Below are 56,806 nucleotides of genomic sequence, written 5' to 3'. Positions count from 1 at the left end.
TACGCCGCGCAGGACGGCGTCACGACCGACCGGCTCGACGGCCTCACCGTCAGCCACGTCGACTGGAGCTTCAACGTCCGACCGTCCAACACCGAGCCGCTGCTCCGCCTCAACGCCGAGGGCCGCGACGAGGAGACCATGGTGCGCACCCGCGACGCCGTGCTCGCCCAGATCAGGAGTGACCGATGACCGACCTGGACCCCGCCCTGCTCGAGATCATCGTCTGCCCGGCCTGCCGGGCCGACGTCGTCGTCGTGGGGGAGGAGCTGGTCTGCCAGGGCTGCGGGCTGATCTACCCCGTCCGCGACGGCATCCCGGTGCTGCTGGTCGACGAGGCCCGCAAGCCCTCCTAGGGCGTCCGTGATGGCCACCTGGTTCGACGAGTCCCGTCTCGACGACGAAGCCGTGCTCGGCACCCGAGACCTCGGGTTGCGCGCCCTGGCCGAGTCGGGCGCGCGGGTACGCCGTACGTCCGGCGAGGCCGCGGAGGCCACCGCCGAGGCGGTCCGCCGCGCCGAGGACCTCTCGCGGCCCCGGGCCGTGATCGCGGCCGGCCCCGACTCGCGGCTGCTGCGTGCGGTCCTCGAGCCGTGGTGCCCCGTGCCGTTCGTGGCGTGGCCGGCACCCGCCCTGCCGGGCTGGGCCGGAAGCCTGGACCTGGTCGTCGTGCTCGCGCCCGACGGCAGCGACACGGGCGCCGCGTCCGCCGTCGCCGAGGCCGTGCGCCGCGGCTGCCAGCTGGTTGTGGCGTGCCCGCCCGGGTCGATGGTGGCCGAGCACGCCGCCGGCCGGTGGAGCACGCTCCTGCCGACGACCACGCAGGACCAGCTGGCCACCGCCGTCGTGGTGCTCGACTACCTCGACCGGGTCTCGCTCGGACCGCGCACCGACGCCGACCAGGTGGCCGAGGCGCTCGATGCCGTCGCCATCTCCTGCTCGCCGCACCGCGACCTCGCCGTCAACCCCGCCAAGATGCTCGCGATCGCGCTGGCCGACGCCAACCCGGTGGTCTGGGGTGGTTCGGTGCTCGCCGCACGGGCCGCGCGTCGGGTGGCGGAGTCGATCCGTCGCGCGACCGGGCGCTCCGCGCTCGCCGGCGACGCCGAGCACCTGCTGCCGGTCATCGAGGCGGCCCGCCAGCGCGACGTCTTCGACGACCCGTTCGCCGACGACGACGGCGAGCGACGCCCGATGCTGCTGGTCCTCGACGACGGGTCCGAGGACGCCGTCGTACGCGAGCAGCGGGGCCGGCTGCTCGCCGCCGCAGCCGAGAGGCGGGTGCGGGTCGAGACCGTCACCACCGACGCCCGGACCGAGGTCGCGCGCTACGCGTCGCTGTTGCTCAGCGGTACGTACGCTGCGGAGTACCTGAGAATCGGCTTCGTCGAGGAGTGATTCGCGGCGACTCCGGGTAAACCGGAGAGGTGCCGATCCAGACCGCGACCCGCGACCCCTGGTTCGACAACGCCAAGATGATGCTGGTGACGCTGGTCGTCGTCGGTCACTCCTGGACCCTGCTGCCGAGCAGCGACGTCGGCGGGCACCTCTACGACTTCCTCTACGCCTGGCACGTGCCGGCGTTCGTCTTCGTCACCGGCTACCTCTCGCGCAGCTTCGTCTACTCCAAGGTCCGGCTGTGGCAGCTGTTCCGCACCGTGGTGGTGCCGTACGTCGTCTTCGAGTGCGCGCTGGCGCTCTTCCGCGTGTACGTCGGCGGGGAGGACCTGCAGAACCTCTTCCAGGACCCCCACTGGCCGATGTGGTACCTCGCGGCGATGTTCTTCTGGCGGCTGCTCACGCCCGTCTTCAAGCCGATGTGGGGCGGCCTGGTCGTCGCGGTCGCCGTCAGCCTGGTGGCCGGCATGTACGCCGGCAACACCCTCGACATGGCGCGCGTCCTCGGGCTGCTGCCCTTCTTCGTGATGGGGCTCAAGGCGACCCCGGAGCGTCTGGAGCTGCTGCGCCGGACGCCGGCGCAGGTCGCGGCGGTCGGCGTGCTGGTGGGCATCTGGGTGCTGACCACCTGGACCGACGCCTGGGCGAGCACCGAGTGGCTCTACTACCGCTCCCGCTACGACGAGATGGGGTACGGCGACGACCTCCACGCCCTGCTGACGCGCAGCCTGGTGCTCGCCGTGGGCACGCTCGGGGCGTGGGCCTTCTTCGCGCTGGTGCCGCGGATCGACGGCTGGTTCGCACGGATGGGCTCGGCCACGCTGGTCGTCTACCTCTTCCACGGCTTCGTGGTGAAGGGCGCGGGCTACGCCGGCTGGAGTGACTGGGCGACCGACCACGTGGTGATCGCGTTCGGCGTGACCACGACGTGCGCCGTACTGCTCTCGCTCCTGCTCGCCTGGCGCCCGGTCTCCTCGCGCCTCACCCACCTGGTCGACCCGCTCGGGTACGCCGAGCGGCACCTGCACCACGCCGTCGACCTGACGGCCGCCAAGGACCAGGTGCAGCCCGACGTGCAGGCCGAGATCGAGGCCGGCGTCGACGCCGGGTTGCACCACCAGGGAGCCTCCGAGGTCGGGGAGCACAGGGTCGTCCGCTAGCGTTCCCGCATGGCTGGAGGGCTCTTCGCACTGCTCGACGACGTCGCCGCGCTCGCCCGCTTGGCCGCCGCGTCGGTGGACGACGTCGGTGCCGCGGCCGGTCGGGCCACGACGAAGGCCGCGGGCGTGGTCGTCGACGACACGGCGGTGACCCCGCAGTACGTCCACGGCGTGACCGCCGACCGCGAGCTGCCGATGATCAAGCGGATCACGATCGGCTCGCTGCGCAACAAGCTGGTCATCATCCTGCCGATCGCGCTCCTGCTGAGCCAGTTCCTGCCCTGGCTGCTCACCCCGATCCTGATGGTCGGCGGCGCGTACCTCTGCTACGAGGGCTTCGAGAAGGTCTGGGCCCGGATCCGCGGGCACGAGCACCACGCCGTGCCCGTCGGCCTGGTCGGCGCGGACGCCGAGAAGGCGATGGTCGCGGGCGCGATCCGCACCGACCTGATCCTGTCCGCCGAGATCATGGTGATCGCGCTCAACGAGGTCGCCGACGAGCCGTTCCTCAGCCGCCTCGTGATCCTGGTCGTCGTCGCGATCGCGATCACGATCGCCGTGTACGGCGTCGTCGCGATCATCGTGAAGCTCGACGACATCGGCCTTCACCTCTCCCAGCGCTCCTCCGGCATCGCCACGAAGATCGGTCACGGCCTGCTGGTCGGCACCCCCAAGCTGCTCGCCACGATCTCGGTCGTCGGCATCGCCGCGATGCTCTGGGTCGGTGGCCACATCGAGCTGGTCGGCCTCGACGAGCTCGGCTGGCACGCGCCGTACGACTTCGTCCACCACCTCGAGCACGAGGTGCACCACGCCATCGGCGGCACGCTCGGAAGCATCGCCGGCTGGCTCACCAACACCTTCGCCTCGGCCGTCTTCGGCTTCGTCATCGGCGCCCTGGTGCTCGGCGTGCTCCAGCTCGTCCCGAAGCGGGCCAAGGCCTCCGCTCACTGACCCGACTCGTGGGGTTGGCGGTGGGCAATCCACCGAGTGTCTGGTCCGAAACGGTGGACAGCCCACCGCTGGCGTGCGGTGGCGCGGGCTGGCGGTGGGTGGTCCACCGAATCTGGCCGCGGAAGGGTGGACAACTCACCGCAGGCCCGGGGCTGGAGGGGTGGCGGTGGGTGGTCCACCGAATCACCCAACCCGAACGGTGGACAACCCACCGCTCGCTGGGGCGCGGAGGGGTGGCGGTGGGTGATCCACCGAATCACCCACCCGGAACGGTGGACATCCCACCGCCCGCCCTCAGCCGCCGACCAGGACCGGGCGGGCCTCGACGACCCGCAAGGACTGCGGGCTGCCCGCAATGGTGACGGTCCCGGCCACGTCGCGCCACGGACCACCCCCGACGCGGAACTGCGCCGCATACGTCGTGTCCACACTCGGACTCACCCGACCCTCCTTCAGGTAGCGGTGGGTGATCTCCAGGTCCGGGTACGCCGCACCCGGCGACGTCGAGCGCTGGGACTGGCCGTCACCGAAGCGCCACCCGAACGACGCAGGCCAGATCCGCAGCTCCACCCGCCGCCCCAGCAACCGCATCGTGCGGGTGAACTCACCCTGCTCGGTGTAGAAGTTCGTCTCGAAGTTCACCAGCGTCCGACCCTTCGGCGGCTGCACCACCAGCTCCGCTGCCGGGAGCGGGAGTCGCTGGAAGGCTCGAGCAACGCGCCCGGGCGTCACTTGTGGTGTGATCGCGGACGGGGGGAGATCGCAAAACGCGGCCGGGTCGAGATCCACGGCGAGCGCAGTTCGGACGCACGTTGCATCCCAATCTGAGTCTCGAGGAGGGGCGGTGCCGGTCTGCTTTCCTCCATGGGATGACCCGTCGCAACTCTTCTCAGCATGCACCTGCACGATGCCGTTCAGGCTCTGCCCGCTGCTGGACCAGGAGCACGCTGCCTGGGCTGGCCACACTGGTAGGAGCCCCGCTATAGAGGAAGCGGCAACAACAACGGCCACACGTCTCACGACAGAAATCCGATGAAAGAGATTGCCCAGTCATCGCCGTCCGCAACAAGCCGGAACTCCATGATGTGCTTGTCGGCTTCATACTTGACCGGCTGAGCCTGTGATGACTTCTTTGTGGAGCCGCCGTCCACCTCAACGCCCACATCGACCACGGTTCGCGATTCGGTCTGAGACCGGGCCTTGGCTGCGGCGACTGTCCATGCCCCGCCCTGGAAGCTGCCTCCGTCGGAGTACACCTGAGCGATCGGGTCGATGAACTGGTCGCAGGTCTTGCACGGGTCGTGGCTCAGTGCTTCGAGTCGAGAAGTGTCTCCAGTCCTGAGCGCGATGTTCTGCGCATCCACCCACGCACGCACGGTCTCCTCGGGACCCAGCGCGGCAGCGCTCGACGAGGCGGTCGAGGCAGAGGTCGGAGCCGTGGCCGACGGCGTCGGCCCGAACTTCGGCTGGGGCTCGTCGTCGGAGCACCCGGCGAGCAGGAGCACCGGGAGCAACGAGGAGAGGGCGAGGACCGCCCGAGCACGGCTCACGCCGCCGATCATTCCCCGTCGGCCGCGAGCGTGAAACAACCGCCCGGAGGCCTGTGGATAACCGCTCGCGAGAGCCCCGGGACGGAATGCGTCGAGGATTCTTCGGTTGGGTGTGACGCGTTCTAATCTCGAACTCGCAGGGAGTGTCCCGCCTTCAGATCCCAGGAGCAGCAATGGACTTCAAGGTCGCTGACCTCAGCTTGGCCGACTTCGGCCGCACCGAGATCGAGCTCGCCGAGCACGAGATGCCCGGCCTCATGGCAATGCGCGAGCGCTACGGCGCCGAGAAGCCGCTCGCCGGCGCTCGGATCGCGGGTTCGCTGCACATGACCATCCAGACCGCCGTGCTCATCGAGACGCTGGTCGCGCTCGGTGCCGAGGTGCGCTGGGCGTCGTGCAACATCTTCTCGACGCAGGACCACGCCGCGGCCGCGATCGCGGTCGGCCCCCACGGCACTCCGGAGGACCCGCAGGGCGTCCCCGTCTTCGCCTGGAAGGGCGAGACGCTGGAGGACTACTGGTGGTGCACCCAGCAGATCCTGAACTGGCCCGGTGACAGCTTCGCCAACATGATCCTCGACGACGGTGGCGACGCCACGATGCTGGTCCACCTCGGCGTCGACGCCGAGAAGTCGGGCCAGGCGCCCGACCCGGCCTCGGCCAAGAGCCATGAGCAGAAGATCGTCTTCGACGTGCTGAACGCGTCGCTCGCCGAGAGCAGCGACCGCTACACCAAGATCGCCGGCGAGCTCAAGGGCGTCACCGAGGAGACCACCACCGGTGTGCTCCGCCTCTACGACATGATGCGTGAGGGCTCGCTGCTCTTCCCGGCCATCAACGTCAACGACTCGGTCACCAAGTCCAAGTTCGACAACAAGTACGGCTGCCGCCACTCGCTGATCGACGGCATCAACCGCGCCACCGACGTCCTCATCGGCGGCAAGGTCGCGGTCGTGTGCGGGTACGGCGACGTCGGCAAGGGCTGCGCGGAGTCGCTGCGTGGCCAGGGTGCCCGCGTGATCGTCACCGAGATCGACCCGATCTGCGCGCTGCAGGCGGCGATGGACGGCTACCAGGTCTCCACCCTCGACGACGTGCTCGACGTCGCCGACATCATCATCACCGCGACCGGCAACAAGGACGTCGTCACGGTCGAGCAGATGTCCCAGATGAAGCACAACGCGATCCTGGGCAACATCGGCCACTTCGACAACGAGATCGACATGGCCGGCCTCGAGACCTTCGAGGGCGTCGTCCGCAAGAACGTCAAGCCGCAGGTCGACGTGTGGACGTTCCCGACGGGCAACGCGATCATCGTGCTCTCCGAGGGTCGCCTGATGAACCTCGGCAACGCGACCGGCCACCCGTCGTTCGTGATGTCGAACTCCTTCACCAACCAGGTGCTCGCGCAGATCGAGATCTTCACCAAGCCCGAGGCCTACCCGGTCGGCGTCTACGTCCTGCCGAAGCACCTCGACGAGGAGGTCGCCCGGCTGCACCTCGACTCCCTCGGTGTGAAGCTGACGACCCTGACCGACGTCCAGGCCCAGTACCTCGGCGTCGACGTCGCAGGCCCGTACAAGTCTGACCAGTACCGATACTGAGGGCTCGGGCGGCGGGCTGGCACTATGGAGAGCATGAGCGAGCCCGCCGGAGCACCCTCCGGTCTCCCGAGCGAGGCGTCCACCAAGGGACGGATCCTCGTGGTCGACGACGACGCGTCCCTCGCGGAGATGCTGACGATCGTGCTGCGTCAGGAGGGCTTCGAGAGCCGCATGGTGACGCGCGGCGACGACGCGATCGACGTCTTCCGCAGCTACCGCCCCGACCTGGTCCTGCTCGACCTGATGCTGCCCGGCAAGGACGGCATCGACGTGTGCAAGGAGATCCGCGCCGAGTCCGGCGTCCCGATCGTCATGCTCACGGCCAAGGGTGACACCGTCGACGTCGTCGTCGGGCTGGAGTCGGGCGCCGACGACTACGTGGTCAAGCCGTTCAAGCCCAAGGAGCTGGTCGCCCGGATCCGGGCGCGGATCCGCCGCTTCGACGAGCCCACCCAGGAGAACCTCACCATCGGCGACCTGGCGATCGACGTCGCCGGCCACGCCGTCGCGCGCGACGGCGTCCCGATCAGCCTGACACCGCTGGAGTTCGACCTGCTGGTCTGCCTGGCGCGCAAGCCCTGGCAGGTGTTCAGCCGCGAGGTCCTCCTCGAGCAGGTCTGGGGCTACCGGCACGCCGCGGACACCCGCCTGGTCAACGTGCACGTCCAGCGGCTGCGCTCCAAGGTCGAGCACGACCCCGAGAGCCCCGAGATCGTCGTCACCGTCCGCGGCGTCGGCTACAAGGCCGGGACGGCGTAAGGCTCACCCATGCTGCACTTGCGCCCCCGAGGGACGCACTGGCTGCCGAGGCCGGTACGCCGGGGACTGACCTTCTGGCGTCGGTCCATCCAGGCGCGCGTCGTCGCCAGCACGCTGCTGCTGTCCACGGTCGTGATCAGCGTGGTCGGGTGGTACCTGCTGCAGCAGATCCGCGACGGTCTCCTCGACCACCGGGTCCAGGCGGTCGTGGGGGAGGCCAACGACGAGACCGCCGAGGCACGCGTCCGGCTGGAGGCGGCCTCGCCCACCGACGCCGACGTGGCCAGCCAGCAGCGCGACCTGGCGGACCCGATCATCCAGCGCGGTGACACCCGTGGGTTCTCCGTGGTCCTGGCCGGTCCCACCGGTCCCGGAGGGCGGATCGCCGACGGTGGCACCAACTTCACCCGGGGGCTCGACACCAGCAGCGTCCCAGTCTCGCTCGAGGAGCACTTCGACAAGGAGGCCCCCAGCGCTTGGACCTACACGACCATCCGGACCACGGACGCCCAGGGCGTCACGAGCTCCTCGCCCGGCATCGTGGTGGGCTCCCAGGTGCTGCTGCCCGCCGACGCCCGGACGTACACGCTCTACTACCTCTTCCCGCTCGACGAGCAGGAGGAGACGATGGCGCTGGTCACCCGGGCGCTCGTCACGGCCGCCATCCTCCTCGTCCTGCTCGTGGCCGCCACGGTCTGGCTGGTGACGCGGCAGGTGGTCACGCCGATCCGGATGGCCCGCCAGGTCGCGGAGCGGCTCGCGGCCGGCCAGCTCCAGGAGCGCCTGCGCGTGTCCGGCGAGGACGACCTCGCGCGGCTCGCGACGTCGTTCAACCAGATGGCCAGCAACCTGCAGCGCCAGATCCGTCAGCTCGAGGAGCTCAGCCGGGTCCAGCGACGCTTCGTCTCCGACGTCTCCCACGAGCTGCGTACGCCGTTGACCACCGTGCGGATGGCCGGTGACGTGCTCCACGACGCGCGTGCCGACTTCGACCCGGCGACGGCCCGGGCCGCCGAGCTCCTGCAGATCGAGCTCGACCGCTTCGAGACGCTGCTGGCCGACCTGCTCGAGATCAGCCGGTTCGACGCCGGGGCGGCCGTGCTCGAGCTCGACGACATCAACCTGGTCGACGTCGCCCACCGCATCGTCGACGCCACCCGGCCCCTGGCCCGGCAGCGCAACGTCGAGGTCGTCGTCCAGTCGCCGGGCCACCCGTGCCTGGCCGAGGCCGACGTACGACGGGTGGAGCGGGTCGTCCGCAACCTGGTCGCCAACGCGATCGACCACACCGGCACCGACCGCACCGGCGGCGACATCGTCGTCCTCGTGGAGGGCGACGACCACGCGGCCGCGATCGCGGTCCGCGACTACGGCGTCGGCCTCGCCCCGGGCGAGGCGGCGATGGTGTTCAACCGGTTCTGGCGTGCCGACCCGGCGCGGGCCCGGACCAGCGGTGGCACCGGCCTGGGCTTGTCGATCTCGCTCGAGGACACCCACCTGCACGGGGGGTGGCTGCAGGCGTGGGGCCGGCCCGGCGAGGGCGCCCAGTTCCGGCTGACGCTGCCGCGTCGCGCCGGCGGCGTCCTGCGGCAGAGCCCGCTGCCGCTGGTCCCCACCGACGTGACGGAGCCGGTGCCGTGAGGCGCCCACGGCGGGTCCTCGCCACCGTGGCCGGAGCCCTGCTCGCCGGCCTGCTCTCCGGGTGCGTGTCCATGCCCGGCGCAGGCCCCGTCGTCGAGACCCACTCGGGCGGCGGAGCCTCGGGCGACCAGGGCACCTACATCGACCCCAAGCCGCCGCAGACCGGCGACACCCGGGCCGACATCGTGCGGGGCTTCCTGAACGCGATGACGGCGACGCCGATCCAGACCAACACGGCGCGCGAGTTCCTCACCGACGACGCCGCAGCGACCTGGACCCCCGAGGACGAGACCATCACGTACGGCGGCTCCCCGCGCGTCGACGAGAGCGCCGCCGGGGTGTCGGCGACGCTCATCGACCCGGACCGCCTGGACGCCCAGGGCGCCTGGCAAGGTGCCGTGCCCGCGTCGCAGCGCACGATCAGCTTCCCGATGGCCTTCGAGAAGGGCGAGTGGCGCATCGACCAGGCGCCGGACGCGCTGATCGTGCCGGAGGCCTGGTTCTCGCGACGCTTCCAGCAGGTCTCGCTCTACTTCTTCGACCCGACGGCCGGCACGCTCGCACCCGAGCCGGTCTACGTGCCCGGCGGCAAGCAGCTGGCCAGCACCCTCACCCAGGCGCTGCTGCTCGGGCCCGGCCCGGGCCTGGACCGGGTGGTGAAGAGCTACCTGCCGCCGGGTCTGACCGTGAACCTGTCGGTGCCGATCTCCCGGGACGGCGTCGCCGACATCGGGCTCAAGGGCGATGCCGGCCAGCTCAGCCCCGAGGTGACCGAGCTGATGATGGCCCAGCTGGCCTGGACGCTGCGGCAGGACGTCCGGATCACGGCCCTGCGCGTCTCCGTCAACGGCGACCCGGTCCCGCTGCCGGGTGGCGCGACGGCGTACCGCGTGGACGGCGGTGCCGAGTTCGACCCGGCCGGCTTCCAGGCCAGCCCGCTGCTCTACGGGCTGCGGGACGGGCTGCTGGCGTCCGGCACCGGTAGCACGCTCGAGGCCGTGAGCGGCCCCCTCGGCCGGACCGCGCTCGGGCTGCGCAGCGTCGGCATCAGCCTGACCGCCACCGAGGCCGCCGGCGTCACCACCGACGGCACCGGGGTGGTCGCGGGACCGGTGAGCGGACGCGACGACTCGAAGGCTCGGTCCGTGGTGTCCGGCGCCCAGGACCTGCTGCCCCCGGCGTGGGACTTCGCCGACCGGATGTGGCTGGTCGACCGGACCTCGACCGGCGCCCGGGTGTCCTGGGTCAGCGGCGACCGCCAGCACGCGCTCGACGTCCCCGGCATCTCCGGGCTGCGGGTGCGCAGCTTCCTGATCTCGCGCGACGGCACCCGGCTGGTCGCGGTCGTACGCCGACCGACCGGTGACGAGATCGTGGTCAGTCGGGTCGCGCACAGCCGCAACGGGCGGGTCCTCTTCGCCACGCCGGCCCGCTCGATCTCCGACGCTCCCGACAGCGACCTGCCGGTGCGCGCCATCGCGTGGCGCAACCCGACGAGCCTCGCCATCCTCAGCCCGTTCACCGGCACGGAGTCCCTTGTCCAGCTCCGGGCCGCGTCGATCGACGGCTCGCCGGCGGTCGAGGGCATCTCGACCACGGTGGAGGGCGGACTGAGCGCGCTCGCCGGCTCCCCGGTGACGGACGAGGCGCTCTACGGGCTGAGCCGTCGCACCCTGGTCAACCTGTCGGCCGCCAACCGTCGAGTGATCCCGCTCGCGGAGGGCACCACCGGCGTCACGTACGTCGGCTGAGCCCCTCGTCCACAGGCGGCCGGCGCCCTGCTTGAGCCGGGGCGGCGCCGGTGGTGGCATCGTCGGGTGCTGCGAGACACCTGGGGCGAGCTCGTCGACGCCGCTGCGGACCTCCTCCTCGGGGGGTGCTGCGCCGGCTGCCTGCGCCCGGGCCGGGTGCTCTGCCCGACCTGCGCCCGCGAGCTGCCGACCGGGGGCCGCCCGGCGTGGCCGGACCCGGTGCCCGCCGGGCTGGTGCCGCCCTGGGCGGCGGCCGAGTACGACGGGGTGGTGCGCGCCCTGGTGATCGGGCACAAGGAGCGCCGGCTCCTCGGGCTGCGCGGACCGCTCGCCGGGCTGCTCCACCAGGCGGTCCGGGCCGCGCTCGCCTCCTCGGAGGCCGGCCCCGTCGTCCTGGTCCCGGTGCCGTCGCGGCCGGGGGTCGTCCGCGCACGGGGGCACGACCCGATGGGCCGGGTGACGGCACGCACCGCGCGCCTGCTGCGGCACGACGGGTACGACGTCACGGCGATGCAGCTGCTCCGCTGCCGGCCGGGCGCGGTGGACCAGGCCGGACTGGGTGCGAGCGCGCGTGCGGCGAACCTCGCCGGCTCGATGCACTGCCCGACCGAGCTGCTGCGCAGGCTGGCGGCTCGGCGTACGCACGCCCGGATCGTCGTCTGCGACGACGTCGTGACCACCGGGGCCACCCTGCGCGAGACCCAGCGGGCCCTGGAGGCGGTCGGGCTGGAGGTGGCCGCGGTCGCGGCGGTCGCCGCGACACGCCGCCGGAGGCCGACCGGAGGGGCCCGGGGCCTTTCGTCCTCCGACCCGACGGACTAACGTCTCATCATGGAGTCCGTCCGGGTCCGTGGTTGCGTCGTCCAGGCGCCTCGGTCTGACCGGGCGCCCGTTCGGCTAGCCGATGCCAGTCGCAGGCGAAACGGTCCACGTAAGACGCTCTGCTCCGCACTGCGGAGTGGACGTCGATCACGGTGCGGCTTAGTGGTAAGTCCTGCCTCGGCCCCGTCGTCAGATGCGACGGCGGTCGGGAGAAGGTCAGTAGTGGCAGAGAAGCTGCGAGAGCCTCAGCAGGCGATTGTGGGGTCGAAGACCAGGTCGGCCGGACGGGCTCCACTCTCCGGCGTGCCCCTGAGCGGGCACGTCCGGGGTTGACCGCCAAACACCGAGAAGCAAGCTGTGCAATCGGGAGGTTCACATGGAAGTTGTGGTCACGGGTCGACACATCGAGCTGTCAGATCGATTCCGAAGTCACGTCGAGGAGAAGCTGACGCGGCTGGAGAAGCACGACCATCGGATAATCCGGGTGAACGTCGAGGTGGAGAAGGAACGCAACCCGCGCCAGGCCGACCGCGCCGTACGGGTGCAGCTGACGGCGCTCTCCAAGGGGCCCGTCATCCGGGCCGAGGCCTGTGCGGTCGACAAGATGGCCGCACTCGACCTGGCCCTCGACAAGATGGCCTCCCAGATGCGCCGCGCCTCCGACCGCCGTCGCGTCCACCACGGCCGGCACGCCCCCGTGTCGGTGGGGCAGGCGCTGGCCAACGGCACCCCCGCGACCACGACCGAGACGGTGGACGACGACGTCGTCACCATCGACCGTCAGGTGGGACCCATCTCGGTCACGGGTGACGGCCCGCTCGTCGTGCGCGAGAAGACGCACGCGGCGGATCCGATGACGCTCGACCAGGCGCTCTACGAGATGGAGCTGGTCGGCCACGACTTCTACCTGTTCGTGGACAAGGAGAGCGAGCGGCCGGCGGTGGTCTACCGACGCCGTGGCTACGACTACGGGGTGATCTCGCTCGACCTCGAGAGCAGCCTCTGAGGCCTCGCGAGGCCCGTGCGTACGACGGGGTGGTCCGGACGGGCCACCCCGTCGTCGTGTCGGATCACCCGGATGTGGGCGAAAGGGGGCCCAGTCGTGCCATGATGCCCCGGTGTCCGAGCTGACGACCGAACCGGGTCGCGAACCGATCCGAGTGCTCGTGGTCGACGACCAGGAGCTCTTCCGCCGCGGGCTGACGATGCTGCTGGGCGTCGAGCCCGGTGTCGAGGTCGTCGGCGAGGCCGGTGACGGCATCGAGGGCACCGCCCTCGCCGAGCGCACCGCGCCCGACGTCGTGCTCCTCGACATCCGGATGCCCAAGCGCTCCGGCATCGAGGCCTGCCTGGCGATCAAGGAGGCCGTGCCGACCGCCAAGATCGTGATGCTCACCGTCTCCGACGAGGAGGCCGACCTCTACGAGGCGGTCAAGAGCGGCGCGGCCGGCTACCTGCTGAAGGACTCCTCCATCGAGGAGGTCGCCCAGGCGGTCCGGGTCGTCGCCGACGGCCAGTCGTTGATCAGCCCGTCGATGGCGGTCAAGCTGATCGACGAGTTCAAGCAGATGTCGCGCCCTGAGCGTGACCACGCCTCCGGCCTGCGCCTGACCGACCGCGAGCTGGAGGTGCTCCGGCTGGTCGCCAAGGGCATGAACAACCGCGAGATCGCCAAGGAGCTCTTCATCAGCGACAACACGGTGAAGAACCACGTGCGCAACATCCTCGAGAAGCTGCAGCTGCACTCCCGGATGGAAGCCGTGATGTACGCCGTGAAGGAGAAGCTCCTCGACCTTCCCTGAGGGGAGGCGCTGTCCGGACGTTCCTCTAGCCTCGCTCCATGGAGTCGATGAGCGTCCGCCAGGCCCGGCGTACGGCGCTCGCCGCGCAGGGCTTCCTGGACAAGCCGCACACCGAGCCCACGATGCGCACCTTCCAGCGCACGCTGGAGCGCACCGGTGTCCTGCAGGTCGACTCGGTCAACGTCCTGCAGCGCGCGCACTTCATGCCGCTCTACTCGCGGATGGGGCCGTACGACGTCGGGCTGCTGCAGCGGGCCGCCGAGCGGCGACCGCGTCGCGTGGTGGAGTACTGGGCCCACGTGCAGGCCTTCATGCCGGTGGAGCTGTGGCCGGTGATGCAGCACCGGATGGACGACTACCGCGCCAAGCGCGGCAAGTGGGGCTTCGTCGCCGAGACCCCCGACAGCGTCGCGCTGGAGGCCAACCTGCTCGCCGAGATCGCCGACCGCGGCGCCTCGACGGCCCGTGACCTCGACGAGGGGCTGCCCCGGTCCAAGGACCAGTGGGGCTGGAACTGGTCGGAGACCCGCCGCATGCTCGACTACCTCTACACGTCCGGGCAGGTCGCCATCGCGGGCCGCAACAGCCAGTTCGAGATCCGCTACGACCTGCCGGAGCGGGTCATCCCCGCTGACGTGCTCGCGCGGCCGACCCCGACGCGCGCCGAGGCGGGCCTCGAGCTGGTGCGCCGGGCCGCGCGCTCCCACGGCGTCGCCACGGTGCAGGACCTGCGTGACTACTACCGGATGCCGGTCGACGACACCGCGGCCGCCGTCGCGACCCTGGTCGAGGACGGCGAGCTGGTGCCCGTCTCGGTGGCCGGGTGGCGCCGGCCCGCCTACCTGCACCGCGACGCGCGGCTGCCCCGACGCGTCGCGGCCCGGGCCCTGCTCAGCCCCTTCGACCCGGTCGTGTGGGAGCGGGCGCGCACCGAGGCCCTCTTCGACTTCCACTACCGGATCGAGATCTACGTGCCCGCCGAGCAGCGCGTGCACGGCTACTACGTGCTGCCGTTCCTGCTCGGCGACCGGATCGTCGCCCGGGTCGACCTCAAGGCCGACCGGAGGGCGGGCGTGCTCCTGGTCCAGGGCTCGTACGCCGAGCCGGACGCCCCGGAGGAGACCGCCGAGGAGCTGTCGGCCGAGCTGGGGCGCCTCGCCGGCTGGCTCGGACTCGACGCGATCCGGATCGAGCCTCGCGGCGACCTGGCTCCTGCGCTACGGACCCTGGGCTCCGCTGGGTAGAGTGGCGCCGCTCAGCGATTTTCGCGACCTCAGGGAAGTTGGACCACACGTGCCTGCCATTCTCGACAGAATCCTCCGTATCGGCGAAGGCAAGATCCTGCGCCAGCTCGAGGCTGTCACCGCGGCTGTCAACGCCATCGAGGATGACTTCGTCGCCATGAGCGACGACGAGCTGCGCGGCATGACCGCCGAGTTCAAGGAGCGGCTGGCCAACGGGGAGTCGCTCGACGACATCATGCCCGAGGCCTTCGCGACCGCCCGGGAGGCCTCGCGCCGGATCCTGGGCATGCGCCCGTTCGACGTCCAGGTCACCGGCGGTGCGGCGTTGCACATGGGCAACATCGCCGAGATGAAGACCGGTGAGGGCAAGACGCTGGTGGCCGTGCTGCCGTCGTACCTCAACGCGCTCTCCGGCAACGGCGTCCACGTGGTCACCGTCAACGACTACCTGGCCAAGTACCAGTCGGACATGATGGGCCGCGTCCACAACTTCCTCGGTCTGACCGTCGGCGTGATCCTCCCGGAGATGCGTCCCGACGAGCGCCGCGAGGCCTACAACTGCGACATCACGTACGCCACCAACAACGAGCTGGGCTTCGACTACCTGCGCGACAACATGGCCGGCTCCATCGAGGAGTGCGTGCAGCGCAGCCACTCCTTCGCGATCGTCGACGAGGTCGACTCGATCCTCATCGACGAGGCGCGCACCCCGCTGATCATCAGCGGCCCGACGCAGGACGACGTGCAGTGGTACGCCGAGTTCGCCAACGTCGCGCGCAAGCTGGAGAAGGACGTCGACTACGAGGTCGACGAGAAGAAGCGCACGATCTCGGTGCTCGAGCCCGGCATCACCAAGGTGGAGGACCACCTGGGCATCGAGAACCTCTACGACTCCGTCAACACGCCGCTGATCTCCTTCATGCACAACTCGATCAAGGCCAAGGAGCTCTTCCGCAACGACAAGGAGTACGTCGTCATGGAGGGCGAGGTGCTCATCGTCGACGAGCACACCGGCCGCATGCTCGCGGGTCGCCGCTACAACGACGGGCTGCACCAGGCGATCGAGGCCAAGGAGGGCGTGGAGGTCCGCGAGGAGTACCAGACGCTCGCGACGATCACCCTGCAGAACTTCTTCCGCCTCTACGACAAGCTCTCCGGCATGACCGGCACGGCCATGACCGAGGCCTCGGAGTTCGACAAGATCTACAACCTCGGCGTGGTCCAGATCCCGACCAACAAGCCGATGGCGCGCGAGGACGCGGCCGACCTGGTCTACCGCACAGAGGAGGCCAAGTACGACGCCGTCGTCGACGACATCGCGGAGCGGCACGAGAAGGGCCAGCCGGTGCTGGTCGGCACGGTGTCCGTCGAGAAGTCCGAGCACCTCTCCGACAAGCTCCGCAGGCGCGGGATCCCGCACTCCGTGCTCAACGCCAAGGTGCACGCCGACGAGGCCAAGATCGTGGCGATGGCCGGCCACAAGGGAGCGGTCACGGTCGCGACCAACATGGCCGGTCGAGGCACCGACATCATGCTCGGTGGCTCCGTGGAGTTCCTCGCCGACCAGGAGCTGCGCAAGCAGGGCCTCGAGCCCACCGGCGAGACCTCGGAGGAGTACGACGCCGCCTGGCCGACCATGGTCGAGCGGATCAAGGAGCAGGTCGCGGCGGAGCACGACGACGTGCGCGACGCGGGCGGCCTCTACGTGGTCGGCACCGAGCGCCACGAGTCGCGCCGCATCGACAACCAGCTGCGTGGTCGGTCCGGTCGTCAGGGCGACCCGGGTGAGTCCCGGTTCTACCTGTCGCTCGAGGACGAGCTGATGCGCCTCTTCAAGTCCGAGTGGGTCGACCGGGTCCTCACCGTCCTGAAGATCCCGGACGACGTCCCGATCGAGAACAAGCGGGTCACCGGCGCGATCGCCAACGCCCAGGGGCAGGTCGAGTCGCAGAACTTCGAGTCGCGCAAGAACGTGCTGAAGTACGACGACGTCATGGACCGCCAGCGCAAGGTGATCTACGCCGAGCGCCGGGAGGTCCTCGAGGGCAAGGACCTCGAGGAGCAGATCCGCGGCTTCCTCGACGACACCGTCGTGGGCTACGTCAACGGGGCCACGGCCGAGTTCGCCGAGGAGTGGGACCTGGATGCGCTGTGGACCGCGCTGCGCCAGATCTACCCGGTCACCGTCGACCAGGACAAGCTGGTCGAGGAGGCCGGTGGCAAGGAGGGCCTCGACCGCGAGGAGCTCATCGAGACCCTCAAGGCCGACGCCAACGCGGCGTACGACCTCCGCGAGGCGGAGGTCGGGGCCGAGGTGATGCGCGAGCTCGAGCGGCGCGTCGTGCTGTCCGTGCTCGACCGCAAGTGGCGTGACCACCTCTACGAGATGGACTACCTGCGCGAGGGCATCTACCTGCGGGCCTACTCGCAGCGCGACCCGCTGGTCGAGTACCAGCGCGAGGGCTTCGAGATGTTCACCGCGATGATGGACAGCATCAAGGAGGAGTCGGTCGGCTTCCTCTTCAACCTCGACGTCCAGATCGAGGTCGAGGACGAGGACGCCGACGACAGCATCGACGTCGAGCTCGACGTCCCGGAGGTCATCGAGCCGATGGCTCGGGCGCTGCCGTCGGGGGACCAGCCCAGCGGTCAGCCGGTCATCCGGGCCAAGGGGCTCGAGCGACCCGCCACGCCGCAGGGGGGGCTGTCCTACTCCGCCCCGAGCGAGGACGGCGAGGTCGCGGTCAAGACCGAGGCGCCGGTCGAGGACGAGTTCGCCAAGGTCGGCCGCAACGACAAGTGCCCCTGTGGCTCGGGCAAGAAGTACAAGCAGTGCCACGGCGCTCCCGGCGGTCCGACGGGCCTGACCGCGCGCATCAGCTGAGCCCGGCCGGGACGAGCTCCCGACCGGCACGACGTACGGCGGTGACCCCGGTGGCCACCGCCGTACGTCGTCCCCCCCAGCATCGACGGGTGCGCTGACGGGCCCCTAGGCGAACTCCAGGGCGGTGCAGCGCCACCGGTGGTCGGGTGTGCGCTCGAAGCGGGCGGCCAGCGCACGGGAGCGCTCGCCGTACCGCACGTGCGAGCTCACCTCGACGACGTCGCGCGTGACGAAGGACGGGTGGACGCCGAGCACCCGGGGGCGCACCGGCTGGAAGCGGCCCTGACCGGGCTGGTGGCGCCCCGCGCGGGCGACCAGCAGGGCGCGACGCTGCAGGTCCTGGTAGACCTCGCGCGAGCTCCAGCGCAGCAGCTGGGTGACCGGACGGTCGCCGCCGACGATCTCGACGGCGGCCTGGATGTAGCGGCGCGCCCACTCCTCGGTGGCGCGGCGCAGCAGGCCTTCGATCGGCAGCACGTCGGCGATCGGCCCGGACCCGGAGGCCGCCGACGTCCGCGGCGGGTCCTGGCGGGGCTGCAGGTCGAGCGCCAGCGTGCCCTGCACGCTCGCGAGCCGCGTCTCCCGCCGGATCGGGACCACCTCGTGGGGTCGTGCGTCGGTCATGGCAGTACCTCCAGTCGCTGGGCGGGTCGGATGAGGTCGGGGTCCGGGCCGATGGCAGCCCGGTTGACGTCGTAGATCCGGCGCCAGGCGGCCTCGATCTCGGCATCGCCGGCGCCGCGCGGCAACGTGCGGGCGGCGATCGACCAGAGCGAGTCGCCGGGAGCGACCACGACGGTCCGGCGTACCGCCGCGGCAGGGGCGCGAGGGGGAGCGGGAGCCGACGCGGTGGCCCGGTCGGGCAGCGGGAGCCCGGCGACGGCCGACGCCGCGCTCACGACCCGGTCCTCGTGCTGCTGCCCGGGCGTCGCGTGCGCCGGCCCGGTGGCCAGCAGGGCCCCGGTGGCCGCCACGCCGCAGGCCGCGAGCACGATCCGACGCAGCGCTGCGGGCGCTCCCACGGCGCGGGCGCGGCCGGACAGGGCGCCGAGCACGGTGGCCGTCGTGGCCAGCCACAGCCAGCCCGCCGCGACCAGGGCCAGGGCGGCGCAGAGCCGGACCAGGGCCTCGTCGAGCACCGCGCTCGGGCCGGTCGCGACGGTCGGGAGCAGCCACGCCAGGAGCGCGGCGTACGCCACGGCCGCGCCGCCGGCGACTGCGAGGCACCGTGGACGGGACACCTGGTGGGAGCTGTTCATGGCCGAGACCCCAGAACGTTTGCGTTTGCTTGCGTTTACGTAAGGAAACGCCTCTTTGGGCTGACCGTCAACGCCTCCTCCACAGCCCGGCAGCCGTTTGGCACGGTGCCGTTCGCGGGGAGAGTGCGCCCATGGCATGGGAGGAGGAGCTGTTCGCGGTGCTCGACGACCTCGAGCAGCAGGCGGAGGCGCTGTACGACGCCGAGCGCGGCCTCGAGCTCGCCGACCGCTCCCGGTCGGAGTACCAGCAGGTGACGTTCGCGAGCCGGCTGATGGCCTCCGTCGGGCTCGAGGTGGTGCTCGACGTGCGGGGAGCGGGAGCGGTCGTCGGGATGCTGGGGCGGGTGGGGACCGGCTGGTGCCTGGTCAGCGGCAGCGGTCAGGACTGGATCGTGGCCCTCGGGGCCGTCACGGCCGTGCGGGGTGCCTCGGAGCGGTCGGTCCCGGAGGTCGCGTGGTCGCCGGTGACCCGGCTCGGCCTGGGCTCGGCGCTGCGCCGGCTCGCCGACGCGGGGGAGCGGTGCCTCCTCCACCTCGCCGACGGCCGCGTGCTCGACGGCACCGTGCTGCGGGTGGGCGCCGACTTCGTCGAGGCGCGCACCGGCGAGCGCGGCCGGACCGTGCTGGTGCCGTACGACGCGCTGGCGGCCGTGCAGAGTCGCTGACGGCCGGGTGGCTCAGGTCGCGTCGACGTCGTACGGCGGGGCCTCGCCGTCCTCGAGGGGACGCTGACCACGGCGGCTGCGGCGCACGGGGGGCTCGTAGTCGTCGTCGTCCTCCTCCATCGCCTCGGTGATGTGGCGGCGGACGATCTCGCGCGGGTCGAGGTCGCGAAGCTCGAGGTCGGAGTACTCCGGGCCGAGCTCGTCGCGCAGCTCGTCGCGCGCGTTGTTGGCCATCCGGCGCACCTGGCGCGCCATCCGGCCGGCCTGACGGGCCAGGTCGGGCAGCTTGTCAGGACCGAAGACGAAGATGGCGATCACCGCGATGACCGCGAACTCCGGCAGGCCGACTCCGAACACGAAGCAGAACCTACTGGGTCAGAACTTGCTGGTGGGCGTCAGGCCCAGCTGCATCCCGGCGAGTCCGCGGCCACGACCGGCGAGCCGGCCGGCGATGGCGGTGAGCGCCACGGCACCCGGGGCGCTCGGGTCGGAGTCGACGATCGGCTTGCCGACGTCGCCGCCCTCGCGCAGCGAGGTGTCGATCGGGATCTGGCCCAGCACCGGCACGTCGTACCCGAAGCGCTCGGAGAGCGTCGCGGCGACGCGGTCGCCACCGCCGCTGCCGAAGATCTCGAGGCGGTGCTCCGTGCCCTCGGCCGTGCAGTGCGGGCAGGGCAGGAAGCTCATGTTCTCGACGACGCCGACGACGCGCTGGTGCATCATCGAGGCCATCGTGCCGGCGCGCTCGGCGACCTCGGCGGCCGCCTCCTGCGGGGTGGTCACCACGACGACCTCGGCGCCCGGCAGGTGCTGGCCGAGCGAGATCGCGACGTCGCCGGTGCCCGGCGGGAGGTCGAGGAGCAGGACGTCGAGGTCGCCCCAGTAGACGTCGGCCAGCATCTGCACGAGGGCCCGGTCGAGCATCGGGCCGCGCCAGGCGACGACCTGGTCGCGGCGCGGCTTGAGCATCCCGATGGAGATCACCGAGACGCCGCTCGGCGTGGGGACCGGCATGATCAGGTCGTCGACCTGGGTGGGCCGGTAGTCGGCGACGCCCAGCATCGCCGGGACGGAGTGGCCGTAGATGTCGGCGTCCACGATGCCGACCTTGAGGCCGAGCTTGGCCATGGAGAGCGCCAGGTTGACCGTCACCGAGGACTTGCCGACACCGCCCTTGCCGCTGGCGATCGCGAGGACCTTGGTCAGCGAGCCGGGCTGCGCGAACGGGATCTCGCGCTGCGCCTGGCCGCCGCGCAGGGTCTCCTGGAGGCCGGAGCGCTGCTCGGCAGTCATCACGCCGAGCGTCAGGTCGACGCCGGTGATGCCGGGGACGCGGGTGACCGCGGCGGTGACGTCGCGGTTGATGGTGTCCTTGAGCGGACAGCCGGCGACCGTCAGCAGCACGGTGATGCGGGCGGTGCCGTCGGCGTCGACCACGACGGACTCGACCATGCCGAGCTCGGTGATCGGGCGCTTGATCTCGGGATCGTTGACGGTCGCGAGGGCGGCGGTGACCTGCTCGACAGACGGGGTGCTCACGTTGATCGAGTCTACGTCGGCAGGTGGTCCTCAGCCGCCGGGGCGGGGTGACCCTGCCCACGCTCAGGGTCGGCGGCCAGGTCGATGTCGCGGGCGTCCTGCTCGCGCGCCTCCTGGTCGCGGGCGTCGAGCTCACCCAGCAGCGTGCGGAGCTCCGAGCGCAGGAAGTCGCGGGTCGCGACCTCGCCGACGGCCATCCGGAGCGAGGCGACCTCGCGGGCGAGGAACTCCATGTCGGCGTGCCCCCGGGCGTTGGCCTGCCGGTCCTGCTCGGCGATCACCTTGTCGCGCTGCTCCTGGCGGTTCTGCGCGAGCAGGATCAGCGGAGCGGCGTACGACGCCTGCAGGCTCAGCGCCAGGGTCAGGAAGATGAACGGGAACTCGTCGAACTTCCAGTCGCTGGGGGCGAAGGCGTTCCACAGCACCCAGATGACGACGACGCCGGTCATCCACATCAGGAAGCGAGCCGTGCCCATGTAGCGCGCGAACTGCTCGGCGAAGCTGCCGAAGGCGTCGGAGTTGTACGACGGGCGCCGCATCAGCGGCTGCCGGCGGGTGTCCTTGGGGGTGTCCAGGCGCGGGTTGCGGTCCGTCACAGTCCTGCCTCCTGGGGGAGGTCGGTGCCCGAGCGGGCCCGGTCGCGCCAGCCCTCGGGCAGCATGTGGTCGAGCAGGTCGTCGACGGTGACGGCGCCGACCAGGTGGCCGTTCTCGTCCACGACCGGGGCCGCGACCAGGTTGTAGGTCGCCAGGTGCGCGGCGACCTCGTCGATGGTGGCCTCGGGCCGCAGCGTCTCCATGGTGACGTCGAGGGCGCCGGCGACCAGCGTCGACGGAGGCTCGCGCAGCAGCCGCTGGATGTGCGCGACCCCGAGGAACTTGCCGGTGGGGGTCTCCAGCGGCTGGCGGCAGACGTAGACGAGCGCGGCCAGCGCCGGCGTGAGCTCGGGGTTGCGGACGTGCGCCAGGGCGTCGGCGATCGTGGCGTCGGGCCCCAGGATGACCGGCTCCGAGGTCATCATCGCGCCCGCGGTGTTCTCGACGTACGACATCAGGCGGCGGACGTCCTCGGCCTCCTCGGGCTCCATCAGGCTGAGGAGGGTCGCGGCGGTCTCCGGCGGGAGGTCGGCGATCAGGTCGGCCGCGTCGTCCGGCGACATCTCCTCGAGGATGTCGGCGGCGCGCTCGGAGTCGAGGAGCTCGAGGATCTCGACCTGGTCCTCCTCCGGGAGCTCCTCCAGGACGTTGGCGAGGCGCTCGTCGTCGAGCGCGGCGACCACCGCCGTACGCCGCTCCGGCGGCAGGTCGTGCAGCATCGCGGCGGCGTCGGCGGGGCGCATCTCGTTGAGCGCCGCGATCAGGTGGGTCGCGCCCTGCGACTCCTCGCGCCCGATCAGGCCCTCGACGTCGCGCCACTCGACCACGTGGGTCTGGCCGCGCCGGCGCAGCCCCTTGGTGGGCTCCTGGATGGCGACCCGCGACAGCACCCAGTCGCGGTTGCGGGCCTGCTCCATCGCGACGTCGTAGACGGTCCCGCGGGCACCGGTGCTCGGGATCAGCACCGAGCGGTCGAGCATCTGGCCGATCACCAGCGTCTCGGTCGGGCGCTGCTCGAAGCGGCGCATGTTGAGCAGGCCGGTCGTGTAGACCTGCCCGCTGTCGATGTTGGTCACCCGGGTCATCGGCACGAAGATCCGGCGACGGCCGAACACCTCGGCCACCATCCCGAGCACGCGCGGCTGGTGGATCTCGGAGCGGACGGCCACCACGAGGTCGCGAACCTTGCCGACCTGGTCGCCCTGGGGGTCGAAGATCGGCAGCCCGACGAGGCGGGCGACATAGACGCGGGCGGGGGCCGTACTCACGTCCCCAGACGCTACCGTGCCCACCTCGGATGGGCGGGGCGCCGCCCCGACCGCTGAATCGTGGGAACCCGCACGCGGCCGTTAGAATTCGGCGATCGTCCCCGCGGAGGGGTCGCCCCAGGAGGTGTGGAGCTCGGTGGAGACGCCCGATCCGCTTCTCCCGGGCCGCGGCGGCGCCCGTCGGGGCGCACCCGGCCACCGGGGTCGTACGGCGGCCGTGGTCGCGGTCGCCGGGGTGGTGGCCGCCGGTCTCGTGGTCGCGGTCCTCGCCCAGCTCATGTCCGACAGCTCCACCGCCGTCGTCGGCGACGCCGCGCAGGTGGTGAGCGACCCGGCGACGCCCCGGTCCGCGGTCACGCCGTCGACCGCGCCGCAGACGGTCGTCCCGGCCGGCCGGCCGGTCCGCGGCAAGCCGGTCGCCAAGCCCACGAAGAAGAAGAGCAGCAGCGACACCCCCTCGTCGCTGGCCGGTCGCGCCGAGGCGCTCGCCGAGGATCTCGCCGCACCGGCCGCCGGCCCGGTACGGGTGGCGAGCTTCAACATGCTGGGGGCGAGCCACACCCGCGGCAAGCACGGGCGCAAGGGGTTCGCCGACGGCGCGACCCGCGCGCGGCAGGCGGTCACGCTGGTCGACAATCTCAACCTCGACGTCTTCGGCGCCCAGGAGTTCGAGCCGTCGCAGCTGCGGGTCTTCGAGGCGCGACTGCCGCAGTACGCGATGTACCCGGGCACGACCCAGCTCACGGAGTACGAGGGCGCCAACAGCATCGCCTGGGACACCGGCCGGTTCCGGGCGCTCCGCACCGAGACCATCCCGATCCCGTACTTCCACGGCCGGGCGCTGCGGATGCCGTACGTGCTGCTGGAGGAGATCGCGACCGGTCAGCGGATCTGGTTCGCCAACTTCCACAACGCCGCCGACGTGCGGGGCGCCGCGCAGAGGTGGCGCGAGAGCGCGACCGCGATGGAGGCCGACCTGGCCACGCAGCTGGGCGCCGACGGCACTCCGGTGATCATGACCGGTGACTTCAACGAGCGCAAGGCGTTCTTCTGCCGGCTGACCGCCCGGGCTCCCACGATGAGGAGCGCGAGCGGGGCGACCGGTGGTCCGCCGTGCTCGGTGCCGGGCAAGGCCCAGATCGACTGGATCCTCGGGTCCACGCCGGTGCGGTTCGCCAACTACCAGGTGCTCGACGGCGGCGTCATCGACCAGATGACGGACCACCCGGTCATCGTCAGCGACGCGACCTTCGCGCAGCGCTAGCCGTGGGGCGCCAGCCCGGCGTCAGCGCCGGGTGGGGTCGACGAAGACGTTGAAGGTCTGCCGGCTGTCGAACCCGCTGCGCGGGACCTGGGGGAGCCGCAGTGCGCTGGTGACCAGGTTGGCGACGACGCCCGTGCGGATCGGCTGCTTGCCGGAGTACGTCGTACGCCGAGTGCCCGGGTCCTGGTAGCCGCGGTTGAGGGAGTAGAGGCCCGCGTGCGGCACCCGTGGGCCGTGCACGAGCAGCGGCAGGGCGTGGTAGCGCGAGGAGGCCGGGAGCGCCGTGGTGCTGCTGGTCACGATGACGAGGGTGGAGCCCTTCGTCCTGGAGCCCCGGTTGACCTGACGCAGGATCTTGCGCACGCGCAGGTCGGCCGCCCGGAGCGCCCTGAGGTACTGCCTGCTCCCGACGCGCGACTCCTTTGCGGCCTGGGCGGGCCCGCTGAGCTGGACGAAGGTGAGCCCGCTCGGGCGCGTGGCGAGCCGCTTGCGGGCCGCCGCGGACGCGACGCTGTCGCGGCTGCTGACCACGGCGGCCGAGAGCTTGCGCCGCCCGTTGTCGCGACCGTACGGGTCCGCGGCTCCGTGCCGGGCGTTCCACGAGCGGACCAGCAGGCCTGCGCGCGGGTCCCCCGAGTAGAGCGACGTCGTGAGGCCCAGGTCGTGGGCCACGTCGAACACGCTCGACACGTACTGCCCCGCCGCGGCCCGGATGGTCGAGCCGGTGTCCTTGTTGCGCCGGACGCCGTGGCGGGCGACGGTGCGGCCGGTGAGGATGCTGACGGTGTTGGGCAGGGACGCCCGGCTCTCGACGCTCCCGCGGGCGTTCAGCGTCGAGGCACCGGTCTTGCGCAGGTGCGCCAGCGCGGGGGTACGCCGCGCGCTCACGTAGCGGGAGGGCAGGCCCTCGACGTCGATCACGACCACGCGCCGGACGTTCGCGGCGCGGGCCGCCTGGCTGGCGATCGACGCCGCGGCGTACACCAGCGGGTGGTCGGAGGCCTTCTTCACGAGGGTGTCGCGGCGCGAGGTGTAGCCGCTGAACGCGATGTCGCCGGTGCCCATGACCCAGTCGATCAGCACCGGCGTGGCCGGCGTGCAGCTGCCGTCGGGCGGGTTGCCGTGGACACCGCCGCTGGCCGACTCCAGCTCGGTGAGGTAGGTCATCGGGCAGTAGAACTTGTCGCGGTCGTTCATGTCGCCGGTGAGGATCACGGGGACGTGCGGCTGCCGACGGCGCAGGTCGTTGACCAGCGCCGCCTGGATCTGCTCCGACCGGTCGCGCCACTTCTGGGCCGGGCCGCCGACGTCGGCGGGGTTGTGGGTGTTGAGGACCCACACCAGCTGGCCGGTCCGGTTGTTGCGCAGCTGCACCAGGGGGCGCAGCTGCATCTTCCCGTGGAAGTACGGCGACCGGTACGTCGTCGTCACGACGGCCGTCCAGGCGCGCTCGTCCCACGCGATCGTGTTCTGCGTCGCCTGGGTGCCCTGAGCGGCGGTCGGCCACATCCCCCACGTCGGCATCCGCCGGGCGAAGGTGGCGTACTGCGGGGGCTCGAACTCCTGGAACCCGACGAGGTCGACCGCCGACTCGGTGATCGCGCGTGCGGCCCACACCATCCGCTTGCGGCCGTCGGCGTAGCCCTTGCGGTCCCCGCCCGGCTCGGTGTGGCCGAAGCCGAGGACGTTGAAGGTGGCGACGCGGAACGTCGTCGGGGCGGTCGCGTCGGGGGACGCGACGGCAGCGGTGGCCGCCGTCGGAGCGAGCAGCGCGGCGCTGGCGGTGAGCGTGATGACCGCGACGACCGCGCTGAGGAGGGTGGGACGACGGCGTGACATGGCGGCTCTCCGGACGGCGGTGACCGGAGGCACCGGGGCGATGGACCGTCCCATGCTAGGTGACACGGGTGGGATCGGTGAGCCCGCGAGTGACCCATGTGGTGCCCTCAGGAGCGCCGGAAGAGGCCCCGTCGACCGGACCCGCTCGGGCGACCGGCGATCCGGTCCATCGTCGCGGTGACCTCCGCGGCCCCGGCCCGCTCCGGCAGGAACTGCCACTTGTCCTCGCCGCGCAGTGCCTCCAGGAGCGACCGCAGCCGCTCGGACTGCTCCTGGGGGAGCCGCTCGGGCCGGTGGTCGCCGGACAGCGGGTCGACCTCGGTCAGCAGGCCCAGCCGGGACAGGACGTCGACCGGGTCCTGCATGTGCCGCTCGTAGATCGCGGTCAGGAAGTGGGCGGCCTCCTCGGGCGCCAGGTCCTTGGTCACCACCGCCTTGAGAGCGGTGGCCAGCTTCATCCGGTGCTCACCGAAGTTCATCCGCGGACCGGAGCCGATCATGGCCGTCCACTTCCGCACGAACTCCTCGCCGGAGTAGGACTCCAGGTGCAGCATCTCCAGGCCGGGCGAGCGGTGCAGGGGGAGCCGGTCGTCCGCGTGGTCGACCGCCTTGTGGATGCCCAGCCACACGTCCAGCCGGGGCCGGACGCCGACCTTGCCCGCGATGTGGCTCCGGAAGTAGCGGTCGTTGTCGGGCTCGTCCAGCACGCCCAGGGCCTCCAGCAGGAGGAGGTCGGGCTCCTCGAGCAGCCGCTTGAAGAGCCGTGGCTCGCCCGCCGGGCGCAGCTGGCTCACCACCTCGAGGGGGCGGAGGTTCACGGCCGGGGCGTCGGCGGGCACGGCCGCCAGCTCGGCCCGGTCGATCCGGGCGATCTCGTCGGCATCGAGGTGGAAGAGCCACTCCGCGCCCTCGACCCGGGTCAGGACCGCCCGGGCCAGGTTGGCGTTGAGCCGCTGACGCCGGTTCAGCAGCCGCGGGCGCTCACCGTTCCACCACGAGCGGTCGGTGACCACGAGCGTCACGTCGGGCTGGGCGGTCAGCCACGACTCGACCTCGGGATCCGCGGCGTCGAGGAAGACGATCAGGTGGTCGATGCCGCCGGCCAGGTTGCCGGCCACGAACCGCTGGACGTTGGGCAGTGTGTCCTTGAGGGTAGTCACGGTGAGGATCACCCGCGCATCCTAGATAAGGTGCACAGCGTGAGCCCGACGGACGCGCCCCGAGGCTCGGTCACCGCTCTCGAGGTCGATGACGAGGGCCTCCTGGTGCGCGGAGCGGGCGACGGGCCGGTCGACTTCCTCTTCGGCGACCAGCGCGTCGGCTCCTTCTGGCTGCGCCGCGACACCCGGCCCGAGGGCGAGTGGCTGCGCTACCCGTGGCCGGCGACCCTGCGCCGGTTCCTCAACGGCGTCGTGACCGTCACGCTGGCCGACCCGGCGGACGGCACCCGGTGGACGTCGTACGACGCTCGCCTGGGCTCCGGGGAGGGCACCGTGGAGGTGCGCGACGCCCAGGGCCACGCGCTGGCCCTGGACAAGAGCAACCGGCTGACCCGGCTCTTCGGCGACCGGGACGCTGCCCAGCTCGAGCCGCTCCTCGACGCGCTCGAGGTGGTGATCGGGGCGCTGGAGAAGGCCGGGGTCGAGCCGTTCCTGGCGTACGGCACGCTGCTCGGCGCCGTGCGCGACCAGGACTTCATCGGGCACGACTCCGATGCCGACGTCGGCTACGTCAGCCGCTTCGAGTTCCCGGTCGACGTGGTCCGCGAGTCCTACGCGCTGCAGCGGCGGCTGCGCGAGATGGGCTTCCGGGTCCAGCGCTACAGCGGGCTCGGGCTGAAGGTCATCCTCGAGGAGCCGGGCGGCACCTCGCGGGGGCTCGACGTGTTCGGCGGGTTCTCCCGCGACGGCATGCTCTACCTGATGGGCGAGGTCGGGCACCCGTTCCGCGACGAGTGGCTCCACCCGCGGACGAGCGCGACCCTCGCCGGGCGCGAGTTCCCCGTGCCGGCCCGGCCCGAGCACCTGCTCGAGGCGATGTACGGCGAGAGCTGGCGGCTGCCGGACCCGGCCTTCAAGTTCGTCACCCCGGTGAGCACCCAGCGGCGCCTCAACGGCTGGTTCCGCGGCGCCCGCGTCGGCCTCGACGACCGGTGGGCGCGCAGCCGCGCCGGGACGCTGCCGCCCGAGCGCACCGGACCGAGCGAGCTCGTGCGCTGGGTGGCGGGTCAGGAGCCGGTGCTCGGCACGGTGGTCGACGTCGGCTGCGGTCGCGGCAGCGACGCGCTGTGGCTCGCCGCCCAGGGTGCGCGCACCGTGGGGCTCGACTACTTCCCGCCCGACCTGCGCCGCGCCGTACGCCGGGCCGAGCGCCGCGGCGTCGAGGTCCGGTTCGAGTGGATGAACCTCGGCGAGCTCCGCTCGGTGCTCGGCGCCGGCACCTGGCTGGCGCGCGAGGAGGGACCGCGGATCATGCTCGCGCACCACCTCGTCGACGCGACCGACCGTCGCGGCCGGGCCAACCTGGTGCGGCTCGCGAAGATGGTGACCCGGTCCTCGGGGAGGCTCTACGTCCAGGCCTACACCGCGCCGACGGAGCTGTCCGGCCGCCTGGGCCTGGACCCGGTCGACGCGGAGCAGCTGAGCGAGCTGGTCGTGTCGAGCGGCGGCCGGGTCGAGCAGGTGGTCGAGCTCGGCGAGCGCGAGGCCGGGATGGGGGAGGCGCCACCCGGCGGCCCCCCCGTGATCTGCAGAATGGTGGCGTCATGGACCCGTTGAAGAGGCTGCTCACCCGGCGCCGGTCGCTCAGTGAGCGGGTGCGGGTCTTGGAGTCCGAGATCCAGGAGTGCCGGCAGCTGAACGTCCGGCTCGCCGAGCTGTGCGACGTGGTGACCGAGCTGCTGCTGCCCGCGGCGGACCGGGACGAGGCCGCGCTGACCGAGGTGCTCGAGCGCTACCGCGCCGACATCGGGGACCCGCTCGCCCGCTGAGCGTCGGGCGGCGCGTCACGGCCGGTGGCAGTACCAGACCACGCCGGCGTCCGAGATCCGCGACGTGCAGCCCGCACGCTCCTCGACCCCGCGCAGGGTGGCGGTCGCTGTGATCAGCGGGTGGTCGGTCAGGTGACGGCGCTCCGGGCCGGAGTCGCTGCGGTAGTGCGAGAAGCGCAGCGCGCGGGTGCCGAAGATCCAGTCGATCTCCGGCGACGCCGGGAGACGGCAGTGCCCGTCGACGACCGCGGCACCGTCGGCCGAGTGCATGCCGGTCCGCCCGGTGAGCTCGCAGGCGAACCCGCCCCGGGCGTTCATGTCGCCGGTCACGACCACCGGGACGCCGGTCCGGCCGAGCTTGGCGACGAGCTCCGCCTCGATCACCACCGCCTGGTCGCGCCACCGTCGGGCCGGGCCGCCGACGTCCGCAGGGTTGTGGAAGTTCGCGAACCACACCAGGCGGCCCGAGCTCCGGTGCCGGAGCAGCACCTGCGGCATCCGCACCAGGTGGCCGTGGAAGTACGGCACCAGCTTGGTGCGCTTGCGCACCAGGGCCCACACGTCGGTGCGCCAGATGATCGAGTTGTCCGAGCGGGACCGGCCCAGGGAGGTGCCCGGGAAGACGGCGTAGCGGTCGCCGACGAGCTCGCGGAACCGCCGTGCCTGGGGCCACTGGAACTCCTGCAGGCCGGCGACGGTCACGCGGGCCCGCTCCAGCGCGCGCAGCTCGCCGGGGAGCCGCTGATCGGCGTCGGGGTAGTCCTTGCGGCGGTCCGGCCCCTGGGTGTGGGTGGCGCCGAGGAGGTTGAAGGACGCCAGCCGGAACTGCGCCGGCCGCCAGCTGGACGGCGGCACCCGCTGCAGGCCCTCGCGCGCCATCTCCCGGTCGAGCGTCGCCACGGACGGGTAGCCGGAGGCCGTCGGGGACGGGGGCTCGGTCGGGCCGGTCGACGGGCTGCTCGTCGGGCTGGTCGACGGGCTGCTCGTCGGGCTGGAGGTCTGGCCCGGCGGGCCCGCCGCGGGCTCCGACGTCGTGCACCCCGAGGCCACGAGCAGGAGAGCCACCAGGGCCGGGGCGGCCCAGCGACGGGGGCCGGGTGCGTGCGAGCGCCGTGCCACTGGCCCAGTCCTCTGTGTCGTCGCGGGTCGGTCCGGGGAATGGTACCCAGCGTCACACCGGGCGGGCCTGCGTCCTTCGTTACCAGCCGGTAGTGTCCGGAGGGTCCGCCACTCTTCGACACTCCAGGAGCACCGATGGGTCGCCTCGCCGAGACCGATGACCTGACCGACGACCAGGCCGAGATCCTCAAGGCGGTCCGCACCTTCGTCGAGAAGGAGATCATCCCCGCGGCCCAGGCGCTGGAGCACGCCGACAAGTACCCCACGGAGATCGTCGAGGGTCTCAAGGAGCTCGGGATCTTCGGGCTGATGATCCCGGAGGAGTACGGCGGGCTGGGCGAGTCGCTGCTGACCTACGCGCTGTGCGTCGAGGAGATCGCGCGCGGCTGGATGAGCGTCTCCGGCGTCATCAACACCCACTTCATCGTGGCCTACATGCTGATGAAGCACGGCACCGAGGAGCAGAAGCAGAAGTACCTGCCGCGGATGGCCACCGGCGAGGTCCGCGGCGCGTTCTCGATGTCCGAGCCGGGCCTGGGCTCCGACGTCTCGGCGATCTCGACCAAGGCGACCAGGGCCGACGACGGCTCCTACTCGATCACCGGCCAGAAGATGTGGCTGACCAACGGCGGCTCCTCCACGCTCGTGGCGGTGCTGGTGAAGACCGACGAGGGCCATGACGACTCGGTGTCGGTCTACAAGCGGATGACGACCTTCCTGGTGGAGAAGGAGCCCGGCTTCGGCGAGACCGCCCAGGGCGTCACCGTGCCCGGCAAGATCGACAAGATGGGCTACAAGGGCATCGACACCACGGAGATGATCTTCGAGGGCCACCAGATCGCGGCCGAGCAGATCCTCGGCGGCGAGCCCGGTCAGGGCTTCTACCAGATGATGGACGGCGTCGAGGTCGGCCGCGTCAACGTCGCGGCCCGCGCCTGCGGCATCGCGCTGCGGGCCTTCGAGCTCGGCGCGGCGTACTCCCAGCAGCGCCACACCTTCGGCAAGCAGATCGCCGACCACCAGGCCATCCTCTTCCGCCTCGCGGAGATGGCCACCAAGGTGGAGGTCGCCCACACGATGATGGTGCGCGCGGCCCGCAAGAAGGACGCCGGCGAGCGCAACGACGTCGAGGCCGGGATGGCCAAGATGGTCGCCTCGGAGTACTGCAACGAGGTCGTCCAGGACTCCTTCCGGATCCACGGTGGCTACGGGTACTCCAAGGAGTACGAGATCGAGCGGCTCTACCGCGAGGCGGCCTTCATGCTGATCGGTGAGGGCACCTCCGACATCCAGAAGATGATCATCGGCCGCAGCCTGCTCAAGACCTACGCGGTCAAGTCCTGAGGCGGTCGACGCCCTGTGCGTCCTCGTGCGAAGGTGGGTCCATGACCGACTCGCATGCCAACGACGACCTCAAGGCCAAGATGCGCGAGGCACTGGACCGCAAGAGCTCCCGGGAGAAGGGCGTCCACCAGGACGGTCCGCTCCAGGAGAAGGCCCACGGCTCCGAGGTCTCGGACAACGCGCCGAAGATGCACCGCAGGAAGGCCGGCGGCGGGGGCTCGTGACATTACCCACGCGTAGCAACGGGTGCGCAACGTCGCGCTGACCGGCACCATGGGCGCCATGCAGTTCGGACGCAGCTACGAGGAGTTCGAGGTCGGCGCGACCTACAAGCACTGGCCCGGCAAGACGGTGACCGAGTACGACGACCACCTGTTCTGCCTGCTCACCATGAACCACCACCCGTTGCACCTCGACGCCAACTACGCCGAGGAGACGACGCAGTTCGGCAAGAACGTCGTCGTGGGCAACTACGTCTACTCGATCCTGCTCGGCATGAGCGTCGCGGACATCTCCGGCAAGGCGATCGCCAACCTGGAGGTGGAGTCGCTGCGCCACGTCGCCCCGACCTTCCACGGTGACACGCTGTACGGCGAGACCACCGTGCTCGGCAAGACCGAGAGCAGGTCCAAGGACGACCGCGGCGTCGTCCACGTTGAGACCATCGGCTACAACCAGGACGGCACGATCGTCTGCATCTTCCGCCGCAAGGTGATGGTGCCGAAGGCGAGCTACCTCGAGGCCCGCGGCGGCGAGCAGCCGGGCCGCCCGGTGCCGCAGCCGGACAAGCACTGGAGCGGTCCCGGACCCAGCTAGGACGTCCCGGGACGGCCGCGGCCCCAGCGGCGCAGCTGTGCCGAGCCCGTTTGCCGGGCGTGCGGCCCGGGCACGGTCATCGGGTGAGCAGCTCGACCGACACGCACCAGCCCGACGGGCTCGACCGGGGGTTCTTCGGTCAGCCCCGCCCCCTCGCCAACCTCTTCGGCGTGGAGATGTGGGAGCGGTTCAGCTTCTACGGCATGCAGGGCATCCTGCTGATCTACCTGTACTACTCGACCGCCCAGGGCGGCCTGGGCATCGACGAGGCCACGGCGACCGGCATCGTCGGGGCGTACGGCGGGGCCGTCTACCTCGCGACGATCCTCGGGGCGTGGCTGGCGGACCGGGTGATCGGCGCGGAGCGCACCCTCTTCTACGCGGCCGTCGTCGTGATGCTCGGCCACATCGGGCTCGCGCTGATCCCCGGCATCGCCGGGGTCGGCGTCGGCCTGTGCCTGATCGCGCTCGGCAGCGGCGGGGTGAAGGCCAACGCGACGTCGCTGGTCGGCTCCCTCTACGCGGAGGGGGACGAGCGCCGCGACGCGGGGTTCTCGCTCTTCTACATGGGCATCAACATCGGCGCCTTCGTCGGCCCCCTGCTCACGGGCTGGCTGCAGGAGAACAAGGGCTTCCACTGGGGCTTCGGAGCCGCCGCGGTCGGCATGTTCCTCGGGCTCGTGCAGTACTCGATCGGCCGCAAGCGGCTGCCCGACGACACCCGCGTGGTGCCCCACCCGCTGCAGCCGCACGAGCGGACCCGGTACGTCGTGCTCCTGGTCGCCGCGGTGGTCGTGGTGGCCGTCCTGGCGCTCACGGGCGTGCTGAACGCCGGCAACCTGTCGGACTGGGTCGTCGCGATCACCATCGTCGCCGCGATCGGCTACTTCGTCCTGCTGCTCACCAGCAGGGCGGTGTCGGCGGTGGAGCGCAGCCGGGTCTGGTCGTTCGTGCCGATGTTCGTCACGAACGCCGTCTTCTGGTCGCTCTACCAGCAGCAGTTCACGGTGGTCACCGTCTACTCCGACAAGCGCCTGGACCGCAGCTTCGGCGACTGGACGATGCCGGTGTCGTGGGTGCAGTCGATCAACCCGATCTTCATCATCGCGCTGGCCCCCGTCTTCGCCCTCGTGTGGACCCGGCTCGGTCCGCGGCAGCCCTCGAGCCCGGTGAAGTTCGGCATCGGGACCACCCTCATGGGGGTCGCGTTCCTGCTCTTCCTGCCGATGCCGGCCGGCGACCACGCGGTGTCCGTCGTGGCCCTCGCCGGGGTGCTGCTCGTCTTCACGCTGGCCGAGCTCTTCATCTCACCGGTGGGGCTGTCGCTCTCGACCAAGCTGGCGCCCGCGACGTATCACACGCAGATGGTGGCGCTCTACTTCCTGTCGGTCGCGCTCGGCACGGCGATGTCGGGGCGGCTCGCGGCGTACTACGACCCCGACGACGAGACCGGCTACTTCCTGCTGATCGGCGTCGTGGCCATCGTCGTGGGCCTGCTGATGATCGCCGCGAACCGCCCGATCAGGAGACTGATGGCCGGGGTCCACTGACCGCGGCCGCGACCCGGGGCGCGAACGCCGGTGCGAGCGGGATGATGCCGAGCACCAGGACCATCGGGACGGCGAAGCCGATCCGCAGCGAGTCCTGGCCGACGAGCCCGGTCATCACCGATCCGAGCAGCGCACCGACGTAGTTGAACTGGTTGAAGCGCGCGATCACGGCGTCCACGCGCGCCTGCCGGACGGCGGGCTCGAACTCGACGCCGTCCTCGGCCGCACCCGCGATCCGGGCGGCGGCGGAGAAGCTGAGCGGGGCCACGACGGCGACGCCGGCACCGAGGATGGCGAACCCGGCCACGGCGACCGGCCAGGCGGGGGAGAAGACCACGACCGCGAGCCCGGCCGCGCCGACCACCGCGCCGACGCGGAGGACCGGGACGACGCCGAGCCGCGAGACCAGTTGGTCGCCGAGGATCCGCACGGTCCCGCTCGCGAGCAGGTAGGCCAGTGCCGAGAGCGCGACGTACCGGTGCGGCGTCGTGAACGTGTGGTCGAGGAAGAGCGGTCCCCAGGTCTGGACGCCGGTGTCGACCATGTAGAAGAGCACCATCGCGATGCCGACCAGGACGATCGGGCGCCAGGGCACGGCGACCTCCGTGGCGAGCTCGGTGGCTCCGTGGTCGCGCGGCAGGAACGGCCCGCAGGCGACCACCAGCGGGATGACGCCGACGAAGGCGATCGCCCCGACCGAGGCGTCCGCCGTCGCCAGCCCGATCACGGCACCGATGACGCCGCCGAGCGTCCACACACCGTGGAACGACGGCAGGATCGGCCGCCCGTAGAGGTGCTCCAGGGCCACCGCCTGCATGTTGGTGCTGGCGTCGACCATGCCCAGGCCGACGCCGTAGCCGGCCATGCCGGCCACGAAGACGCCCGAGCTCGGGGCCAGGCACAGCGTCGCCACGGACACCCCGACGACCACCAGGCCGATGCGGAGCAGCAGGGCGCTGTCGCGGCGCTTCGCGAGGGTCTCGGCCACCACCGAGCCGACCCCCGCCAGCAGGATCATCATCAGCAGGACGAGCGACAGGTCCACGTCCGACAGGTGCCACTTGTCCTGGAAGTCGGGCAGCCGGGTGGTGAGGCTGAGCAGGATCAGCCCCTGGGTCCCGAATCCGGCAGCGGTGGCGACGCGAGCCCGCGAGTTCTGCATGGCGCATGGTGGCACGCCGCGCGTCGCGGTGACTCAGGAGTTCCGAGGAAAGCGGTGCTCAGGAGGACGCCGTACGGGACGATGGTCCGAGGTACACACGGCGTGGGGGAGTTCATGGCACGGACAGGTCTGCAGGCACGTCAGCGCGCGACGAGGGCGATGGGGGCGCCGACCGAGCGGTCCACCCCGCTGGCGCGGAGCAGGCACCGGGAGGAGCCGAAGCTCCGCGAGCGGCTGCGCTACCAGTTCGACAACAGCATGTCGCGCGGGACGCCCGCGCTGATCGCGTGGCTGTGCGTCACCACCGTGGTGCTGATCCTGGCGTTCACCGTGATCGTCGCGATCTTCCGGCTCCGGTCGCCGGACGACCCGGCGCGCCCGTTCTTCCGCGACCTGATGCAGAACCTCTTCCACGCCCTGGACCCCGGGACCGTCGCCGGTGACGGTGCCGCGTCGTGGCAGTTCCTGCTCACGATGCTGGTGCTCACGATCGCCGGGCTCTTCATCGTCAGCGCGCTGATCGGTGTGATCGCCACCGGGATCGACGCCAAGCTCGCCGACCTGCGCCGCGGCCGCTCGACGGTGCTCGAGCAGGACCACACCGTCATCCTCGGCTGGTCGGACTCGATCTTCACGATCGTCAGCGAGCTGACGCTGGCCAACGAGAGCCGCAGGAAGCCGGTGATCGTCATCCTCGCCGACCGCGACAAGGTCGAGATGGAGGAGATCCTGCGGGCCAAGGTCCCGGACCTGCGCGGCACCCGGGTGATCTGCCGCTCCGGCTCGCCGATGGACCTCGACGACCTCGCGCTGAGCAGCCACGGATCGGCCCGCTCGGTCATCCTGCTCGCCCCGGAGACCTCCGACGACCCGGACAGCGAGGTCATCAAGACGCTGCTCGCCCTGACGCACGACGGTCCCGACGGCCCGCGCATCGTCGCCGAGATCCGCAACCCGACCAACCTGGAGGCGGCCCGGCTCGTCGGCGCCGACCGCACGGTGCTCCTCGACATCCGCGAGACCGTCGCCAAGCTGATCGTCCAGACCTCGCGGCAGTCCGGCGCGGCCGCCGTCTACACCGAGCTCTTCGACTACGGCGGCGACGAGATCTACTTCCTCGACGGCCACGGCCTGGGGGAGGGCGCGACGTACGCCGACGCGCTGCTCGGCTACGAACTGGCCGGTGTGATCGGCGTGATCTCCGACGACGGCCCGAAGCTGAACCCGCCGCCGGACACCCTCGTGGCCGGCTGCACGCTGATCGTCGTGGCCGAGGACGACTCGACCCTGCGCGGCGCCCCGGACGCCCTGGCGACCCCGGACCTGACCCGGCTGGGCACCTCCTTCGGCTTCGACGACCACCCGACCCGGGCGGTGCTGCTCGGCTGGAACGAGCGCGCCCCGATCGTGCTGCGGGAGCTCGACAAGTACGCACCCCCCGGCTCGGCCCTGACCGTGGTGACGTCGTACGCTCCGGCCGCCCTGCCGCCGATGACCAACCTCGACGTCACCGTCGTCACGGCCCCGACCACCGACCGGGCCACCCTCGAGGCCCACCTGCGCGCCGATCTCGACCAGGTCATCGTGCTCTGCTACTCCGACCACCTCGAGGCGCAGGCCGCGGACGCCCGCACGCTGGTGACCCTGCTGCACGTGCGCGACATCCTCGCCAGGGCGGGCTCGGCCACCCCGGTCGTCAGCGAGATGCTCGACGACCGCAACCGGGTCCTGGCCCAGGTGGCGCACGTCGACGACGTCGTCGTCAGCGGCGAGATCGTCAGCCTGCTGGTCACCCAGCTCTCCGAGGACCACCGCCTCGAGGCGGTCTTCTCGGAGCTCCTCGGCGACGCGGGCAGCGAGATCTACCTGCGACCCGCCGAGTGGTACGCCGAGCCCGGGTCCGAGGTCGAGTTCGCGACCGTCGTGGCCGGCGCCATCCGGCGCGGCGAGACCGCGATCGGCTACAAGTCGGTGGCGCTGTCGGACGGCACGACCAGCTTCGGCGTCCGCGTGAACCCGGCCAAGTCCGAGACGTTCCGGGTGGTCCCCGGCGACCGGGTCGTCGTGCTCGCGGAGGACTGAGCGCACTAGTTTGGCCCCATGCTCTTCCCCGAGTCGCGGCGTGCCCTCGAGCTGGTCGCCGGCGAGACCCCTGTGTGGACCGACGGCTACGACATCGAGGCCGCTCGGGCGCAGGCCCGTGCTGCGGCGGCCGCCGAGCCGCGCGAGGACGTCGCCGAGGTGCGCGACCTCGACGCGGACGGCGTACCCGTGCGGCTCTACCGACCGGGCGGGGCCCGGGCCGGGGTCGTCGTGCACCTGCACGGTGGCGGGTTCGTCTTCAACGACGTCGAGGTCCACGACGCCGCCGCCCGGCGGCTGGCCAACCGGGCCGGGATGGCGGTGATCAGCGTCGACTACCGGCGTCCGCCGGAGCACCGCTTCCCGGCGGCGCCGGACGACGTGTCGACCGTGCTGCGCTGGATCGAGGACAACCGGGACGTCGCCGACCTCCGGATCCACGGCCCTCTGTACGTCCACGGCGACAGCGCGGGCGCCAACCTGGCGCTGGTCGCCGCGCTGCGTCACCCGGGCCGCTTCACGGCGGCCGTGCTGATCTACCCCTTCCTCGACCCACGGGCCGGGTTCGAGACGTACCGCACCCGGGCCGACGGCTTCGACCCGCGCGAGGCCGCCTGGTACTGGCAGCAGTACGCCGCCTCGCCGGCCGACCACGACGACCCCGACCTGGCCCCGCTGCTCTCCGACCGGCTCGCGACCCTGCCGCCGACGCTGGTGGTCACCGCCGAGCACGACCCGCTCTGCGGTGAGGGCGAGCACCTCGCCGGGCTGCTCGCGGATGCCGGCGTCGCGGTCACCGCCACCCGCTACCTGGGCCAGCTGCACGGGTTCTGGCGGCACCCGGCGGTCTTCCCGGCCGCCGAGGCGCTGCTGCGCCAGACCGCCGGGTTCCTGGGCCAGTACAGCCCGCAGCAGCAGGACTGAGAGGATGACCGCATGCGCGTGCACCTCGGCTGCGACCATGCCGGACTCGATCTCAAGGACCACCTGACCGCCTGGCTCACCGAGCACGGCTACGAGCCCGTCGACCACGGGCCGTTCTGGTACGACGCCGACGACGACTACCCCGTCTTCTGCCTGCGCGCCGCCTCCGCCGTGGCCCAGGAGCGGGCCGCGGGCCAGGACAGCCTCGGTGTGGTGATCGGTGGATCGGGCAACGGCGAGCAGATCGCGGCCAACAAGGTCGCCGGCATCCGCTGCGCGCTGGCCTGGTCGGAGGAGACCGCGCTGCTTGGCCGCCAGCACAACGACGCGAACGTCGTCGCCGTCGGCGGCCGGATGCACTCGCTGGAGGACATGACGCGCTTCGTCGAGCTCTTCCTCGCCGAGCCGTTCTCGGGTGCCGAGCGCCACCAGCGCCGGATCGACGAGCTCACGGCGTACGAGGCGAGCGGCGACCTGCCGCCGCTGCCTGAGCGCCCGGCCGATGCCTGAGGGCCATACCCTCCACCGCCTCGCCGACGAGCTGACCGCGACCTTCGGTGGCCGGGTGGTCGGGGCGAGCAGCCCGCAGGGACGCTTCGCGGGCTCTGCGGCGCAGGTGGACGGGCAGGTGCTGGTCGGTGCCGAGGCGTGGGGCAAGCACCTCTTCATCGCCTTCCCCGACGACCGGTTCGTGCACGTCCACCTGGGCCTCTACGGCAGGTTCGACGTGCACGCCGACGAGCCCGTCGTCCCCGAGCCCGTCGGCCAGGTCCGGTTGCGACTCGTCTCCGACACCGGCTACGCCGACCTGCGGGGCGCCACGGCCTGCGAGCTGCTCACCCGCGCCGAGCGCGACGAGATCGTGGCGCGCTCGGGCCCGGACCCGCTGCGCGCGGACGCCGACCCGAGCGTCGCCTGGGAGCGGATCCGGCGCAGCAAGGCGCCGATCGGCGGCCTGCTGATGGACCAGAGCGTCCTGGCAGGGGTGGGCAACGTCTACCGCGCCGAGGTGCTCTTCCGGCACCGGTTGGACCCCTACCGACCGGGCAGCACCCTGCGGGTCGGCCAGTGGCGCGCGCTCTGGGACGACCTGGTGGTGCTCATGCGCGACGGCGTGCGGACCGGGCGGATCGACACCGTCCGCGACGAGCACACCCCGGAGGCGATGGGGCGGGCACCGCGCCGCGACGACCACGGCGGCGAGGTCTACGTCTACCGCCGCAACGGGATGCCGTGCCACGTGTGCGGCCGCGCCGTACGCACCGCGGAGCTCCAGGGCCGCAACCTCTTCTGGTGCTCCCAATGCCAGCGCAGGTACCGGTCGCGAGCACTACAGTGATGCCACTCCAGGACGAGGACCGACGACCATGAGCGCTCGCCGACGGTTGATCCCGCGGGGCAACGGCATCCTCACGCTGCTGCTGGCGCTGACCCTCGTGGTGACCGCCGTGGTGCTGACCTGGCCCGGCACGGCGCCGATGACGGTGCTGGTCGTGCCGCTGCTGCTCGGCAGCCTGCTGCTCGGCCCCCGGCAGCTGCCGTGGTTCGTGGTGTTCGTGATGGTGATGCTGATGCTCGCCATCACCCGCCAGGACCCGATCACCACCCGGATCGTGCTGGCCATCACCGTGCTCTACCTGCTGTGCTTCATCGTGCTGCTCACCTCCTTCCGCCGCTCCCGCCTCGGGGTCGCCGGGGTCCGGGGTGAGTCGATGCTCATCGACCTGCGCGACCGGATCCTCAGCCAGGGGGTCATCCCGGACCTCCCGGACGAGTGGGCCGCGGAGCTCGCGCTGCGCTCGGCCGGCGGGACGCCGTTCGCGGGGGACTTCCTCGTCTCCGTGCGTACGCCGGAGTCCGACCGCCTCGAGATCGTCGTCGTGGACGTGTCGGGCAAGGGGGAGCAGGCGGGCACCCGGGCGCTGCTGCTCTCCGGTGCCTTCGGCGGACTGCTCGGGGCGCTGCCGCCCGCGGACTTCCTGCCGGCCGCCAACGACTACCTGCTGCGCCAGGGCTGGGAGGAGGGCTTCGCCACCGCGGTCCACCTCTCCCTCGACCTGGTCACCGGCGCCTTCGAGGTGCGCACGGCGGGTCACCCGCCCGCCGCGCAGCTCGACGCCGGCTCGGGACGGTGGACCGTCCACGAGGGGGAGGGACCGGTCCTCGGCCTGATCGAGGGCGCCGAGTTCACCACCGTCGCCGGGGTGCTGCGCTCGGGCGACGCGCTGCTGCTCTACACCGACGGCATGGTCGAGACGCCGCGTCGCGACATCAGCCTCGGGATCGACCGGATGCTCGGCCAGGCGGAGGGCCTGCTGCGCGGAGAGTTCGCCGGCGGCGCCGACCGGCTCGTCGACGCGCTCGGCTCGCGCAACGACGACCGGGCCCTGGTGCTGGTCCACCGGCGCTAGACGCGCGGGAGGACGGCGTACCGGCGGTCGTCCCGGTTGGGGTCGAGCACCGCCGGTGTGGCACGATTGCCTCCGCTCTCGGGGCCTCGGCCCCGGGCTCGCGGATGTAGCTCAATGGTAGAGCTCCAGTCTTCCAAACTGATTACGCGGGTTCGATTCCCGTCATCCGCTCCAAGCAGGGTCCTGAGCGTGCTCACACGCGCGGGTGGGCCCCACTTGGCGGGGCGTAGCGTAGTGGCTAGCGCGCCTGCTTTGGGAGCAGGAGACCGCAGGTTCGAGTCCTGTCGCCCCGACTGCACCAGCACTGACGCACGACACCACCCCAGAACGTCACCGAAAAGTAGGAGAATGCCTGTGAAGAGCGCCGTCGAGACCTTGAGCCCGACCCGGGCCAAGCTGACCGTCGAGGTGCCCTTCGAGGAGCTCAAGCCGAGCCTCGACGCGGCCTACCAGAAGATCGCCAAGCAGATCAACGTCCCCGGCTTCCGCCGCGGCAAGGTCCCGCCGGCCGTCATCGACCGGCAGGTCGGCCGCGGTGCCGTCCTCGAGGAGGCCGTCAACGAGGTCGTCCCGCAGAAGTACGTCGAGGCGCTCCAGGCCAACGACCTCCAGCCGCTCGCGCAGCCGGACATCGAGGTGACCAAGTTCGAGGACAACGAGACCCTCGAGTTCACCGCCGAGGTCGACGTGAAGCCCGAGATCACGCTGCCGACGTACGAGGGCGTCACCGCCCAGGTCGAGGACATCACGATCAGCGACGAGGACGTCGCCGAGCAGGTCGAGGCGCTGCGTGAGCGCTTCGCGACCCTGATCGACGTCGAGCGCCCCGCGGCCGACGGCGACTTCGTGGTCATGGACCTCAAGGCCACCAAGGACGGCGAGGTCGTCGACGGCGCCGAGGTCACCGGCATGTCCTACCGCGTCGGTCGCGGCGGCATGATCGACGGTCTCGACGAGGCCCTGGTGGGTCTGGCCGCAGGCGACGAGAAGATCTTCACCTCCCAGCTCGTGGGCGGTGACCTGGTCGGCGAGGGCGTCGACGTCGCGGTCTCCGTCTCCCAGGTGCAGGAGCAGGAGCTCCCCGAGCTCGACGACGAGTTCGCGCAGCTGGCCTCGGAGTACGACACCGTCGCCGAGCTCACCGACGACGTGCGCGAGCGGCTCGGCCGCGGCCGCCGCCTCGAGCAGGCCGCCGCCGCGCGCGACGCCGTCCTCGAGGCGCTGCTCGAGTCGGTCGACGTGCCGCTGCCCGAGACCATCGTCACCGATGAGCTCAACGCCCGTCGCCGCAGCTTCGAGCAGCAGCTCGCGTACGCCGGCGTCACCATGGAGAAGTACCTCGAGGACGAGGCGCAGACCCTGGAGGAGTTCGAGGCCGACCTCGAGCGCCGGGTCCGCGACGCGGTCACCGCGCAGTTCATCCTGGACGAGATCGCCCAGGTCGAGGAGTTCGGCATCGACCAGCAGGAGCTCTCCGAGCACATGGTCCGCAAGGCCCAGCAGGGCGGTGAGGACCCGCAGGAGTTCGCCAACCACATGTTCGAGCACAACCACATCCCGGAGCTGGTGCAGGAGATCCTGCGCGGCAAGGCGCTGGCGCGCATCGTCGAGTCGGCCGTCGTCACCGACGCCTCGGGCAACGCGGTGGAGCTGAAGAACCTGCGCCCCGACGGCACCATCGGCGAGCCGGAGCCCGAGGCGACCGCCGAGACCGAGGCGACCGAGGTCGTCGAGGAGGAGCAGGCCGAGGCCTGATCCGCCCGCACGTCGTACGCCGACCCGCTCGAGTCCCTCGGGCGGGTCGGTGGCATTTCGGGCGGTCGCCAGATCGTCATACCGCGGGTATGGTCGCCCCATGAGCCAGCGCGCAACGGGACCCGGCGTGCTGGACGCGCTCTCGCTCCTGTCCGAGGTCGCCGACGAGCTGGTGGTCCGCAGCGCGCGCGACACCCACGACGCGTGGGCGGACCGGCTCGGTGGCTACCCCGGGCGGTCGATCACCAGTGCCGTGTACGCCGGCGTCGGCCTCGGGCTGCGCGTCGCGGCGACCGGGCTCGACCGGGCCGGCGCGGCGGGCCTCGGTCCCCGCCTCGACGACGGCCCTCGCGGACGGTTCGTCCGCTCCGCGGTCAACGGCCTGATCGGGGACAGCCTCGCCGTCGACCGTCCCCGGCTGGCGATCACGATGGCGGTGCGCATCGACGGGCGCGACGTCGCCCTCACGCCGCGGGACCTCGCCGCCGCCTTCCCGGACGCGACCGGGCGGGTCGTCGTCCTCCAGCACGGGCTGTGCGAGAACGAGTCCTACTGGGACCTCGGTCGCGAGCGCACCGGCACGACGTACGCCGAGACGCTCGTGGGGCTCGGCTGGACGCCGGTCCTCCTCCGAGCCAACAGCGGGCTGACCGTGCGCGAGAACGGCGTCGCACTGGCCGCTCTCCTCGACCGGCTGGTCGGCGCCTGGCCGGTCCCGGTGACGCAGGTGGCGCTCGTCGGGCACTCGATGGGCGGACTGGTGATCCGAGCCGCGGGGGCGGTCGCCAGCGACGCCCCGGCCCCGTGGGCGGACCTCGTCACGGACGTGGTCACGCTCGGCACGCCGCACCTCGGCGCGCCGATCGCGTGGGGCATCGGGCACGGCGCGCGGGGCCTGGCCCGGCTGCCGGAGACCGCCGCCTTCGGCCGGATCCTCGACCGGCGCTCGGTCGGCGTCCACGACCTGGTGGCGGGGCTGGCCGACGACGTGCCGCCGCTGCCGCACGCGCGGTACCGGCTCGTGGCGGGCACGTTGACGACCCGCGAGCGGCACCCGGTCGGGCACGTCGTCGGCGACCTGCTGGTGCGCCCGTCGTCGGCGTACGGTCGCGGCCGCGGCGGCCGCGAGCTCTTCCCCGGGGCCGACGTGCTGCACCTGGGCCGCACCGACCACTTCGGCCTCCTCAACCACCCCGACGTCCACGACGCCCTGCGCGCGTGGCTGCGGTGAGCACGCCCCGAACGGGCGCCGACCGCGAGCTGCGCGCCGACCGGTGAGACGACCGGACCCGAAATCCGCTGTTGGCGAACAGGGGGCGGTTGGCCGTGGAACTGTCGGCTGTTGCGGCTAGGGTCGCTCCCGTGACCCAGTACTCCAGCTCCGCCTCGCACCCGGGGACTCATCAGCCGCAGCTCAACGGCGGCGGCGGGATGAACGACCTCGACGGCCACATCTACCAGCGCCTGCTGCGCGAGCGCATCGTCTTCCTCGGCTCCGAGGTCCGCGACCAGAACGCCAACGCGATCTGCGCCCAGCTGCTGCTGCTGTCGGCCGAGGACCCCGAGGCCGACATCTTCCTGCACATCAACAGCCCGGGCGGCTCCGTCGACGCCGGCATGGCGATCTACGACACCATGAACTACATCCCGAACGACGTCGCGACGGTGGGCATGGGCCTGGCCGCGTCGATGGGACAGTTCCTCCTCTGCGCCGGCACCAAGGGCAAGCGCTACGCCCTGCCGCACGCGCGGATCATGATGCACCAGCCGTCCTCCGGGATGGGTGGCTCCGCCTCCGACATCAAGATCCAGGCCCAGCAGTCGCTGCACATCAAGCAGGTGCTGCTCGACCTGATCGCCGAGCACACCGGCCAGACCCGTGAGCAGGTCGAGACCGACGCCGACCGCGACCGCTGGTTCACCGCCGAGCAGGCCAAGGACTACGGCCTGGTCGACCAGGTCGTCAAGAGCGCCCGCGAGGCCGCCGACGAAGGCCGCCCGGCCCACACCAGCAAGAACTGAACGGGGAGACCGATGAACTACTACATCCCGCAGTGGGAAGAGCGCACGTCCTACGGCTTCCGCCGGATCGACCCCTACGCCAAGCTCTTCGAGGACCGCATCATCTACCTCGGCTCGCCGATCTCCGACGACGTCGCCAACGCGGTCATCGCGCAGCTGATGTGCCTGGAGTCGATGAACCCCGACCAGGACATCCAGATCTACATCAACAGCCCCGGTGGCTCGTTCACCGCGCTGACGGCGATCTACGACACGATGAACTTCATCAAGCCCGACGTGCAGACGGTGTGCATCGGTCAGGCGGCCTCCGCGGCCGCGATCCTGCTCGGCGCCGGTGCCCGCGGCAAGCGGATGGCGCTGCCCAACAGCCGGATCCTGATCCACCAGCCCTACACCGAGGGCACGTTCGGCCAGACCTCGGACATCGAGATCCAGGCCAACGAGATCCTCCGGATGCGCGAGCTGCTCGAGAAGATGATCAGCGACCACAGCGGTCGATCGATCGACCAGGTCAGCCACGACATCGAGCGCGACAAGATCCTGACCGCCGCCCAGGCGGTCGAGTACGGCCTGATCGACGCCGTGATCGAGTCGCGCAAGGCCGTCCCGGCCCTCGCCTGATCCCGACGTACTTCGTGTCCATCCCCGCATCGGGGGTGGCACGGGGTACCGTCAGGGGGGCCCTCGGGCCCCGAACCGCACATCCCAGGCACGACCGCTCGACCAGCTCGACTTACCGGGCTCGACCTACCGGAGGATGACCGCCCGTGGCACGTATCGGTGACGGAGGCGACCTGCTGAAGTGCTCTTTCTGCGGGAAGAGCCAGAAGCAGGTCAAGAAGCTGATCGCCGGCCCCGGCGTCTACATCTGCGACGAGTGCATCGACCTGTGCAACGAGATCATCGAGGAAGAGCTCAACGAGGGCACCGAGGTCAGCCTCGACGAGCTGCCCAAGCCGAAGGAGATCTTCGAGTTCCTCAACTCCTACGTGATCGGCCAGGAGCAGGCGAAGAAGTCCCTCGCGGTCGCGGTCTACAACCACTACAAGCGGGTGCAGGCCGGGATCCAGCCCCTCTCGGGCAAGCACAGCAAGGAAGAGGTCGTCGAGGTCGCGAAGTCCAACATCCTCGTGATCGGACCGACCGGCTGCGGCAAGACCTATCTCGCCCAGACGCTGGCTCGGATGCTCAACGTCCCCTTCGCGATCGCCGACGCGACCGCGCTGACGGAGGCCGGCTACGTCGGCGAGGACGTCGAGAACATCCTGCTCAAGCTGATCCAGGCCGCTGACTACGACGTCAAGAAGGCCGAGACCGGCATCATCTACATCGACGAGATCGACAAGGTGGCCCGCAAGGCGGAGAACCCCTCGATCACGCGGGACGTGTCCGGTGAGGGCGTGCAGCAGGCGCTGCTGAAGATCATCGAGGGCACCACCGCCTCGGTGCCGCCGCAGGGCGGCCGCAAGCACCCCCACCAGGAGTTCATCCAGATCGACACCACCAACATCCTCTTCGTGGTGGGTGGGGCGTTCGCCGGGCTCGAGCACATCATCGAGCAGCGCGTCGGCAAGAAGACCCTCGGCTTCACCGCCGAGGTCCGCGGCCAGGCCGAGAAGGAGGCCGAGGACCTGCTGTCGCTCGTGCGTCCCGAGGACCTCACGAAGTTCGGCCTGATCCCCGAGTTCATCGGCCGGCTGCCGCTGATCGCCAGCGTCACCAAGCTGGACCAGGAGGCCCTGGTCCAGATCCTCACCGAGCCGCGCAACGCGCTGGTCAAGCAGTACCAGAAGCTGTTCGAGCTCGACGGCGTCGAGCTCGAGTTCACCGAGGACGCCATCAAGGCCATCGCCGACAACGCGATGGAGCGGGGCACCGGTGCCCGTGGCCTGCGCGCGATCATCGAGGAGGTCCTCCTCCACGTGATGTACGACGTGCCCTCGCGTGGCGACGTCGCCAAGGTGATCGTGACCCGCGAGGTCGTGACGGACAACGTCGCCCCGACGCTGGTCCCGCGCGAGTCCGAGGCCAAGAAGAAGAAGTCCGCCTGAGGCTCCGCGGCGCCACGACCTGCGCGGTCGAGCTCCCGGACGGTCGTCGACCGTCCGGGATCCGCTTCGTCGACCCAGGACGGCCGACCCGGGGTGACCACCCCGCGTAGCCCTTCTGGGTCATTTGTGGCCGAACCGGGCCCGGGGGTTTGGAGCCACGTGGTCTGGACCGGAAAACTCTCTCCCTGACAGGTCAGTCCGTCTCGGGAGGGTAAGCATGCGGTCAGAGCACCGGGCGCCGTTTGTGGCCTCGATCGTCGTCGTGCTGGCGTGCTTCGGAGTGATGGCGCACGCCGTCCGCACCGACGCCCTGGGCGGCTTCGCGCGGCACACCCCGATGGGGATGATCGCCAGCTCGCTGCTGGTGCCCAAGACGCCGGCAGAGCCCGCCCCTGCCACCGATCCCGCCGACGTGGCACCGGCACCGGTGGCCGCGCCGGCGCCCGTGACGGCCCCGGCCGCGAAGACCAGGAAGAAGCCGGCGCGCAGGCTCGTGGCGGCCATGACCGTCCGGCCCGCCCAGCCCAGCATCGCCCACGCCGCGGTGAGCGCGCCGACCGCAGCGGCCCCCGCGGCGGCCGCGCCGGCGACGGCAGCACCGCCGAGCGCGAGCCCCACGCCGGTCGCCACCCCGCCGGCGACCACCCCGAAGCCGCCGGCCGGCCCCTCGTCGGGCCACCACGGTCACGGCAGCGGCCACACCTCCACGGACCCGACGACCGAGCCCGACGTCGCCACCCCGCCGACCGAGAAGCCGGCTACTCCGTCGACCACGACCCCCCCGAGCGGCCGCGGCGACGGGTCCGGCTCACACGGCCGGGGACACCGCGGCGACCGGGGTCACCGGGGCGACCAGGGCAAGCAGGACGACCGGGGCAACCAGGGCGACCAGGGCAAGCAGGGTGACCAGGCCAAGCAGGGCGACCGCGGTGACCACCGCTCCGACGGTCGCGGTGGTCACGGCGGTCGCGGTGGTCACGACGACCGCGGCGGTCACGACGGCCGCGGGCACCGCGGCCACCACTGAGGCCGCTCAGCCCTCGACAGGCTCGACCGGCGCGAGCTCGGCCGCGACCGTGATCTCGGTGGCGCCCTCCACGGCGGTGAACACCAGGTCGCCCACGATCTTGCCGGTCCGACGCAGGTCGCCGGCGGCGAGCTCGGCAGCCGCGACCAGCGGCTGAGGGCCGCTGATCTCCACCCGGGACAGCTGCGCGCGCATCGAGACCTTCGCGTTCGACTTCGCACCCCGGATGCCCACCAGCGCGGCCGCGACGGCGTGGAGCGCGACAGCGTCGGTCGCGGCGGCCGAGCCGAGCTCGGTGACGGTCGGCCAGCCGGAGAGGTGGATCGACCCCTCCTGCCACCACGACCAGACCTCCTCGGTGACGTACGGCAGGAAGGGCGCGAGCAGGCGCAGCTGCACGTCCAGGGCGATCGCGAGGGTCGCCTTGGCCGAGACGGTGGCCGCGCCGCCGTCCTCGTCGTACGCGCGCTCCTTGACCAGCTCGAGGTAGTCGTCGCAGAACTCCCAGAAGAACTTCTCGGCGGTCTCGAGGGCGGTCGTGTAGTCGTAGGCCTCGAACGCGTCGGTGGCCGCGGTCACCACCGCGCCGAGCTTGCCGAGCAGCGCGCAGTCGACCGGCTCGGAGACCTCGAACGGGTTGACCCCGCTGGCGCCGACGCCGCCGAGGACGAACTTCGAGGCGTTCAGCACCTTCATCGCGAGCCGGCGTCCGACCTTCATCTGGGTCTCGTCGAAGGGCGAGTCCAGGCCGGGTCGTGCCATCGCGGCGCGCCACCGGACCGCGTCGGCGCCGTACTTGTCCAGGATCTCGGTCGGGACGACGACGTTGCCCTTGGACTTCGACATCTTCTTGCGGTCCGGGTCGAGGATGAAGCCGGAGACCAGCGCGTGCGACCAGGGTGCGGCGTGGTTCTCGAAGTGGGCCCGGACCACCCGGGCGAAGAGCCAGGTGCGGATGATGTCGTGCGCCTGGGTGCACAGGTCCATCGGGAAGACGCGCTGCCACAGGTCGTCATCGGACTCCCAGCCGCCGGCGATCTGCGGCGTCAGGGACGAGGTCGCCCAGGTGTCCATGACGTCCGGGTCGCCCAGGAACCCGCCCGGCTTGCCGCGCTGGTCCTCGGAGTAGCCGCTCGGCGCGTCGGTCGACGGGTCGACCGGCAGGTCGGCCTCGGGGGGCAGCAGGGGGTGGTCGTAGTCGGGCTCGCCATCCGCGTCGAGGGGGTACCAGACCGGGAACGGGATGCCGAAGAAGCGCTGCCGCGAGATGAGCCAGTCGCCGTTGAGGCCGCCGACCCAGTTGTCGTAGCGGTGCTTCATGTGGCCCGGGAGCCACTGGATCTCGGCGCCGCGCTCGAGCATCTCGCTGCGCAGGGCGGCGTCGCGGCCTCCGTTGCGGATGTACCACTGCCGGGTCGCGACGATCTCGAGGGGCTTGTCGCCCTTCTCGTAGAAGTTGGTCATCCGCTGGGTCGGCTTGGGCTCGCCGTCCAGGTCGCCGCTCGCGCGCAGCGCGGCGACGACCGCCTCCCGCGCGGAGAAGGCCGTCTTGCCCTTGAGCTCCTCGTACGCCGTGGCGGCGGGCTCGTGCGCCAGCCACTCGGGCGTCTCGCGCGACATCCGGCCGTCGCGACCCATCAGGGTGCGCACGGGCAGGTCGAGCTCGCGCCACCACGTGACGTCGGTGAGGTCGCCGAAGGTGCAGCACATGACCAGGCCGGAGCCCTTGTCGATCTCGGCGAGCGGGTGCGGCACGACCGGGATCGCGACCCCGAAGACGGGGCTGGTCACGGTGGTCCCGAAGAGCGCCTGGTAGCGCTCGTCGTCGGGGTGGGCGATCAGCGCGACCACGCTGGGGATCAGCTCGGGGCGGGTGGTCTCGATGTAGAGGGGAGTGCCGTCCGGCTGGTGGAACGCGACGCGGTGGTAGGCGCCGGCGTACTCGCGCGCCTCGAGCTCGGCCTGGGCGACGGCGGTCTGGAAGGTGACGTCCCAGAGGGTCGGCGCCTCCTGGAGGTAGGCCTCGCCGCGGGCGAAGTTGCGCAGGAACGCACGCTGGCTGACGGTCTGCGACTTCGCGCCGATCGTCGTGTAGTGCTGCTTCCAGTCCACCGAGAGACCCAGGGTGCGCCACAGCTGCTCGAAGACCTGCTCGTCCTGCTCCACCAGTTGCTCGCAGAGCGCGACGAAGTTGGGTCGGCTGATCGGGACCTGCTTCTTCGGGTCCGGCTTCTCGGGCGGGGTGAAGTCCGCGTCGTACGGTAGCGACGGGTCGCAGCGCACGCCGTAGTAGTTCTGCACCCGGCGCTCGGTCGGCAGGCCGTTGTCGTCCCAGCCCATCGGGTAGAAGACGGACTTGCCGCGCATCCGCTGGAAGCGGGCGATGAGGTCGGTGTGCGTGTAGGAGAACACGTGGCCGACGTGCAGGCTGCCGCTCACGGTGGGCGGCGGGGTGTCGATCGAGTACACGTTCGCGCGGGGCTGGGTGCGGTCGAACGCGTAGGTGTCCTGCGCCTTCCACCGCTCGCTCCAGGTGGCCTCGAGGCCCTCGAGCGCAGGCTTCTCGGGTACGACGACGGCGCGTCGATCCGCGCTGGTCGTCTCCGTGGCCTCGCTCTGTGTCTCGGTCATGGCCGAAATCCTAGGCCGCGCGCGCCTCCACACCGAAACCGGTTGCGCAGGGGCGTGCGGCTCGGCCACCGTGCGGTGGGTGTCCAGCCTCGAGTTCTACGACGATCCCTCCGCCTTCCTCGACGCCGCGGAGCCGCACCTGGCCGCCGACCCGGTCCTCACCACGGTGATCGCCTCGGTCACCCGGCGCCACGTCAGCGACGACGCGCAGGGGCGTCCGCGCGGCGAGCACCCGCGGTGGTGGGTGGCCGCGCGCGACGCAGCCGGGGCCGTCGTGGGGGTGGCCATGCGGACGGCGCCGTTCGAGCCGCACCCCGTCTATGCGCTGCCGATGCCGGACGACGCGGCGCGGGCCCTGGCCCGGGCGCTGCACGACCGGGAGGAGCCGGTCGGGGGGATCAACGGGGCGCTGCCGACCGCGCAGGTGATCGCCGACGAGCTGGCACTGCTGAGGGGCCAGCGGGTCCGCGTGCAGGAGCACACCCGGCTCTTCGAGCTCGGCGAGCTGGTCGCTCCACCGGCGCCGCCCGGCGCCCTGCGGGTCGCGACCGCGGCGGACGCGGAGCTCGCGCTCGCGTGGTTCCTCGCCTTCGAGTCCGCGGCCGCGGAGCAGGCCGGGCGACCGGGCACCCACGGCATGCTGGACGGCTTCACGTTGGAGGACCTGCGTGCCCGCATCGACGACGGCGTCATCTGGTTCTGGGAGGACGAGGCGGGGGACCGGGTGCACCTGACCGGCGCCAACCCCCCGGCGTACGGCGTCGCGCGGGTCGGCCCGGTCTACACGCCCACCGCCCAGCGCGGTCGCGGCTACGCCAGCGCGGCAGTGGCCCAGGTGTCGCGGCAGTACGTCGAGCAGGGCGTGCGGGTGTGCCTCTTCACCGACCAGGCCAACCCGACGTCCAACGCGATCTACCAGGCGCTCGGCTACCGCGCGGTCGTGGACATGGTGAATCTGCTCGTCGGCTGAGCAGTCCCTAGACTCGTCCCGAGATGACTGAGACCCCCGATGCACCCCGCTTGGCCGAGACCTTCGAGGAGGTCGAGGACGCGCTGCTGTCGCGCTGGCCCGAGACCAGGCTCGAGCCGTCGCTGGACCGGATCCTCGCGTTCACCGAGATCCTCGGTGATCCGCAGCGCTCCTACCCGGTCATCCACCTGACCGGCACCAACGGCAAGACGTCGACCTCCCGGATGATCGACACCCTGCTGCGCGCGCTGGACCTGCGCACCGGACGGTTCACCAGCCCGCACGTCGAGCGGATGTCCGAGCGGATCTCCGTCGACGGCGAGCCGCTGCCGGACGACGACTTCGTGCGTGCGTTCAACGACGTCGCGCCGTACCTCGAGCTGGTCGACAACGACCAGGACCATCCGCTGTCCTTCTTCGAGACCGTGGTCGGCATGGCGTACGCCGCCTTCGCCGACGCCCCGGTCGACGTGGCCGTGGTCGAGGTGGGGATGGGCGGCTCCTGGGACGCCACCAACGTCGTCGACGCCGCCGTCGCGGTGGTCCTGCCGATCGCCGTCGACCATGCGCGCTACCTGGGCGACAACCCGGCCCAGATCGCGGTGGAGAAGGCCGGGATCATCAAGCCCGGCTCGGTCGTGGTCCTGGCCGACCAGACCCCCGAGGTGGCCGCAGTCCTGGCCGAGCGGATCGCCGAGGTCGGCGCCACCGCTGTCCGCGAGGGGATCGACTTCGGCGTCGCCACCCGCACCCCGGCGGTCGGCGGCCAGATGCTCACGCTGCGGGGCCTCCGGGCGCAGTACGACGACGTCTTCCTGCCGCTGTACGGCGCCCACCAGGCGCAGAACGCGGTCGTGGCCCTGGCCGCCGTGGAGTCCTTCGTCGGCGACGCGCCGCTCGACGCGGACGTCGTCCGCGCCGCCTTCGCCCAGGTGACGTCGCCCGGCCGGCTCGAGATCGTGCGGCGCAGCCCCACCGTGGTGCTCGACGCCGCGCACAACCCGCACGGCGCTGAGGCGCTCGGGGCGGCCCTCGAGGACTCCTTCACGTTCAACCCGCTCATCGGCGTGGTCGGCGTGATGGCCGACAAGGACCAGGAGCAGCTGCTGGTGGCGCTCGAGCCGCACCTCGCCCACGTCGTGTGCACCCAGAGCTCCACCGACCGCGCCCTGCCCGCCGACCAGCTCGCCGTCATCGCGCGCGAGGTCTTCGGCGAGGACCGCGTCTCGGTGACCCCCGACCTCGGTGACGCCATCGAGGCCGCGGCCACCCTGGCCGAGGCCGGTGCGGCCTTCGGCGAGGGGCTCGGCTCGGGCGCGGTGCTGGTCACCGGCTCGGTCGTGACCGTCGGCGAGGCCCGCAGTCTCCTGGTGCGTGGTCGATGACCGACGAGCGCGAGCGGTCCCCGCGCCGCGGCATGTGCGCCGCGGTCCTCAGCCTCGAGGCGATCACCCTCGGCCTGACGACCCCGGTGATGATCTCGATCGCCGACGTCGCGGCGGGCACGGCCGTCGCCGTGGGCGTCGGCCTGGCGGTCGTCTGCCTGCTGCTCGCCGGGATGCTGCGCGCCGAGTGGGCCTACACCCTGGGCTGGGTGGTGCAGGTCCTCGCGGTCGCGCTGGGGTTCGTGATCCCGCTGATGTTCGTGCTCGGCGGGATCTTCGCCCTGCTGTGGGGGTCCGCCTACTTCCTGGGCCGCCGGATCGAGCGCGAGCGGGCCGAGGCCTTCGCGGCGTACGACGAGGCCGGTGGCGGCGTGGGCGGGTCAGAGGGCTGACGTCACGGCCGCGAGCGCGCGGTCCAGCTCGTCGTCGGTGACGCCGCCGAAGCCGAGCACCAGGCCGGTCAGGGTCGCCGCGCGGCAGTAGTCCGAGAGCAGGTTGACCTCGAAGCCGGCTCGCCGCGCTGCCTGCTGCGCCCGCACCGCGTCGGCCTGGGGCAGCAGCCAGGTCGAGTACATGCCCGCGAGCGGCCCCGCCAGCTCGGCGTACGGCGTGAGCGCGGCCGCCACCCGAGGGGCGCGCTCGGCGTACACCCTCCGCGCGGTCCGGACGACCTTGTCGACGTAACCGTCGCGCAGCAGCGCGAGGAACGCACGCTGCACCGGCCACGGGGATCCCTCGTGGGTGATCACCCGGCGCGCGTTGATCGCGTCGAGGTGCGCCGGCGGCGGCACCAGCCAGCCCAGCCGCAGCGACGGCGCCACCGACTTCGCGGCGGTGCCCAGGTAGGCGACGCGGTGCCGGTCGAGGCTGGCCAGCGCGGGCACGGGCGCCACGTCGTAGCGGAACTCGGAGTCGTAGTCGTCCTCGACCACGACGGCCCGCGCCGTGCGGGCAGCGTCGAGCAGCGCGACCCGGTCGGCCGCGGGCAGCACCCGGCCGAGCGGGTGCTGATGGGCCGGAGTGACGTAGGCGGCGACCGTGCCGGTCAGGTCGGTCACCCGCTCCAGCGCCGGCAGGTCGCGCACCTCGCGGCCCACGCCCCGCACCGTCTCGACCGCCGCCCGGTAGCCGGGGTCCTCGAGCGCGACCGGGCCGGCCGGGAGCGCGGCGAGCAGGTGCCGCAGCCCGTCGGTCGTCCCGTTGGTGATCACGACCTCGTCGGGGTCGACCAGCAGGCCACGAGTCCGGCCGAGGCGGTCGGCGACGGCGGCGCGCAGCTCGGGCAGGCCGCGCGGGTCGTCGTACCCCCGCGGCGGGCGCGCCGTCGACACCTCCCGCCAGGCCCGGCGCCAGCCGGCCGCGTGGCGCGGATCGATCCACGGCGTGCCAGCATCGAGGCGCACCAGGTCCGCGGCCGGTGCGGGCGCCCGACGCCGCGGCGTCGCCTCCTGGGCCGCTGCACCCGCCGCCACGAACGTGCCGGACCCGCGGCGGGCCTCGAGCCAGCCCTCGGCGAGGAGCTGCTCGTAGGCGTGCTCGCTCACCGAGCGGCTGACGCCGAGGTCGGCGGCGAGCGCCCGGCTGCTGGGCAGCCGGTCGCCGCGCCCGAGGGTGCCGGCGAGCACCAGCTCGCGGATCGCACCGGAGAGCTGGACGCCGAGCGGACCGGGTGCCGTGCGGTCCAGCACGACGGGGAGGGTGACCAACCGACTGTCCTGTCCAACTGGGCGCGGATTGGCCCGTGTCAGCAGGCCACTTCCGCCTCACACTAGACCCATGACGCTCGACCCGACGCTGACCTCGCTCTCCCCGACCGCTCGCACCACGGTCGGCCGCGGCCGCAACCGGATGGTCGAGGACCGCGCCGAGCTGCACCGGCTGCTCGAGGACGCCCTGGTCGCGCACCTGGGCGTCACGGTCGGGGGGCACCCGCTGGTGCTGCCCACGGCGTACGCCGTCGACCTCGCCGGCCCCGACCTCGACGGGACGCTCTACCTGCACGGGTCGGTCGCCGCCGGCTGGCTCCGCGCCGCGACCGACACCACGGTCTGCGTGACCGTCACCGAGCTCGACGGCCTGGTCGCCGCCCGCTCCGCCTTCCACCACTCGATGAACTACCGGTCCGCCGTCGTCATCGGGGCGGCTCGGCTGGTGGAGGACGTGGCGGAGCGTGGGCACGCGCTCGACCTGATCGTCGACCACATGATCCCGGGACGCTCGGCGACGCTGCGCGCCAGCACCCGCAAGGAGCTGGCGGCGACCGCCGTCCTGGCGCTGCCGCTGCACGAGGCCTCGATGAAGTCCCGCGCCGAGGGCCCGATCGACGAGCCGGAGGACGTCGCGGCCGGCGTCTGGGGCGGTGTCATCCCGGTGCGCCGGGTGGCTGACGCGCCCGTGTCCGACCCGGCGACGAGCGGACCGGTCCCGGTCGACGTCGTACGGCGGGCCGCGTCTCTATAGGCTGCGCGCATGACCCAGCGCACCCTCGTCCTGCTCAAGCCCGACGCCGTCAAGCGCGGCCAGGCCGGCGAGATCATCCGCCGCATCGAGGCCAAGGGCTATGCCCTGGTGGCGCTCGAGCTCCGCAGTGCGACGCCCGAGGTGCTCGCCGAGCACTACGCCGAGCACGAGGGCAAGCCGTTCTACCAGCCGCTCGTCGACTTCATGCTGTCCGGCCCGGTCGTCGCGATCGTGCTGGAGGGCGAGCGCTGCATCGAGGGCTTCCGCTCGCTGGCGGGTGCGACCGACCCCACGGTGGCCGCCCCGGGCACCGTCCGCGGCGACCTCGGCCGCGACTGGGGCCTCAAGGTGCAGCAGAACCTGGTGCACGGATCGGACTCCCCGGAGTCCGCCGAGCGCGAGATCGCGATCTGGTTCCCGCACCTCTGACCCGACCTCTGGTCCTTCCCCCGGCCTGACCTCCGGGCTGACGTCCGGACTGACCCCGCGATTTCGCAGGTCACGCCGCGTGTCCTCCCCGCCCCGCACGCCCGTCGTTCGTAGCCTGGTGTCACTTCTTCCCCACCAGCACCACCCGACTCTCACCGGGCGGGCGTCAGCGACAGGGCGTCACATGGCGAACAGCTTCATCGGCCGGGACATGGCCGTGGACCTCGGGACCGCCAACACCCTCGTCTACGTGCGCGGCAAGGGCGTGGTGCTCGACGAGCCGAGTGTCGTGGCGATCAACGACAACACCGGCGAGATCCTCGCCGTCGGCCACGAGGCCAAGCGGATGATCGGGCGCACGCCCGACAACATCGCCGCGATCCGGCCGCTCAAGGACGGCGTGATCGCCGACTTCGAGGCGACCGAGCAGATGCTGCGCTACTTCATCCAGCAGGTGCACCGGCGGCGCTACTTCGCCAAGCCCCGGATGGTCATCTGCGTGCCGAGCGGCATCACCGCGGTGGAGCAGCGCGCGGTCAAGGAGGCCGGCTACCAGGCCGGCGCCCGCAAGGTCTACATCGTCGAGGAGCCGATGGCCGCCGCGATCGGCGCCGGTCTGCCGGTCCACCAGCCGACCGGCAACATGGTCGTCGACGTCGGTGGCGGCACGACCGAGGTCGCGGTGATCTCGCTCGGTGGCATCGTCACCAGCCTCTCGATCCGCACCGCCGGCGACGACCTCGACCAGGCGATCGTCGCGTGGATGAAGAAGGAGCACGCGCTGATGCTCGGCGAGCGCACCGCCGAGGAGGTCAAGATGACCCTCGGCTCCGCGTTCCCGATGACCGACGAGCCGGAGGCCGGGATCCGCGGCCGCGACCTGGTCTCCGGCCTGCCGCGCACGGTCGTGGTGTCCAGCGCCGAGGTGCGCCAGGCCCTCGAGGAGCCGCTGCACGCGATCGTCGACGCCGTCCGCTCCACCCTCGACCAGACGCCGCCCGAGCTGGCCGGCGACATCATGGACCGCGGCATCGTGCTCACCGGCGGCGGTGCCCTGCTGCGCGGACTCGACGAGCGGCTGCGCCACGAGACCGGCATGCCGGTGCACGTCGCCGAGCACCCGCTCACCTCGGTGGCGATGGGGGCGGGCAAGTGCGTCGAGGAGTTCGAGGCGCTCCAGCAGGTGCTGGTCAGCGACCGCAGGCGCGTCGGATGAGTCGCCGCGAACGCCGGTGGCGCGGCCCCCTCCACGACCAGCAGCGTCCCTCGCGGGGTCTGCTGGTCGCTCTGGTGCTGGCCTGCCTCACCGTGATGAGCCTCGACTCGCTCTCCGCCTCGCCGATCGACCCGGCCCGCCGCGCCGTCGGGGAGGTCTTCGGCCCCGCCGAGGTCGCCTCGGCCGGCGCCGTGCGGCCGTTCACCGCCGTACCCCGCTGGTTCCGCTCGCGCGACTCCATGCAGCAGGACCTGCTGGACCTGCAGGCCGAGAACTCCGACCTGCGCTCCAAGGTCGCGACGCAGGACTACGACCGCAACCGGCTCGAGGAGTACGACGGCCTCACCGCCGCCGCGAAGAGCCTCGGCTACTCGCTGGTCCCGGCCCGGGTCGTCGGCCTGGGCCCCTCGCAGTCCTTCTCCCGGACGGTGACGATCGACGCCGGCTCGGACGCCGGCGTCCACCCC

54 protein-coding genes and 2 tRNA genes (2 of these 56 only partly in view) are annotated in these 56,806 nt (G+C 71.7%); 42 read left to right on the top strand and 14 right to left on the bottom strand.

Features of this window, described 5'->3' with window-relative positions:
• The 5 genes in view from N542_RS0102365 to N542_RS0102345 are tightly spaced (at most 29 nt apart) and all read left to right on the top strand, a layout consistent with a single transcriptional unit that may run on beyond the window.
• Positions 1-189, top strand: partial view of a phosphomannomutase/phosphoglucomutase gene (locus tag N542_RS0102365; protein ID WP_028642560.1) — the 3' end only. It extends 1,182 nt beyond the left edge of the window; the window shows 189 of its 1,371 coding nt (coding positions 1,183-1,371); its start codon lies off the left edge, out of view; it ends in the stop codon at positions 187-189.
• Entirely contained in the window at positions 186-353 is a 168-nt protein-coding gene (locus N542_RS26990) for a Trm112 family protein (RefSeq protein ID WP_081794967.1), read from the top strand. The genes N542_RS0102365 and N542_RS26990 overlap by 4 nt, the downstream gene beginning before the upstream one ends.
• 10 nt (positions 354-363) lie before the next feature.
• Entirely contained in the window at positions 364-1,395 is a 1,032-nt protein-coding gene (locus tag N542_RS0102355) for an SIS domain-containing protein (protein ID WP_028642559.1), read from the top strand.
• Between the two features lie 29 nt (positions 1,396-1,424).
• Complete coding sequence (locus N542_RS23005) at positions 1,425-2,555, top strand: acyltransferase family protein (RefSeq protein ID WP_051551298.1); 1,131 nt, start codon at positions 1,425-1,427, stop codon at positions 2,553-2,555.
• Between the two features lie 9 nt (positions 2,556-2,564).
• Positions 2,565-3,509, top strand: coding sequence for a DUF808 domain-containing protein (locus tag N542_RS0102345; protein WP_028642558.1), 945 nt, complete (start codon positions 2,565-2,567; stop codon positions 3,507-3,509).
• Positions 3,510-3,803: 294 nt separating this feature from the next.
• On the opposite strand, the gene N542_RS26295 is transcribed toward N542_RS0102345, so the two are convergent.
• Positions 3,804-4,151, bottom strand: coding sequence for a hypothetical protein (locus tag N542_RS26295; RefSeq protein ID WP_231482386.1), 348 nt, complete (start codon positions 4,149-4,151; stop codon positions 3,804-3,806).
• A gap of 374 nt (positions 4,152-4,525) precedes the next feature.
• A complete protein-coding gene (locus tag N542_RS0102335) occupies positions 4,526-5,059 on the bottom strand; it encodes a DUF6318 family protein (protein WP_155992824.1) in 534 nt (177 codons plus the stop codon).
• Between the two features lie 173 nt (positions 5,060-5,232).
• Between N542_RS0102335 and ahcY the strand changes: the two genes are divergently transcribed.
• The 9 genes from ahcY to secA all read left to right on the top strand — a co-directional run bounded on the left by ahcY (position 5,233) and on the right by secA (position 17,566).
• Positions 5,233-6,663 (top strand): adenosylhomocysteinase, encoded by a 1,431-nt coding sequence (gene ahcY / locus N542_RS0102330; RefSeq protein ID WP_028642556.1) that lies wholly within the window; start codon positions 5,233-5,235, stop codon positions 6,661-6,663.
• Between the two features lie 24 nt (positions 6,664-6,687).
• A complete protein-coding gene (gene mtrA / locus N542_RS0102325; protein WP_269319756.1) occupies positions 6,688-7,422 on the top strand; it encodes an MtrAB system response regulator MtrA in 735 nt (244 codons plus the stop codon).
• A gap of 9 nt (positions 7,423-7,431) precedes the next feature.
• On the top strand, positions 7,432-9,063 hold the full coding sequence (mtrB, locus tag N542_RS0102320) for an MtrAB system histidine kinase MtrB (RefSeq protein ID WP_028642554.1): 1,632 nt from the start codon (positions 7,432-7,434) through the stop codon (positions 9,061-9,063).
• Positions 9,060-10,814 carry an LpqB family beta-propeller domain-containing protein gene (locus N542_RS0102315; protein ID WP_036505980.1) on the top strand — a complete coding sequence of 585 codons (1,755 nt, stop codon included), beginning with the start codon at positions 9,060-9,062 and terminating at the stop codon, positions 10,812-10,814. Before mtrB ends, N542_RS0102315 begins: the two co-directional genes overlap by 4 nt.
• A 66-nt stretch (positions 10,815-10,880) precedes the next feature.
• Positions 10,881-11,636: a ComF family protein gene (locus tag N542_RS0102310; protein ID WP_028642552.1), complete on the top strand. Its 756-nt coding sequence runs from the start codon at positions 10,881-10,883 to the stop codon at positions 11,634-11,636.
• 376 nt (positions 11,637-12,012) lie between these two features.
• Positions 12,013-12,642: a ribosome hibernation-promoting factor, HPF/YfiA family gene (hpf, locus tag N542_RS0102305; RefSeq protein ID WP_028642551.1), complete on the top strand. Its 630-nt coding sequence runs from the start codon at positions 12,013-12,015 to the stop codon at positions 12,640-12,642.
• A gap of 112 nt (positions 12,643-12,754) precedes the next feature.
• Positions 12,755-13,438: a response regulator gene (locus N542_RS0102300; protein WP_028642550.1), complete on the top strand. Its 684-nt coding sequence runs from the start codon at positions 12,755-12,757 to the stop codon at positions 13,436-13,438.
• Between the two features lie 38 nt (positions 13,439-13,476).
• Positions 13,477-14,682, top strand: coding sequence for a winged helix-turn-helix domain-containing protein (locus tag N542_RS0102295; protein ID WP_028642549.1), 1,206 nt, complete (start codon positions 13,477-13,479; stop codon positions 14,680-14,682).
• Positions 14,683-14,731: 49 nt separating this feature from the next.
• Positions 14,732-17,566 carry a preprotein translocase subunit SecA gene (secA, locus tag N542_RS0102290; protein ID WP_028642548.1) on the top strand — a complete coding sequence of 945 codons (2,835 nt, stop codon included), beginning with the start codon at positions 14,732-14,734 and terminating at the stop codon, positions 17,564-17,566.
• Positions 17,567-17,671: 105 nt separating this feature from the next.
• On the opposite strand, the gene N542_RS0102285 is transcribed toward secA, so the two are convergent.
• Both N542_RS0102285 and N542_RS26290 read right to left on the bottom strand, forming a co-directional pair.
• Positions 17,672-18,190 carry an Rv3235 family protein gene (locus tag N542_RS0102285; RefSeq protein ID WP_028642547.1) on the bottom strand — a complete coding sequence of 173 codons (519 nt, stop codon included), beginning with the start codon at positions 18,188-18,190 and terminating at the stop codon, positions 17,672-17,674.
• Complete coding sequence (locus tag N542_RS26290; RefSeq protein ID WP_051551296.1) at positions 18,187-18,825, bottom strand: LysM peptidoglycan-binding domain-containing protein; 639 nt, start codon at positions 18,823-18,825, stop codon at positions 18,187-18,189. Before N542_RS26290 ends, N542_RS0102285 begins: the two co-directional genes overlap by 4 nt.
• A gap of 131 nt (positions 18,826-18,956) precedes the next feature.
• Between N542_RS26290 and N542_RS0102275 the strand changes: the two genes are divergently transcribed.
• A complete protein-coding gene (locus N542_RS0102275) occupies positions 18,957-19,490 on the top strand; it encodes a hypothetical protein (RefSeq protein ID WP_028642546.1) in 534 nt (177 codons plus the stop codon).
• Positions 19,491-19,502: 12 nt separating this feature from the next.
• Here N542_RS0102275 and N542_RS0102270 read toward each other — a convergent pair whose 3' ends face one another.
• Genes N542_RS0102270 through N542_RS0102255 form a run of 4 tightly spaced genes read right to left on the bottom strand, consistent with a single transcriptional unit; the run spans position 19,503 to position 22,893 of the window.
• Positions 19,503-19,847: a sec-independent translocase gene (locus N542_RS0102270; protein WP_028642545.1), complete on the bottom strand. Its 345-nt coding sequence runs from the start codon at positions 19,845-19,847 to the stop codon at positions 19,503-19,505.
• 18 nt (positions 19,848-19,865) lie between these two features.
• On the bottom strand, positions 19,866-21,029 hold the full coding sequence (locus tag N542_RS0102265; RefSeq protein ID WP_028642544.1) for an Mrp/NBP35 family ATP-binding protein: 1,164 nt from the start codon (positions 21,027-21,029) through the stop codon (positions 19,866-19,868).
• An 11-nt stretch (positions 21,030-21,040) separates the two neighbouring features.
• Complete coding sequence (locus tag N542_RS22990) at positions 21,041-21,568, bottom strand: DUF1003 domain-containing protein (protein ID WP_081794984.1); 528 nt, start codon at positions 21,566-21,568, stop codon at positions 21,041-21,043.
• 53 nt (positions 21,569-21,621) lie between these two features.
• On the bottom strand, positions 21,622-22,893 hold the full coding sequence (locus N542_RS0102255; RefSeq protein ID WP_028642543.1) for a magnesium transporter MgtE N-terminal domain-containing protein: 1,272 nt from the start codon (positions 22,891-22,893) through the stop codon (positions 21,622-21,624).
• A 136-nt stretch (positions 22,894-23,029) separates the two neighbouring features.
• Between N542_RS0102255 and N542_RS0102250 the strand changes: the two genes are divergently transcribed.
• The gene (locus N542_RS0102250; protein ID WP_155992823.1) at positions 23,030-24,157 is read left to right on the top strand and encodes an endonuclease/exonuclease/phosphatase family protein; all 1,128 of its coding nucleotides are present in this window, start codon (positions 23,030-23,032) and stop codon (positions 24,155-24,157) included.
• A 21-nt stretch (positions 24,158-24,178) separates the two neighbouring features.
• On the opposite strand, the gene N542_RS0102245 is transcribed toward N542_RS0102250, so the two are convergent.
• Together N542_RS0102245 and N542_RS0102240 are read right to left on the bottom strand one after the other, a co-directional pair.
• Positions 24,179-25,996: an alkaline phosphatase family protein gene (locus N542_RS0102245; RefSeq protein ID WP_028642541.1), complete on the bottom strand. Its 1,818-nt coding sequence runs from the start codon at positions 25,994-25,996 to the stop codon at positions 24,179-24,181.
• 107 nt (positions 25,997-26,103) lie between these two features.
• Positions 26,104-27,168 (bottom strand): glycosyltransferase family 2 protein, encoded by a 1,065-nt coding sequence (locus N542_RS0102240; RefSeq protein WP_028642540.1) that lies wholly within the window; start codon positions 27,166-27,168, stop codon positions 26,104-26,106.
• Between the two features lie 27 nt (positions 27,169-27,195).
• Here N542_RS0102240 and N542_RS26285 point away from each other — a divergent pair, with 27 nt between their 5' ends.
• Together N542_RS26285 and N542_RS0102225 are read left to right on the top strand one after the other, a co-directional pair.
• A complete protein-coding gene (locus N542_RS26285; protein ID WP_051551295.1) occupies positions 27,196-28,773 on the top strand; it encodes a class I SAM-dependent methyltransferase in 1,578 nt (525 codons plus the stop codon).
• A complete protein-coding gene (locus N542_RS0102225) occupies positions 28,761-28,985 on the top strand; it encodes a DUF6752 domain-containing protein (protein ID WP_155992822.1) in 225 nt (74 codons plus the stop codon). Before N542_RS26285 ends, N542_RS0102225 begins: the two co-directional genes overlap by 13 nt.
• Positions 28,986-29,000: 15 nt before the next feature.
• Here the strand turns inward: N542_RS0102225 and N542_RS27740 are convergent, their stop codons facing one another.
• Positions 29,001-30,104 carry an endonuclease/exonuclease/phosphatase family protein gene (locus N542_RS27740; protein ID WP_036505973.1) on the bottom strand — a complete coding sequence of 368 codons (1,104 nt, stop codon included), beginning with the start codon at positions 30,102-30,104 and terminating at the stop codon, positions 29,001-29,003.
• Positions 30,105-30,239: 135 nt separating this feature from the next.
• On the opposite strand from N542_RS27740, the gene N542_RS0102215 reads away from it, so the two are divergent.
• The 4 genes from N542_RS0102215 (at position 30,240) to N542_RS0102200 (ending at position 33,814) form a co-directional block, all read left to right on the top strand.
• Positions 30,240-31,448, top strand: coding sequence for an acyl-CoA dehydrogenase family protein (locus tag N542_RS0102215; RefSeq protein ID WP_028642537.1), 1,209 nt, complete (start codon positions 30,240-30,242; stop codon positions 31,446-31,448).
• A 41-nt stretch (positions 31,449-31,489) separates the two neighbouring features.
• Positions 31,490-31,672 carry a DUF5302 domain-containing protein gene (locus tag N542_RS0102210; protein ID WP_028642536.1) on the top strand — a complete coding sequence of 61 codons (183 nt, stop codon included), beginning with the start codon at positions 31,490-31,492 and terminating at the stop codon, positions 31,670-31,672.
• 58 nt (positions 31,673-31,730) lie between these two features.
• Positions 31,731-32,264 carry a MaoC family dehydratase gene (locus tag N542_RS0102205; RefSeq protein WP_036506105.1) on the top strand — a complete coding sequence of 178 codons (534 nt, stop codon included), beginning with the start codon at positions 31,731-31,733 and terminating at the stop codon, positions 32,262-32,264.
• An 83-nt stretch (positions 32,265-32,347) separates the two neighbouring features.
• Positions 32,348-33,814 (top strand): peptide MFS transporter, encoded by a 1,467-nt coding sequence (locus N542_RS0102200; protein WP_028642534.1) that lies wholly within the window; start codon positions 32,348-32,350, stop codon positions 33,812-33,814.
• Here the strand turns inward: N542_RS0102200 and N542_RS22970 are convergent.
• A complete protein-coding gene (locus N542_RS22970; protein ID WP_036505971.1) occupies positions 33,786-34,976 on the bottom strand; it encodes an MFS transporter in 1,191 nt (396 codons plus the stop codon). The genes N542_RS0102200 and N542_RS22970 overlap by 29 nt on opposite strands.
• 114 nt (positions 34,977-35,090) lie before the next feature.
• Here N542_RS22970 and N542_RS0102190 point away from each other — a divergent pair, with 114 nt between their 5' ends.
• The 13 genes from N542_RS0102190 to N542_RS0102125 all read left to right on the top strand — a co-directional run bounded on the left by N542_RS0102190 (position 35,091) and on the right by N542_RS0102125 (position 47,248).
• A complete protein-coding gene (locus N542_RS0102190; protein ID WP_155992821.1) occupies positions 35,091-37,058 on the top strand; it encodes a CASTOR/POLLUX-related putative ion channel in 1,968 nt (655 codons plus the stop codon).
• An 18-nt stretch (positions 37,059-37,076) separates the two neighbouring features.
• Positions 37,077-37,982, top strand: a complete 906-nt coding sequence (locus N542_RS0102185; protein ID WP_028642532.1) for an alpha/beta hydrolase — start codon at positions 37,077-37,079, stop codon at positions 37,980-37,982.
• Between the two features lie 12 nt (positions 37,983-37,994).
• A complete protein-coding gene (locus tag N542_RS0102180) occupies positions 37,995-38,492 on the top strand; it encodes a ribose-5-phosphate isomerase (RefSeq protein WP_028642531.1) in 498 nt (165 codons plus the stop codon).
• Positions 38,485-39,321 carry an Fpg/Nei family DNA glycosylase gene (locus tag N542_RS0102175; RefSeq protein ID WP_028642530.1) on the top strand — a complete coding sequence of 279 codons (837 nt, stop codon included), beginning with the start codon at positions 38,485-38,487 and terminating at the stop codon, positions 39,319-39,321. The genes N542_RS0102180 and N542_RS0102175 overlap by 8 nt, the downstream gene beginning before the upstream one ends.
• A 28-nt stretch (positions 39,322-39,349) precedes the next feature.
• On the top strand, positions 39,350-40,393 hold the full coding sequence (locus tag N542_RS0102170; protein WP_051551293.1) for a PP2C family protein-serine/threonine phosphatase: 1,044 nt from the start codon (positions 39,350-39,352) through the stop codon (positions 40,391-40,393).
• Positions 40,394-40,493: 100 nt separating this feature from the next.
• Positions 40,494-40,567, top strand: a tRNA-Gly gene (locus tag N542_RS0102165).
• A 46-nt stretch (positions 40,568-40,613) separates the two neighbouring features.
• A tRNA-Pro gene (locus tag N542_RS0102155) sits at positions 40,614-40,686 on the top strand.
• 61 nt (positions 40,687-40,747) lie between these two features.
• Positions 40,748-42,148 (top strand): trigger factor, encoded by a 1,401-nt coding sequence (tig, locus tag N542_RS0102150; RefSeq protein WP_028642528.1) that lies wholly within the window; start codon positions 40,748-40,750, stop codon positions 42,146-42,148.
• 100 nt (positions 42,149-42,248) lie between these two features.
• A complete protein-coding gene (locus tag N542_RS22965) occupies positions 42,249-43,379 on the top strand; it encodes a PGAP1-like alpha/beta domain-containing protein (protein WP_081794962.1) in 1,131 nt (376 codons plus the stop codon).
• Between the two features lie 200 nt (positions 43,380-43,579).
• Positions 43,580-44,170, top strand: coding sequence for an ATP-dependent Clp protease proteolytic subunit (locus N542_RS0102140; RefSeq protein ID WP_036506102.1), 591 nt, complete (start codon positions 43,580-43,582; stop codon positions 44,168-44,170).
• Between the two features lie 12 nt (positions 44,171-44,182).
• Positions 44,183-44,791 (top strand): ATP-dependent Clp protease proteolytic subunit, encoded by a 609-nt coding sequence (locus N542_RS0102135; protein WP_028642526.1) that lies wholly within the window; start codon positions 44,183-44,185, stop codon positions 44,789-44,791.
• Positions 44,792-44,937: 146 nt separating this feature from the next.
• Positions 44,938-46,221: an ATP-dependent Clp protease ATP-binding subunit ClpX gene (gene clpX, locus N542_RS0102130; protein WP_028642525.1), complete on the top strand. Its 1,284-nt coding sequence runs from the start codon at positions 44,938-44,940 to the stop codon at positions 46,219-46,221.
• Between the two features lie 217 nt (positions 46,222-46,438).
• Complete coding sequence (locus tag N542_RS0102125; RefSeq protein ID WP_155992820.1) at positions 46,439-47,248, top strand: hypothetical protein; 810 nt, start codon at positions 46,439-46,441, stop codon at positions 47,246-47,248.
• A 6-nt stretch (positions 47,249-47,254) separates the two neighbouring features.
• Here N542_RS0102125 and valS read toward each other — a convergent pair whose 3' ends face one another.
• Positions 47,255-49,888 (bottom strand): valine--tRNA ligase, encoded by a 2,634-nt coding sequence (valS, locus tag N542_RS0102120; RefSeq protein WP_028642523.1) that lies wholly within the window; start codon positions 49,886-49,888, stop codon positions 47,255-47,257.
• Positions 49,889-49,958: 70 nt separating this feature from the next.
• Here valS and N542_RS0102115 point away from each other — a divergent pair, with 70 nt between their 5' ends.
• The 3 genes from N542_RS0102115 to N542_RS0102105 are packed head-to-tail and all read left to right on the top strand — an operon-like array spanning position 49,959 to position 52,626.
• Positions 49,959-50,849 carry a GNAT family N-acetyltransferase gene (locus N542_RS0102115; RefSeq protein ID WP_028642522.1) on the top strand — a complete coding sequence of 297 codons (891 nt, stop codon included), beginning with the start codon at positions 49,959-49,961 and terminating at the stop codon, positions 50,847-50,849.
• Positions 50,850-50,872: 23 nt separating this feature from the next.
• On the top strand, positions 50,873-52,234 hold the full coding sequence (locus N542_RS0102110; protein WP_036505966.1) for a bifunctional folylpolyglutamate synthase/dihydrofolate synthase: 1,362 nt from the start codon (positions 50,873-50,875) through the stop codon (positions 52,232-52,234).
• Complete coding sequence (locus N542_RS0102105) at positions 52,231-52,626, top strand: DUF4233 domain-containing protein (RefSeq protein ID WP_028642520.1); 396 nt, start codon at positions 52,231-52,233, stop codon at positions 52,624-52,626. Before N542_RS0102110 ends, N542_RS0102105 begins: the two co-directional genes overlap by 4 nt.
• Here N542_RS0102105 and pdxR read toward each other — a convergent pair.
• Positions 52,615-53,922, bottom strand: coding sequence for a MocR-like pyridoxine biosynthesis transcription factor PdxR (gene pdxR, locus N542_RS0102100; RefSeq protein WP_231482383.1), 1,308 nt, complete (start codon positions 53,920-53,922; stop codon positions 52,615-52,617). The genes N542_RS0102105 and pdxR overlap by 12 nt on opposite strands.
• Before the next feature lie 88 nt (positions 53,923-54,010).
• Here pdxR and N542_RS0102095 point away from each other — a divergent pair, with 88 nt between their 5' ends.
• The 4 genes from N542_RS0102095 to mreC form a co-directional block, all read left to right on the top strand.
• On the top strand, positions 54,011-54,694 hold the full coding sequence (locus N542_RS0102095) for a pyridoxamine 5'-phosphate oxidase family protein (RefSeq protein ID WP_028642518.1): 684 nt from the start codon (positions 54,011-54,013) through the stop codon (positions 54,692-54,694).
• 9 nt (positions 54,695-54,703) lie between these two features.
• Entirely contained in the window at positions 54,704-55,123 is a 420-nt protein-coding gene (ndk, locus tag N542_RS0102090) for a nucleoside-diphosphate kinase (RefSeq protein ID WP_028642517.1), read from the top strand.
• Positions 55,124-55,307: 184 nt separating this feature from the next.
• Positions 55,308-56,339, top strand: coding sequence for a rod shape-determining protein (locus tag N542_RS0102085; RefSeq protein ID WP_028642516.1), 1,032 nt, complete (start codon positions 55,308-55,310; stop codon positions 56,337-56,339).
• Positions 56,336-56,806, top strand: partial view of a rod shape-determining protein MreC gene (gene mreC / locus N542_RS0102080; RefSeq protein ID WP_028642515.1) — the 5' portion only. 441 nt of this gene lie beyond the right edge of the window; the window shows 471 of its 912 coding nt (coding positions 1-471); its start codon is at positions 56,336-56,338; its stop codon lies beyond the right edge, outside the window. The genes N542_RS0102085 and mreC overlap by 4 nt, the downstream gene beginning before the upstream one ends.

Source organism: Nocardioides sp. URHA0020 (assembly GCF_000620705.1).
Lineage (GTDB): Bacteria > Actinomycetota > Actinomycetes > Propionibacteriales > Nocardioidaceae > Nocardioides.
This window is presented reverse-complemented; position numbering and strand designations above follow the sequence as displayed.

What these genes read in the sequence shown, in the direction of transcription:
- N542_RS26990 (WP_081794967.1), top strand. Translation starts at nt 186, where the DNA reads ATGACCGACCTGGACCCCGCCCTGCTCGAGATCATCGTCTGCCCGGCC.
- N542_RS0102355 (WP_028642559.1), top strand. Translation starts at nt 364, where the DNA reads ATGGCCACCTGGTTCGACGAGTCCCGTCTCGACGACGAAGCCGTGCTC.
- N542_RS0102345 (WP_028642558.1), top strand. Translation starts at nt 2,565, where the DNA reads ATGGCTGGAGGGCTCTTCGCACTGCTCGACGACGTCGCCGCGCTCGCC.
- ahcY (WP_028642556.1), top strand. Translation starts at nt 5,233, where the DNA reads ATGGACTTCAAGGTCGCTGACCTCAGCTTGGCCGACTTCGGCCGCACC.
- mtrA (WP_269319756.1), top strand. Translation starts at nt 6,688, where the DNA reads ATGGAGAGCATGAGCGAGCCCGCCGGAGCACCCTCCGGTCTCCCGAGC.
- mtrB (WP_028642554.1), top strand. Translation starts at nt 7,432, where the DNA reads ATGCTGCACTTGCGCCCCCGAGGGACGCACTGGCTGCCGAGGCCGGTA.
- hpf (WP_028642551.1), top strand. Translation starts at nt 12,013, where the DNA reads ATGGAAGTTGTGGTCACGGGTCGACACATCGAGCTGTCAGATCGATTC.
- N542_RS0102295 (WP_028642549.1), top strand. Translation starts at nt 13,477, where the DNA reads ATGGAGTCGATGAGCGTCCGCCAGGCCCGGCGTACGGCGCTCGCCGCG.
- N542_RS0102285 (WP_028642547.1), bottom strand. Translation starts at nt 18,190, where the DNA reads ATGACCGACGCACGACCCCACGAGGTGGTCCCGATCCGGCGGGAGACG.
- N542_RS26290 (WP_051551296.1), bottom strand. Translation starts at nt 18,825, where the DNA reads ATGAACAGCTCCCACCAGGTGTCCCGTCCACGGTGCCTCGCAGTCGCC.
- N542_RS0102275 (WP_028642546.1), top strand. Translation starts at nt 18,957, where the DNA reads ATGGCATGGGAGGAGGAGCTGTTCGCGGTGCTCGACGACCTCGAGCAG.
- N542_RS22990 (WP_081794984.1), bottom strand. Translation starts at nt 21,568, where the DNA reads ATGCGGCGCCCGTCGTACAACTCCGACGCCTTCGGCAGCTTCGCCGAG.
- N542_RS0102245 (WP_028642541.1), bottom strand. Translation starts at nt 25,996, where the DNA reads ATGTCACGCCGTCGTCCCACCCTCCTCAGCGCGGTCGTCGCGGTCATC.
- N542_RS0102225 (WP_155992822.1), top strand. Translation starts at nt 28,761, where the DNA reads ATGGACCCGTTGAAGAGGCTGCTCACCCGGCGCCGGTCGCTCAGTGAG.
- N542_RS0102215 (WP_028642537.1), top strand. Translation starts at nt 30,240, where the DNA reads ATGGGTCGCCTCGCCGAGACCGATGACCTGACCGACGACCAGGCCGAG.
- N542_RS0102210 (WP_028642536.1), top strand. Translation starts at nt 31,490, where the DNA reads ATGACCGACTCGCATGCCAACGACGACCTCAAGGCCAAGATGCGCGAG.
- N542_RS0102205 (WP_036506105.1), top strand. Translation starts at nt 31,731, where the DNA reads ATGCAGTTCGGACGCAGCTACGAGGAGTTCGAGGTCGGCGCGACCTAC.
- N542_RS22970 (WP_036505971.1), bottom strand. Translation starts at nt 34,976, where the DNA reads ATGCAGAACTCGCGGGCTCGCGTCGCCACCGCTGCCGGATTCGGGACC.
- N542_RS0102190 (WP_155992821.1), top strand. Translation starts at nt 35,091, where the DNA reads ATGGCACGGACAGGTCTGCAGGCACGTCAGCGCGCGACGAGGGCGATG.
- N542_RS0102185 (WP_028642532.1), top strand. Translation starts at nt 37,077, where the DNA reads ATGCTCTTCCCCGAGTCGCGGCGTGCCCTCGAGCTGGTCGCCGGCGAG.
- N542_RS0102180 (WP_028642531.1), top strand. Translation starts at nt 37,995, where the DNA reads ATGCGCGTGCACCTCGGCTGCGACCATGCCGGACTCGATCTCAAGGAC.
- N542_RS0102175 (WP_028642530.1), top strand. Translation starts at nt 38,485, where the DNA reads ATGCCTGAGGGCCATACCCTCCACCGCCTCGCCGACGAGCTGACCGCG.
- N542_RS0102170 (WP_051551293.1), top strand. Translation starts at nt 39,350, where the DNA reads ATGAGCGCTCGCCGACGGTTGATCCCGCGGGGCAACGGCATCCTCACG.
- N542_RS22965 (WP_081794962.1), top strand. Translation starts at nt 42,249, where the DNA reads ATGAGCCAGCGCGCAACGGGACCCGGCGTGCTGGACGCGCTCTCGCTC.
- N542_RS0102140 (WP_036506102.1), top strand. Translation starts at nt 43,580, where the DNA reads ATGAACGACCTCGACGGCCACATCTACCAGCGCCTGCTGCGCGAGCGC.
- N542_RS0102135 (WP_028642526.1), top strand. Translation starts at nt 44,183, where the DNA reads ATGAACTACTACATCCCGCAGTGGGAAGAGCGCACGTCCTACGGCTTC.
- N542_RS0102125 (WP_155992820.1), top strand. Translation starts at nt 46,439, where the DNA reads ATGCGGTCAGAGCACCGGGCGCCGTTTGTGGCCTCGATCGTCGTCGTG.
- N542_RS0102110 (WP_036505966.1), top strand. Translation starts at nt 50,873, where the DNA reads ATGACTGAGACCCCCGATGCACCCCGCTTGGCCGAGACCTTCGAGGAG.
- N542_RS0102105 (WP_028642520.1), top strand. Translation starts at nt 52,231, where the DNA reads ATGACCGACGAGCGCGAGCGGTCCCCGCGCCGCGGCATGTGCGCCGCG.
- N542_RS0102095 (WP_028642518.1), top strand. Translation starts at nt 54,011, where the DNA reads ATGACGCTCGACCCGACGCTGACCTCGCTCTCCCCGACCGCTCGCACC.
- ndk (WP_028642517.1), top strand. Translation starts at nt 54,704, where the DNA reads ATGACCCAGCGCACCCTCGTCCTGCTCAAGCCCGACGCCGTCAAGCGC.
- N542_RS0102085 (WP_028642516.1), top strand. Translation starts at nt 55,308, where the DNA reads ATGGCGAACAGCTTCATCGGCCGGGACATGGCCGTGGACCTCGGGACC.